A 51,554-nucleotide genomic window follows, 5' to 3' on the forward strand; every position below is an offset into this window, starting at 1 on the left:
CCACCGAGGCGGACCACGCCTCCGCGCCGGGGTTGCCGGCCCAGACGTCGGCGGCGACCGCACGACCGTTGTCACAGCCGCACGAGGGCGCGCTCCAGATGATCTGGCCGGTGCGGGCGTCACCCATCCAGTGCGTGAGCTCGTTCGTCCACTCCGACGGTTTGAAGACCTCCAGGCCCTGCCTGGACGGGATGAAGTCGCCGACGTGCAGGGCGTCGCCGTGGTGGGTGTTGTTCTGCCACAGGCCACGGCCGTTGTCGTCGATCGCCATCGAGCCGTAGATGATCTCGTCGCGGCCGTCGCCGTCCACGTCGGCGATCGACAGCTGGTGGTTGCCCTTGCCCTCCCAGGCAGACCGGTTCGACTGGGACGCCGAGTCGAACGTCCACCGCTGGGTGAGCTGCCCGTTGCGGAAGTCCCACGCCGAGATCACGCTGCGGGTGTAGTAGCCGCGCGCCATGACGATGCTCGGCCGCGAGCCGTCCAGGTACGCCGTGCCGGCCAGGAAACGGTCGACCCGGTTGCCGTAGTTGTCGCCCCACGACGACACGTTTCCGCGCGGTGGCACGTAGTTCTCGGTGTCGAGCACCGCGCCGTCCGTGCCGCGGAACACCGACAGGAACTCCGGCCCGGTCAGGATGTAGCCGTCACTGTTGCGGTGGTCGGCGTTCGCGTTGCCGATCACCTGCCCGGTGCCCGACCGCGTGCCGTCCGCGGTCTTGACGGCGATCTCGGCCTTGCCGTCACCGTCGTAGTCGAAGACCTGGAACTGCGTGTAGTGCGCACCCGCGCGAATGTTGCGGCCGAGGTCGATGCGCCACAACCGGGTGCCGTTGAGCTTGTACGCGTCGAGGTACACATTGCCCGTGCGACCGGCATGCGCGTTGTCCTTGGCATCAGCAGGATCCCACTTGAGGACGATCTCCCACTCGCCGTCACCGTCCAGATCGCCGACCGACGCGTCGTTCGCAACGTAGCCGGATCCCGGGACCTGCAGGGGAACGTCCCGGCTCGTCGCCAGTGTCCCGACGGAACGCGTGGCCGCCGCCGATTCCACGCCTCCGATCACCTGCCGCACCGAGTAGGACGCGTTCGCGGGCGCACCCGCGTCGAGATAGCTCGTCGCCGTCGTCACCGGCGCGCGGTTGACCTTCACGCCGTCGCGATAGACGTTGAACGCCACGTTCGCGGCGTCCGAACCGAGCAGCCGCCACGAAACGAAGTTCCCGTCGCCGTGCACCGATCGGATGCTGACCAGGCCGCGGTTCGAGGAAACAGCCGGTTCGTCGGCGAGCGCGGGCACTCCGGACGCGCTGAGCGCCACCGCCAGCAGAATCGAAATCGTCGAACGCCTCATGTCATCAACCGCCCGAAACCGAGTAGCTGTTCGTCGTGAAGTTCTTGCCACCGCTCGACGACGTGATCTCGTAGCCGAACTGGACCTCGCCGACGGTGACGTCACCCCACCAGCCGCGGGCGCGGATCCAGTTCATGATCGCTTTCAGATCCACCGAGCCGGACGACGTGTTGGACGTGCGCAGGAACGAGAACACCGCGTTCGCACCGTTGGAGCCGCGGTAGACGTCCCAGGTGTGACCGCCGACGGAGAACGTGCCCTGGCGCGACCCGATGGCGCCGACCGGGCCGGTCCTGTTCATCCACACCATGACCTCGTAGGCGTTGTTGTTGGCCCAGATGTCATAAGTGGTCGCGTAGGCGCCCGAGCCGGGCACGCTGACGTTGAAGCGGCTGGTGAGCGAACCGATCGAGCTGAGCCGCTTGTTCAGCGCCTTTCCCGCGTGCGGATACGACTTCACCCCGCCGGTGTTGGGGTGGTTCGCCCACACACCCCAGTTGCTGTAGGAGTTCGCCCAGATCGACTGCGGACCGGCACCGCTGCCCCAGATGTTGTTGCGGACGATGTAGCCGCCGTTGTTCCAGGTGCCCCACTTGTCCGAGGACGACCAAGCCGCGGCGGACGCGGTCGGGGCGCCCAGCGAGAACGCCAGTGTCGCGGCCAATGCCGCCACCAGCGCACGCATGATCTTTTTCATGGATCTCGTCCTTCCGTGCACCACTGAACGGAAAAGGTGATCCGCCAAATCGAAACGTTTCACCAGAAGGAACATTAGCGTCGAATAAATCGAATACAATGCGGACGATTTTTCGACCTTTGTTCGACGCCGCAGGACGGACAACGCCTCGTCAGGCGCTAAAGTTGCGTTCACAACGACGCGCACGCGGAGGCCGGTTGATCACCATCAAGGACGTCGCCAGGCACGCCGGCGTGTCCGTCAGCACGGTGTCCTACGTGCTCAGCGGCAAGCGGCCGATCTCAACGGCGACCTCGCAGCGCGTGCGCCGCAGCATCCACGAGCTGGATTTCCACCCCAACGCCGGAGCCAGGGCACTGGCGAGCAGCCGCACGAACGTTCTCGCGCTGGTCGTTCCACTTCGGACGGACCTCAACCTCCCGGTGATCATGCAGTTCGTGTCGTCGATCGTCACCGCGGCGCGCGAGCACGACCACGACGTCCTGTTGCTCACCAAGGAGTCCGGCGCCGACGAGGTGCACAGGGTGGTCGCGTCCGCGCGGGCGGACGCGGTGATCGTGATGGACGTCGAGGCCCGCGACCCGCGCCTGCCCGCCCTGCGCGAGCTGGACGTGCCGGTGGTGCTGGTCGGCGTGCCGGCCGACCCCGCAGGGCTCAACTCCGTCGACCTCGACTTCACCACGAGCGGTGCGCGGGCGGTGGGGCACCTGGTCGACCTCGGCCACCGCTCCGTCGGACTCATCGGCTCCCCGCCGACCGTCTACGAGCGCAAGACCGGTTATGCGACGCGGTTCCTGTCCGGGTTCACCGAATGCGCCCGCCAGCGCGGCGTGACGGTCCACGTGCACCCGTGCGCGCCGTCCTACACCGCTCTCAGCGCGTGCCTGGACGACCTGCTGCGGCAGGAGCTCGCCGTCACCGGGCTGGTGGTGCACAACGAGGCCGTGCTCCCGGACGTCGTTCTGGAGCTGCGGCGGCGGGACCGGCGGGTGCCGGAGGACGTCTCGGTGATCGCGCTGTGCCCGGACGCCATCGCCGCCACCCGGCCGGTGCCGGTCACGTCGATCACGATCCCCGCCGAGGAGGTCGGCACGATCGCGGTGGAGATGCTGATGCAGGGGCTCAGAGGCAAGCAGCCGTCCGAAGTCCGGCTGCTCGCCCCTCACCTGACCGATCGGGGCAGCACGGTCACGGCACCGCGCACGGCCGATCGTTGAGCGTGAACGACACCGGTTTCGCGTTGGTGCCCGTCCAGCTCGCGCCGAATCCGAAACTGACGGTGCCGTTCGGCTTGATCTCCTTGTTGTAGCCCTCGTTCGCCACCGACACGGCGGCGCCGGTCTGGGTGAGCTTGCCGTTCCACAGCTGGCTGATCACCTGGCCGTTGGCGAACGACCACTTCAGCGTCCACCCGTTGACGGCCGCCGATCCGGTGTTGGTGATGTCGACGGCACCGTTGAAGCCGCCCTGCCACTGGCTCGACACGGTGTACTTCACCGAACACCCGGTTCCCGGACCCGTGGTCGTCGTGGTCGTGGTCGTTGTTGTCGTCGTAGTCGTAGTCGTTGTGGTGGGCGGAGTTCCGGTCATCTCGCCGAGCACGACGCCGCGGCCGTTGGTGCCGAGGTAGACGCGGCCGTAGACCCGCGGGTCGCCGGTGATCGCGTCCTCGATGTTGCCGTACTGGTGCCGGTCGTCGTTGATCCGCACCCAGCCCGCGCCCGTGTCGTCGGAACGGAAGACGCCTTTGACACCACCGACTTCACCGATCAGGTACAACGCAGGGTAGGCACGTCCCTGAGCGGCCTTGCCGAAGCCGATGTTGAGCGAGCTTGCCACACCGGAGATCTTCGCGAAGCTCGCACCGGAGTCCGTGGATCGCCACAGCCCGCCCTGGCCCGTGAGCCAGACGTCGCCTTCCTTGCCTGCCACGGCCTTGAAGCGTGCCGATGACGGCAGCCCTGTGGCTGCAGTCGCGGTGAACGTCGCGCCTCCGTTGGTGCTCACGTAGAACTTCCCTGCGGAGAAGCCGTAGAACTTCATCGGGTTCACACGGTCCGACTCCACGACCGCGCCCGCCGGGATGCCGGTCGACGCCGTCCACGAGTTGCCGAAGCCGGTCGCGTGGTGCACGCCGGTTCCCGCCGGGCTCCAGACGAACCTGCTGCCGTCGGCGGCCGCCGCGACGGTGCCGCCACCGGTGACACCGCCCGGTTCCTGGCCCTGGAACCAGTTCGCGCCACCGTCGGTGGAGAACGCGACCCGGTTGTCGTTGGGCCTGCTGGTCTTGTCGAACTCGCCGACGCGCACCACCGTCGCCGGGTTCAGCTCGGCGAAGTCCAGGCTGCGCGTGGTGGTGAAGTACGGCTGGGTGAACGCCCTGGCCGGCACCGCGTCCAGCCGGTCGTGCCGGAAACCGCCGATGTCACCGAGCGCGCTGATCAACGGCGGCCCGGACGGCGGACTGATCAGGTCCGTCACCGCGGTCTCCTCGAGCCCGGCTGCCACCGGCCTGATCGTGAACTGGGTGCCGCGGTCCCACGCGGTGAGGTCCGTGGTGCCGTAGATCGTGGCACCGGTGCCGTACATCATCCGGTCGGAGTTGAACGGGTCGATCTCCATCGACTCGGTCATCCAGCCGAGCTTCGGTGACGTCTCCGGCGGCGCCGGGTTCGCCCCGAGGTCGAGCCACGGCGACGCGCTGATGTCCATCTTGTAGCGGAAGCTGCGGTTGGGGTAGCTCGTCCAGTCCCAGACGCGCGTCCAGGTGGCACCGAAGTCGGTGCTGCGGAAGAACACCACGTCCGGCCACCACGCGATCTGCGTGGCGACCATGAGCGTGCCCGGCTTCTTGCGGTCGACCGTCAGGCCGCTGTAGCCGAACGTGTTGTCGGCACTGGTCGACGGCACCGGGCTGATCCGCGTCCACGCGCCGGTCGCTGTGTTCAGCTTCCACACGTCGCCCTTGGCACCGTCGTAAGGACCACCGGTGTCGCTCGTGGCGAGGTAGAGCGTGTCGCCCTCGAGCACTCCCTTGTGCGGCAGGAAACCTGTCGGTTGTCCCGCCACGCGTTCCCACGTCGTGCCGCCGTTCGTGCTGCGGTAGACGTTGTTCTCCTTGTCCGCGACGCCGACGTAGATGGTCTGCGTCGCCGTCGCGCTCGACCCGGTGCGCGGGTCGAACGCCACCCACAGCACGCCCTGGTTGTCGCTGAGATAACCGTTGGGGTCGCTGGGATCCTGGGCGTAGTTGCCGGGGTTCGGAAACGCTGTGACCTTGCCCCAGGTCGCGCCGAAGTCCGTGCTGCGCCACAGGCCGTTGCCGCTCGGCGCGCCGAAGTACAGGACGCTGTTGCGGTTCGGGTCGATCGCGAGCCGCTCCCCCATGCCGCGGCCGGGCATGTTGCCGCCGACCTTGAACGGCAGCGGCGTGGTCTGCCAGGTGGTCCCGCGGTCGGAGGAGCGCAGGATCGCGCCGTTGTTGGGGTCCCAGCTGTTGGTGTACATGCCCGCCGCGACGTACACGCGGTTCGGGTCGACGGCGTCGGTCGCAAGGCTCGCGACGCCGTTCAGTCCCCAGTTGTCGAGGCCGACGTGGTCGAGCAGCGGGATCCATCTGTTCGTTTGCGGGTTCAACCGGTACGCGCCGCCGATGTCGGTGCGCGCGTAGACCAGGTTCGGCTCGCGCTGGTTGAACACGATGCCGGGAACGAACCCGCCGCCCGCTATTTCGACGTTGCCCCACGAGTACGTCTCGGCCGCGGCGGCGGAGTGGTCCGTGCCCGCCGTGTGTGCCACCACGACGAGCGCGGCCGTAGTCACCGCCGCCACTGCGCCTGCGAGAGCTCTCCGCATTGAGAATTCCCTTCTCGGCTATTTTCGCGAAGTGTCCAGCCGCAGGCCCGGCAATTCAAACAAAACTCATGCTTCGAATCGAATCGACCGCACTTCCCGGTCGACACTCAGTGAATTCACGGCGCCGGCGCCTTGGCGAGGACCTCGACCTCGCCGAGGGTGAGGTAGCCGGACGGTCGTGCGGTGAGGACGACGCGCACGGCGGTCGCCGGAGGTGACGGGTCCAGTGCGACCTCTGTTCGCAGTGCGGTGACTTCGACGTCGCCGCTCGCGTCGACCCACGTGCCGTCGACCGTGCGCACCTGCACCTTGAGGCTCTTGGCGATACCGCCGTCACCGTCGCGGTACGAATGCACGACAACTCGTGTGAGATCACGTGCTTTCGGGAGCGTGAACGTGATCGTGTCGTCCGGGTTCTTGGTGCCTGACTTCCAGTTCGACCACGCTTTCTCCTCCGTGACGCCGTTGCGCAGCCGTTCCGCGGAATAGCCGGACTCCGTGTACGTCGCCGCCACCGCCGCGTCCGGCGCCGCGTTCACCTCGACGGGTTCGGTGACCTGCACGACCGCCGTCGCCGCCACCGTGCTGCCGTCGACGACCTGGGCCCGCCCGGTCACCGTCACCGTCCCGACGCGGTCGAACACCGCGGCGTCCCACGTGACGGGGAGCTCGGCCCTGCCGCCGCGCTTGCCGATGCCCGTGACGGTGGCGGGCAGATCCGGTTGCCCGCCGACGTAGGTCTTCGCGCGAGCGGGCAGTGTCGAGGCGATCGTGTCGACGGTGATCACAGCGAGCGCGGGCAACTTCCGCCCGACCACGTCCGTCGCCGTGCCGTGAACGCGCACGGTGCCGGGCTGCTGCCACCGCCAGTCCGGCGGAAGGTTCCACACCACGGGCAGAGCGCCCCGCGCGCCGTCCGGATACACAGGCGTCACGGTCTGCGGCAGCACAGGTCGCAGCTTGGGAACCGTGAACACGGCGGCGTCCTGAACTCGCTGCACGGTCTCATCAATCGGCGTCCAGCGCTGGCTCGCGCCCGAGGTCGGGGTCTTGGCCGACACGGTCTCGCCGGCGGCCTCGATCAGCGTGCCGGTGGCGGCGTTGACGAACGTCCAGCTGCCGTCACCGGTCGTGGACATGATCCACTGTGCGGCGGTGTCCCTGGCCGACTGCAGCACCACGGCGTCGCCAGAAGCGGCCAGCCTGGTACCGGTCACCGCGTTGACGATCTCGTAGCGCTCGCGGTTCCCGTTGCCGAAGCCCAGTTTCCGCACCGACCACAGCTGCCGGGCGCTCGCGGCGTCCGTGGTCCGGACGACCGCGCGAGACCAGTCGTCAGAGGGCTGCAACGACTTGCCGCTCGTGGTGATCCGGTACACGTGATCGGGCTGAACGAGCGCGGCATCACCGGACACGCCGGCCACGCCGTCGACGAGGAACGTGGTGACCGACTTCGCCGGGACTGCGAGCGTCGCCGACTTTCCGGTCACGCGAACCGGCTTGCCGCGCACGAGTGCGCCGGCCGCGTTCGTGACCACCGGGGTCACCTTGGCCAGCGGCGAGACGAGCCCGAACCGGGAGAGGTCCAGGGTCACCGTGCGGTCGGTGTTGCCGTTGTTGATGTGCACGGCCGTTGCGTCCACACCGAACCGCTTCACCGCGGCCACGGTGGACGGGTCGTCGGTCTTGACGAACCGGTCGCCCGGCCGCACGAAATGGGTGAAGTTCCGGATGGTGTTGAACTTGGAGTTGGTCTTGATCGGGCAGGACTCCAGCGTGTCCTTCGCCGTGCAGGTGAACAGGATGTGGATGCTGCCCCAGTTCTTGCCTGCGGCCGCCTGCGGGATGGTGTCCTCGATCGGCTGCCAGAACACCCAGGCCGACGGTTCGAGCTCGCGGATGTCCTCGAGCATCCTGGTCGCCATGCCCAGACCGGGTTCCATGCTCGTGTAGTCGGTGGTGCCGTTGCCCCAGGTGCCCTCGACCTCGCTCATCCAGAGCTTCTCGTCAGCGCCCTTGGCGACGTCACGCACGCTGGTGCGCTGACCCGTGCCGTAGGTGTGCACGTTGAGCTGGTCGATCACGTCACGCGCCGGGCCGTAGCCGTTCCAGTTGCGCACGAACGTGCCCGGGTTCGTTTCGTCCATTGCGGACACTTTCACCCGTGACCGAAGCGCGTCGAGCGCACGCCGTGACGCGAGCAGAACCTCCTGCTGCAGTTCAGGTCCGGCGTGCGCGCCTTCCTGGCGTCCGCCGGTCGGCTGGCCGTCAGAGCCGATCTGGGTGCCCCAGTAGTTCGTGTTGGGTTCGTTCAACGGTGCGAGGGTGTCGAACTTGATGCCGTGCGAGCGTTCGATGTGCTGCGTCACCCGCGCCAGGTACGTGGCGAAGTCGTCGACGCGGTCGCGGCGGATCTGGTCGGTGTTCGCGTCGAAGCCGCCGGAGACGTAACCGCTGACGGTCTGGAACCACGGCGGCGAGTTGCTGAACGCCTCCCACTTCGTGACCTTGCGCTTGACCTGGTCGATCCACCAGCGCTGGTTGGCGTCGGCGTCGAGGTTCCAGTGGTCGGGGTTGTCCGCGCGCCACCAGTCCACGTCCGTGCGCGTCGTGCCGGGAGGGGCTTTCCAGAAGCCCTCCATCGTCGCGCCCCTCTTCATGTAGTCCTGGCGGACGTCGGGCGCGTTGCCACCGCCGATGTTGTAGCGCGCGATGTTCAGGCGCAGCCCGTCGTCGCCGAAGAGCAGGTCGACGAGCTTGCGGCGGATCGGCTCGGGATAACCACCGGTCACGTTGGCGAACCACACCAGGCTCGTCCCCCAGCCCTCGAACTCCGGCTGCTGGTACGACGGGTCGATGCGGACCATGACCCCGTTCCCCGGCAACGGTTCCGCCGCCGCAGCCGGCGTGGCGAGGCCGGCGGCGACGAGCGCAAGCGCCAGTAGCAGGCGTGTCACGTCAGGCCCCCAGCCGGAAGTCGGCGACGCGGATCGGCGACGGCGTGCTGCCGATGGAGGCCTGCTGGTACTGCACCGACAGGATCCCCTGGGACGCGACGCGGGACGCGTCCACGTTGACCTCGCCGAACGCCTGCAGCGACGGCCGGTCGAACACGGTCGTCCAGTCCGTCCAGCCGCTGGCCTTGCTGGCCGCCACGATCTTGCCGCGCGGCATCACCAGGTAGGCGTTGTCGTTCCGGTCGAGCACGATCTTCGTGCGCTGGGTGTGGTTCGGAGGGATCGGCACCTCCATCTTGGTCCACTTGCCGTCCGCGCCGCGGAACACGTGGAACGTGCGGCCGTACTGCGTGCGCTGCTGGGCGTAGTTCGAGACGCACTGGGTGAAGCGGCCGGGCACGTAGCTGATCACCACGTGCGGCCGGCCGCTCGTGTCCACCGCCTGACTCTCCTGGTTCATCAGGCCGTGGTTCGGGTCGAGCGGGTCGGCCACCAGTCCCGGCGACGTGACGCTGACCGGCGTGCCACCGGTCGTGCCGACGACGGTTCCCGCGCCGTTGCGCCAGGTGCGGCCGCGGTCGTCGCTGTAGACGTAGCCGGTGTCGTGGTTGGTCAGCCCGCCCGGGTTGCACAGCACGCCGGTGTTGCCTTCACGCCAGGTGAAAGCGGCGTGCAACCGTCCACTTCGGTCGTAGTTCAGGCCGTGCAGGTACATGTTCCGCGTGGTCGAGACGACCCCGTTCGGACCGGTGTACGAGCCTGTGGCGGATGACCAGCCGCCGAGCTTGCGCCACGAGCCGCTGGAGTACTCCGCCAGTTCGTTGACACCGTTGCCGGAACCGCCGGTGCGGTAGCTGAACTGCAGCCTGCCCTCCGGTGTCACCAGGAACTGCGGGTAGGTCATCGAGCCGAGCTCGACACCCCCGAGCGTCCGCTGCACCTCGCCGAGCGCGGCGGCGTTCCACTGTTGCGCACCGATCGCGAGGCCTGGCTTCGAGCGGAAGTAGAACAAGCGCGTGTTGTGCGTGTCCATCGCGACGTGAATCGTGTTGTCCTGCGGGGAAATTCCCAGCGAGATCACGTTGTGTGAGTCGTTGACGCTGAGCCGATGCGGCAGGACCACGGTCTCCCACCGGGTGCTGCCCACGCTCCTGCGCGCGATCACGGCGTTGCGGCTCGCGGTGTACCAGGTGGCGTACTGACGTCCCTGGTAGGTCAGGATCGCGTCCTGCTGGAACGAGTTGTTGTTCACCACCCCGTCGTACGAAACGAAGTACAGCGCCGAGGCGTCGAGCAGCGTGTCGCTCACGAGGCTCACGGCCGGTGCCGCAACGGGTGCCGCGGTTCCTGGCACGGACAGCGACGCCAGTAGCACCGCGGCCGCCAGCACGACCGGCGCCGTTCTGCGTTTCATCTCCACGTCCTCTTCATCGAGGGATCAGCGAACTTCCAGGCGGCCGTTGAAGGCGACACCCGATCCGGGCACGTAACCGTTGCAGGGAACCGATGATGTGGTGCTGGTGTCGCCACCGGCCCACTTCCACGGCCCGTAGTTGACTCCGATGAAGTGCAGCCCCGACGGGTAGGCGTCGTAGCAGTCGATCACCACCCGGAACCAGAAGTCCCCCGCATTCGCCGGACACGTCGCCGTGCCCGCGTTGGAGGCCGAGCCCGGCCCTGGCGTCACCGTGCAGCTGCTCGGGTCCGCGAACCCGGTCGCGGGCGCGGCGAGCGCGGCCGACGCGGCGAGTGCGGTGGCGGTCAACAAACGAAGAACGGTCCTCATCAGGGTCCCCCAAGTGGTCACGGCAGGCCTTGCTGATCGGCAGCGTGATGTCGAACAAAATCGAACGCAAGGGACTCCTCATTCGATAACAGCACTCGATGCTGTGAACGGCTCCGACCTCGCGGCCCCTTGTAGCGTTCGACATCCAACTGTTCACTTGTGTTCATTTCTGTCTGAACATGGAGGTTCAGCGTGCGGCGCGCGATCGTTCTTGCGACAGTCATGTTGGTTGCGGCGGGTTCGATGACGCCGATCGCCTCCGCCGTCGATCCCCCTCCTGACGTGCACACCTACCTCGAAGATCCGCGCAAGATCGCAGAAGGCCAGGAGCCGCACCACGCGCTCCTGCTCCCGCAGGCGGACATCGCCTCCGCCGTACGCCGTGACGAACGGACGCCGTTCACGCAGTCACTCGACGGCAAGTGGCGGATCGCCATGGCGGACAAGCCCGCCGACGTTCCTGCGCGGTTCTACGCCGACGACCACGACACGTCCGGCTGGCGGACGGTGACCGTGCCGCACACGTGGCAGACCGACGGCCTGGACCATCCGATCTTCCGCAACATCGCCACCGAGGTGCAGCCGGACGACCCGCCCCGCGTCCCCCGCGACGTGAACCCGACCGGTGCGTACGTCCGCGACTTCGACGTGCCGGCCGACTGGGCGAAGCGCGCCACGTTCCTGCGGTTCGAGGGCGTGACGTCCGGTTACTTCGTCTGGGTCAACGGGAAGTACATCGGTTACGACCAGGGTGGCTACACCCCGGCCGAGTTCGACATCTCCTCCGCGCTGCGACCGGGCCGCAACAAGGTCGCCGTGCAGGTGCACCGCTGGAGCGCCGGTTCCTACCTCGAGGACTACGACCAGTGGCGGTACTCGGGCATCTTCCGCTCGGTGTCGCTGTACTCGACGCCCGCCACGTTCATCCAGGACGTCACGCTCAAGACCGACCTCGACGCCACCTACACCGACGCGACCCTCACCGCGGACGTCGAGCTCGGCCAGAAGCCCGGCGGCACCACCGGCACACACCGCGTCACCGCCAGCCTGCGTGACTCCAAAGGCGCGGAAGTCGGTTCAGCGAGCCAGGAAACCGACGGCGGCACGGCACGTCTCACGCTGCCGGTGCGCAACCCGGCCAAGTGGACCGACGAGACTCCGAACCTCTACACCGTCGTGCTGACGCTCACCGCTCCCGACGGCAAGATCACGCACATCACCAGTGACACCACCGGTTTCCGCGAGATCGAGATCCGGAACAAGACGCTGCTGGTCAACGGCAAGCGCGTGCTGTTCAAGGGCGTCAACCGCGCGGAGACCGACCCCGACCACGGCCGGCACGTGCCGCGGGCGGCGCAGGAACGCGACGTGGCGCTGATGGAGCAGCTCAACGTCAACGCCGTCCGCACCTCGCACTACCCGAGCGACCCGTACTTCTACGACCTCGCCGACAAGCACGGCATCTGGATCGACGACGAGGTCGACATCGAGACCCACAACCACGAGAACTGCTCCCGGTGGTGCCAGGCCAACCAGCCGGAGTGGCGCGACACGTTCATGGACCGGCTCATCGGCATGGTCGAGCGGGACAAGAACCACCCGAGCGTCTTCATGTGGGACACCGGCAACGAGGCAGGGCTCGGCGCGCACCACTACGAGATGGCCAAGTGGCTCAAGGCCAACGACCCGTCGCGGCCGATCTACCACCAGTCGAACAACCCCGATGGTGACGCGCCGTTCGCCGACGTGTGGGGCCCGCGCTACCCGTCGCCGGAGCGGTTCGCGGAGCAGGCGAAGAACACGACCAAGCCGTTGATCTTCGGCGAGTACGCCCACGCGATGGGCAACAGCCTCGGCAACTTCCGTGAGTTCTGGGACATCATCCGCGCCAACCCGCAGACCCAGGGCGGGTTCATCTGGGACTGGGCCGAGCAGAACATCAAGCAGAAGACCCGCATCGCGCCTGACACGTCCGGCAACAACATCACCGCGCTGCTCTCGGGTGCTCCGAAGCTCGTCGACGGCCATCGCGGCAAGGCGTTGTCGTTGTCAGGGCTCGACGACTTCGTCGAGGTGTATCGCGACCGCAAGCTCGACATCACCGGCACCGCGCTGACGCTGGACGCGTGGGTCAAGCCCGGCAAGTGGACCGGCGAGTTCCCGATCATCGCCAAGGGCGACCACCAGTGGACGCTCAAGATGAAGAACGAGACCACGCTCGAGTTCTTCGTCCACAGCGGCACGTGGCGTGCGGTGCAGGCCAAGGTGCCCGCCGACTTCTACGGCAAGTGGCACCGGGTCAGCGGCACCTACGACGGCACCGCGCTGCGGCTGTACATCGACGGCGCCGAGGTCGGCACGCTGCCGTTCACCGGGGCGATCGACTACTCGGCGGCGGACGTGAACATCGGCCGCGACTTCGAGATGTCGTGGAACGACCCGTCGACCGTCGGCTGGATGGCCCGCGGCGAGCTCGACGACGTGCGCATCTACAACCGGGCGCTGCCGGCGGCCGAACTCGGCGCGTCCACTGCTCCGGTCGGCGGAGCCGTTCTGGCGCTGGACTTCGACAGCGTGCAGGAACGCGGCACGCACTTCGCGTACGGGTCGACGCTGTCCGGTGTGGACGGTCTGATCGGCACGGACCGCACTCCCCAGCCCGAGACTCTGCAGATGGCGTGGGCACACCAGCCGATCCGGTTCGCCTACTCCGGCGGCGTGCTGTCGGTGACCAACGAACGCCAGTTCACCGGCACCGACGACCTCACGCTGCGCTGGCGGGTCACCGAAGGCTCGCGGACGGTCAAGAAGGGTGAACAGCCGTTGCGAGTCGCGGCCGCCTCGAACTCTCCGATCTCGCTGCCGGTGCCGGTCAACGACGCCGACCGCGAACGGTTCCTGACCGTCGAAACGGTCACCTCCACCGGCCATGTGCTCGCGCACGACCAGTTCTCGCTGGGCGGCAGCCGGGTGCCGGGTCTGGACAAGGCGCCGCTCGACTGGGCTGTCGTGTTCACCCACGAGGACGCTCAGAAGATCACGGCGACCGCGGCCGGCGCCGCCTACACGGTGGACAAGAAGTCCGGTGTGCTGACGTCGATCAAGTCGTGGGGCCGGGAGCTGCTCGCGAGCGGCCCGAAGCTCGACGCGTGGCGAACGCCGATCAGCAACGAGACCTTCACGTGGGGCCGCGCCGAGGGCGAGGACTGGCGCAAGGCGGGCCTCGACCGCCTCGAAACCACCGTGTCCGGTGTGCGGGTGGAGAAGGACGGCCACAAGACCACGCGGATCATCGTGGACAGCAAGGTCGCCGCGCCAGGAGTGAGCGGGGCGTGGTTCGACCAGACGATGGTCTACTCGGTGGATTCGGCCGGTGTGCTGCGGCTCGGCCATCGGGTGACGCCGCAGGGATCCATGCGGACGCTGCCTTATCTGCCGCGCATCGGTGTTCAGCTGTCCGTGCCCGACCGCTACTCCGAGTTCTCGTGGTACGGCCGGAAGGCGGAGAGCTACGTCGACCGGAAGGACGGCACGCCGATCGGGGTGCACTCCACCTCGGTGGCCGACCAGTACGTCGAGTACCACCGCCCGCAGGATCACGGCAACCACACCGACACCCGGTGGGCGCTGCTCACCGACGGCCGCACGTCCGGCCTGCTGGTGTCGGGCGCTCGCGATGTCAGCGTCACGCAGTACGACGACCTGGAGCGGGCCGCTTACCCGTTCATGTTGCAGCGCAACAAGGGTCACTTCACGCTGCACGCCGATCATGCGGTGACCGGTGTCGGTGACACGCCGAACCCGGTGCGGCAGCGCAGCCAGGTCCGTCCTGACGCCACCTACGAGTACACGCTCACGATGCGGCCGCTGACGTCGCAGGAGGCCTGGTCGGGCCGACCGGCGGGCGCCTGATCGGAGGAGGTGGCTCCGGCGTTCGCCGGGGCCACCTTCCTTCACGCCCGCGTCCGTCCGATGTAGACGTTGCGGGCGCGGTAGACGGTGTCCGCGGTCGGGCCGGGGCTGCCGGACGAGCCCTCCATCTGCAGGTTGATGATCACCCACAGCGGCTTGCCGACGAAGTTCTTCCCGGTGTGCTTGGCGATCCATTTGCCGTCGAGGTAATAGTGGATGTCGACGTCGGTGTTGTTCACCTTGGTGATCCACGCCCGATAGGTGTGCCACGAACCAGGCGAGGACACACCGACGATCGAGCTGGACACGTCGCTGGACGTGCGGAAGGTGTTGAACCAGTTCCGGTTGTCCCCCTTGAACTCCAGGATGTCGCTTTCGGGCGGCCAGCTGTTGACCCCGGTCAGCCAGAACGCCGGCCACGTGCCGCGGGCTGATGGTGCCTGGAAGTCGCCTTTCACCTCCCAGTTGGGGAACTGGCTGTTGACCACGACGTGTTCCTTGGCATGGATCGCGCCGGAGTGGTAACGGATGGGCAGGTGCGGGGCGGCACCGCTGTTGCCCTCGTCCCACGAGATCCGCGTCGCCTTCAGCGTCAGCACGCCGCCGGACAACGACACGTGGTTGTGGTCGCTGGAGCTCGCGTACATCCTGGCCGTGCCGTTGTGGTCGGAGCCCCACGGGTAGCGGTAGTTCCACTCCGACTCCAGCGCGCCGTAGCTGCCGAAGGAGCCCGTTCCGATCACGTCTTCCCACGCCGCGTTCGCAGTGCCCGGGAGGCCGGTCGTGAGGACGAGGACGAGTGCACCTGCTGCTGCGATTCTCATCGTTGCACTGTGAACGCAGAGTTACGGTGGCACAACGGCTTCGTCGATTCGACAGTCGGTTCGATTCGACGTGAACAAAGTGAGGGGTTGTCTCGTTCTGAACGGGTGACCGCGCTTCGCTTCCCGGAAGGGCACCCTGCAGTGACAGCCGTGTTCCACGATTCCGCCCTGCGCGATCTGCCCCAGGTGGACCGCGCGTTGTTCCAGTCGTTCGGCGCCGGGCCTGTCCGGATCCCGCCGTTCCACCACATCCACCACGCCGTCGAGAAACAGGCGGCATGGCACCCCGACCTGACCGCCGTGGAACACCTCGGCGAGTCGATCACCTACGCGGAGCTGAACCGCAGAGCCGAGCTGCTCGCCGAGTTCCTCGTCCGCGCGGGTGTACGACCAGGTGATCGCGTCGGCCTGTTCCTGACCAGGTCGATCTCGATGGTCGTCGGCATTCTGGGCGCGCTCAAAGCGGGTGCGGCCTACGTGCCGCAGGACGTGCGCATCGCTCCGGAAGTCCACTTGCGACACATCGTCCGCACCGCGCGTATAGACTTCGTGCTCACCACGAGCGAGCACCGGTCCGCGCTGCCGGACAACCTCGGCACGATCATCGCCATCGACCGCGTGCCCGACGCCGCCGAGTTCTGCCGCACCATCATCGAGGACTCGGACATCGCCGCCGTCATCTTCACCTCCGGCACCACCGGGCGTCCCAACGGCGTACAGGTCTCGCACACCAACCTGTGCAACGTCCTGCTGACCGCACCCGGATGCCTCGGCGTCGGGCCGGGAACCAGGGTGTCGCAGCTGCTGAACATCGCCTTCGACATGGCGATGTGGGAGATCCTCGGCACGCTGGCACACGGCGGCACGCTCGTCATCCGCGGCAGCGACATCGAGCGGACCGCGCGCACCGTGGACGTCGTCATCGCCACGCCCAGCGTGCTGGCATCGCTGGATCCCAGCGTGTGCCGTGGAGTTCGCACGGTCGCAGTGGCCGGCGAGAGGTGCCCGCAGTCGCTGGCCGACACGTGGGCCCGCCAGGCCGTCTTCCACAACGCGTGCGGTCCCACCGAGGTCACCATCGTCAACACCGTTCAGCGCTACGAGCCGGGCGGCCCGCTGACCATCGGCAAGCCCGTGCCGAACACGACCGTGTACGTGCTCGACGAGAACCTGCGGCCGTGCAGGATCGGCGAGATCGGCGAGATGTGGGCGGGCGGCGAGTGCGTGACCGCAGGCTATCTGGGCGACCCCGAGCTGACCGCGGAACGCTACCGCCCCGACCCGTTCCTGGGCGGCGAGCACCTGATGTTCCGCACCCGCGACCTCGGCCGGTGGACGCGCGACGGCCATCTGGAGCATCACGGCCGCACCGACGACCAGGTCAAGGTGCGCGGGTTCCGGGTGGAGCTGGACGCCGTGACGTCGGCGCTCGAACGCGCGGTGGACTGCAGCAGAGCGACGACGTTGCTGCACGACGGCAAGCTCGTCGGGTTCATCAGCCCTGCCAACGCGGTCCCGGAGCAGGCCAGGAGGGCCGTGGCGGAACGGTTGCCGTACTACTGCGTGCCCACGCTGATCGTGCCGGTCGACACGCTGCCGACCACCGACCGCGGCAAGGTCGACCGCCGGGCACTGCTGTCGCGTTTGGACGGACAGAAGGAAACGGTGGCATGACCTCAGTCCAGACCGTCCAGCTGCCACCTGCCGACCGCTCCTGGCGCACGATCCTGCGCCGCCGGCCGTTCACCCACCACAACCGGCTCGTCGCCCTCGTCGTGCTGGTCAACCTGGGATTCGCCGGCTGGTCGAGTGACACCGACCGGCTGACCGCGCTGGTGGTCGCCAACCTCACCCTGGCGGCCCTCATCCGCCAGCAGCTCGTGATCAACCTGCTGTTCTGGCTGGCCACCAGCGCACCGAAGCACTGGCCGTTGCGGATCCGCTGGACGCTCGGCAAGGTCTACCACTTCGGTGGTCTGCACGTCGGTGCCGCGATCTGCGCCACGTCCTGGTTCCTGGTGCTGGCGGCCACGACGACGGGACCACCGTTGGTGCTGGGGCTGACCTGGACGATCATGGCCGTCCTCGTGCTGCTCGTCGTGCTCGCGCTGCCCCGGCTGCGGGCCAAGCACCACGACCTGTTCGAGCGGTCGCACCGCTTCGGCGGATGGGCCGTGCTCGTCCTGTTCGGCGTGCTGTCTGCGGTGTCGAACCCCGTCTTCCTCTGGCCGCTCGCCCTCGTGGTGGCCAGCGTGGCGTTGCCGTGGCTGAGGCTGCGGCGGGTTCCGGTGCACATCGCCAGCCCGTCACCGCACGTCGCGCTCGTGTCGTTCGACCACGGCGTCACGCCGTTCGCAGGGTCCTCGACGGCGGTGAGCCGCAACCCGTTGCTGGAGTGGCATTCCTTCGCCAACGTCCCGGCGCCGGGACGCAGCGGCTTCCGGCTCACGATCTCCCGCGCCGGCGACTGGACGGCGAAGTTCATCGCCGACCAGCCGAGTCGCGTGTGGGTCAAGGGCATCCCGACCGCCGGTGTCGGCAACATCGACAAGCTGTTCACCAGGGTGGTGTGGGTCGCCACCGGCAGCGGCATCGGTCCCTGCCTGCCCCACCTGCTGGCCGGTGACACGCCGTCGGTGCTGGTGTGGTCGACCCGCAACCCGCGCCGCACCTACGGGGACGCGCTGGTCGACGAGATCCTCGGCGTGCAGCCCGACGCCGTCGTCTGGGACACCGAAAGCCGGGGCAAGCCGGACCTGGTCGCGCTCGCGTACGACGCGTGCAAGCGCTTCGACGCGGAGGCGGTCATCTGCATCTCCAACAAACCGACCACATGGCAGGTCGTCGAGGAGCTGGAGTCCAGGGGGATTCCCTCCTACGGCGCGATCTGGGACTCGTGAGGAGACCACTGTGGACTATCAGACGCTCGTACTCGACGAACACGACGGCATCCTGACAGTGACAGTGCACCGACCGCCCGCGCGCAACGCGTTGTCCCAGCAGACTCTCACCGAGCTGCGCCACCTCCTCACCCACTTCGCCGGCCCGCGCGCGGTCCTGCTCACGGGTTCGGAAGGGCCCGCGTTCATCGCCGGGGCGGACATCCGCGAGATGGCCGCGATGACTCCGGAGGAGGGCGAGACGTTCGGCGCGCTGGGCCAGGAGGTGACTCGGCTGCTCGAACAGCTTCCCGTCCCCGTCATCGCCTGCGTCGACGGCTACGCGCTCGGCGGCGGCTGCGAGATGGCCATGGCGTGCGACTTCGTCTACGCCACCCGCAAGGCCGTGTTCGGCCAGCCGGAGGTGCTGCTGGGCCTCATCCCCGGCTTCGGCGGCTGCGTCAGGCTGTTCCGGCGGGTCGGTGTCGCCAAGGCACGCGAGCTGATCTACTCCGGGCGCCGCGTCGACGCCGTGGAAGCGCACCGGCTCGGGCTGGTGAACGACGTCTTCGACAGCCGCGAGGAGATGTTCACCGCCGCCCGGCTCGTGCTCGCCGACCATCGCGGCCAACTCGCCCGCCGCCGTCTCGGCCTGCAAGTCGGTGATCAACGCCGTGGACGGCCTGGGCGTCGAGGAGGGACTGGAGGTCGAGCTCGACGCGTTCCGCCAGGCCTTCACCACCGACGACATGCGCGAGGGCACAGCGGCTTTCCTGGCCAAGCGCACGCCTGAGTTCCGGACCTAGGGGTGCCCATCGACGACCACACCACGCTGTTGCGCGCGCTGCACGACGGTCACGCCGAGGCGCTCTGGCGCTACGCCCTCCGGCTCACCCGAGACGAACAGCTCGCGGAAGACGTTGTGCAGGAGGCGCTGCTGCGGGCGTGGCGACATCCGGACATCCTGGAGCAGGGCTCCGCGGCGTCGAAGGCGTGGCTCTACACCGTGGCACGCAACTACGCCATCGACGAATGCCGCAGCGCTCGTGCCCGCTGGGAGGTCGGGCTGGCCCGTGTGCCCGACCGCTCACGAGCCGACCACACCGACCGAACGCTGGACGCCTGGCTAATCGCCGACGCCTTGTCCCAGCTCAAACCCGAGCACCGGGTGGTGATCGTGCGGGCCTACTACCGGGGCGAGTCCATCGCCGAGCTCTCCGAGGCGCTGGACCTGCCGCCGGGAACGGTGAAGTCGAGGCTGCACTACGGTCTGCGCGCGCTGCGGCTCGCACTGGAGGAGAACGGGGTGACGGGGCGGTGACGTGCCCGTTCCGCGACTGGGACGTGGCCTACGTGCTGGGGTCGCTGTCCCCCGCTGATCGGTATGCCTACGAACGCCATCTCGCCGTGTGTCGACCGTGCGAACACGAGGTGGGCGGGCTCGCGGGCACGGCGGGTCTCCTGTCCCGCGTGCCCGCGGAGTGGGCGGTCGATTCGCTCGAACCCGGCGTCGCCGTGCCGGCCACCGTGTTGCCCCGGCTGGCTCGGGCAGCCCGGCGGCAACGCCTGCTCGTCACGGTGGCCACGGTTCTGGTCGCCGCCGCGATCAGCGCAGCGCTCATGTTCTTCCTGTGTCCGTGAGGACGTCAGTCGTGCGGTGAGCGGCCCTCGGCGGGGTCGTGCACGTCGAGCCGTCCGCACATGCCGAACCGTTGCGGGCCTTCCGAACGCATCACGTGGATGTCGGCCTCGGCCAGGTGGCCGATGTCGCCGTCCCGCAACCGGTCCAGCTGCACACCGGTGCGTTCGGCCGACGCGAGCGCACCGGCCCGCCACCGCTTCTCCCATGCGTCCAGAACGTCCTGCTTCAGCCGCACGGCGGAGCGGTAGAACTCGTCCAGCGCGTCCTCCCCCGCCTCGACGCGCCGCCGCAGCTCCAGGAAGCCTTCGAGGGCGAGGTCCCTGCGCCGCCGGGCGGACTCCTCGTCACCGGCCTGCGCCTGCGCGGAGTAGTTCGGTGCATCAGCGAGCACCGCGGGCGGAAACGTGAACACCGCGTCACCTGCCTCTGGCAGGCCGCTGTTCTGCATCAGCACGATGATCCGCAGGCCGTCGTCGTTCACGAGACGGTGGATCGTGCCCGGCGTGAACCACGCGACGGTGCCTTCGCGCAGCGGTGTCTCGGCGAAGCCGCGGTGGGTCAGGGTCTGGACCCGCCCCTCTCCCCCGACGACGAAGTAGCACTCCGCGCAGGTGAGGTGCACGTGCGGCGAGCCGCCGCACAGCCCGTCCACCGTCGGCCAGTCGTACACCCGCAGGCCGGAGATCCCGATCCCGCCGGGGAAGGGCGTCACCACGGATGAGCCTCCACATAGGACTCAAGATGGTCGCGGTCCCACTCCCCGTTCGCGACGACGAGCCGGTAACGCAGGCTCAGCGCCTCGCCGGGCGCCAGTTCCACGGTGTCGAAGAAGGCGAACGAGGGGTTGACCGCCGCGAACGGCGTGCTGCGCACGAACCAGGTGGTGTTCTTGTTGTCCGGGTGGTCGATGAACAGCAACGTCGACGAGCGGTCCACCTCGTCGTGGTGGCCGGCGAACGCGAGCCACCGCGCGGTCTTGCCCATCATCTCCTGCCCGGATCCGCCGTCGGCCGCGATGACCGTGCCATCGGTGAACGAGCGCGGGCCGCGCCAGAAGAACCCGGTGTAGCCGGCGAGCTCGCGGCCGTTGGTGGTCGGGCTGCCGAAGACCAACGGCTCCGAGCGCAGGTTCGTCAGCGTCGTGGCGAACTCCAGCGTCCACGAGTCGTCCTCGACGTCGCGCACGGTGAACTGGCGCATCTCGTGCACCCAGTGCTGCCCGGTCTCGGTGAACCACGACAGCAGTTCGTCGATCCGCACCTCCCCGTCCGGCGAGGCGACGGTGAACTCCTCGTGCCGCATGGTGCCGACGTTCGGCAGCGCCACGTATCCCTCGTCGCGCACGTAGGTGACGCCACCCCAGAAGTTCTCGCCCGACACGTCGGTCGCGGTCATCTGCACGCCCTTGTGCCAGCGGTGATCGTGCGGCCGGAACGCCGTCACCACGTCACCGTCGAGCGTGCGCACCGGGTGCAGGTAGGGCTTCGGTCCCTCGAACGCGAGTGTCGACGGCCGGTGCACGTACTCGAAGAGCTCCACGTCGCCCACCGACACGACGAGCACCTCGTCGTCCTGCCGGGTGATCACCGGGCGTTGGCCCATGGGGCACCGATTCCTTCCATCGTCGCGTAGAACGGGCTGTCCGGGCCGATCTGACCTGCCTTCACCACGGTGCCGGTGAACGCCGACGCGTACAGCGCCGCGATGAACTCCATGGTGTTCCTCGTGTCCGCCAGCGTCACCGGCGGTGTCTCACCACTGTCCAACGCATCGAGGAACGCCGCCATCTGACACCCGTGACCGCTCACCACCCCGGACTGCTCCGCACGCCAACGACCCACAACATCGTCGTTGCCAGGCGCGGGAGTCACGGTCCAGTGCGCGTCGGTGTAGCCGTAGAGGTGCTCGACCTCGACCGTCGCGCGCTCGAAGTCGAACCTCATCTCCGAGGTCTCCCTGGGCGACAGGACGGAGTTGATCACCGAGGCGACCGTGCCGTCGCCGAAGGTCACCAACGCCATCGACACGTCCTCGGTCTGCACATCGCGCGCCTGCCGGACGGCGAGAGCCCGGATCTCCTGCCACGGCCCCAGCACGGACAGCATCAGGTCGAACTGGTGGATGCCGTGTCCCATCGTCGGGCCGCCGCCCTCGCTGTCCCACGAACCACGCCACGGCACGTCGAAGTAGGCATCTCCGCGGTACCAGAGGGTGTCGCACTTCGCCACCAGCGACCGGCCGAGCACACCCTCGGAGATCATCCGGCGCAGGCGGATCGCGGCGGGGCCGAAGCGGTGCTGGAACACGGTCGCGACGCGCCCGGACGAACCCCGTTCGGCCGCGATCAGCGTGTCGATCTCGCTCAGCGACAACGCCGGCGGCTTCTCCACGAGCACGTTCACGTTCGCAGCCAGGCATTCGAGCGCGAGCGGCACGTGATGGCGAGGCGGGGTGCACACGTGCACCACGTCCAGCTTCTCCACGTCGAGCAACGTGGCCAGCCGGGGATGCACCCGCGGCACACCCCACTCCTTCGCGAACGCCGCCGCGCGGCCGGCGTCGACGTCGACGACCGCGACCAGCTCGATGCGATCTCCCGCCGCGCGCAGCGCCTCGGCGTGGGCGGCGGCGATCGCACCTGTGCCGACGATGGCCGCGCGCCTCACTTCGCCGCGTCCACTTCGGACTGGAGTTCCTTGATGAACGACGTGGCCGCCTGTTCAGGTGAGGTCCGGCCGAACAGCACGTCCTCGGTGTGCCGCTTGAGGATCGCGTCGACGGTGCTGGCGCCGTTCGGCGTGATCCTGGGCGGGTCGCTGACCGGGACCGTGTCGAGGTACTCCTTGGCTGCCTTGTCGGTCTCCTTGAGCTGGCTCGCGATCGCGTCGCGGATCTTCTGGTTCGCGGGCACGCCGCGTTCGGTCAGCAGGACCTTCGCCGCTTCCTCGTCGTTGGCGAGGAAGCTCACGAACGCCGCCGCCTCCGCGGGGTGCTTGGACCGTGACGACACGGACCAGAACATCGACGGCTTGTAGTACGCGCCGGGGGCCTTGCCCTGCGTCTCGCCGGGCAGCCGCAGCAGCTTCAGCTTGGCACCGCTGGCGGCGGTCAGCGCCGTCAGCTGCGTGTTCCACCACAGGCCGAACACCGCGGTGTTGGTCGCCGTCGCGGACTGGTTCAGCCCGGCGGACGCCTTCTCGACGGTCACCGACGGCGGTGCCGCGATCCCGGACTTGGCGAGGTCCTGGATGTAGGTCCAGTACTGCGTCGCGATCTCGGGCGGCAGGACGACCTTGCCCCCGGCGTCGAACATGGCCTTGCCCTGCTGCCGCGCCCGGATGCTCAGCCCGGCAGTGTCGTTGATCCCCGGCGACTGCACGCCGAACACCTGACCGCCGCCCGCCTTCGACGCCTGCTCGCCGATCTTCTTCAGGTCGTCCCACGACCACTTCGTGTCGTCGGGCAGCGGAATGCCGTACTTCGCGAGGAGGTCGGTGTTGACCATGATCGAGTACATGCCCAGGCCCACCGGCAGCCCGTACTGCTTGCCGTCGATCGCGCCGGTGGCGAGCGCCTTCTGGTCGAAGTTCGAGGTGTCGAGATGCTTCTTGGACTCGTTCAGGTCCAGCAGCGCGCCACGTTCGGCGTAAGAGGCGATGTAGAGCTCGTCCATCTGCATGATGTCCGGCGCATCGTTGGCCGCCATGGTGGTGGCGAGGCTGTCCCAGTAGCCGTTCCACTCCTTGAACTCACCCTTGATGGTGATGTTCGGGTGCTTCTTCTGGAACATCTCGATGACCTGCTGGGTCCGCTTGTGCCGGTCGTCGGCGCCCCACCAGGTGAAGCGCAACGTCACCGGCTCCGCGGTCAGGTCTCCGCCGGCGTCGGAGCCGGACCCGCAGGCCGCGAGCAGCGACGCGGTCAGCGACAGCAGGACCGCCCACGCGGCACCGCGGCGACGAACTCCTCTGGGCATGTCCGTTCCTTTCGGCTACTTGCCACCGGTCGTGGCGATCCCCTTGACGAGGTACCGCTGGCCGATGAGGAAGGCGAGGAAGATCGGGATGATCGACACGACGCTCATCGCGAACTGGGAGCCCCAGGACGTGGCGACCGTCGAGTCGACGAACGAGCGCAGGGCGACGGGAACCGTGTACATGTCCGGGTCCGTCAGGTAGATCAGCTGGGTGAAGAAGTCGTTCCACGTCCAGATGAACGTGAAGATCGTCGTGGTGGCGAGCGCCGGCTTCATCAGCGGCAGGATGATCTGCGCGAAGATCCGCGGGTGGCCGCAGCCGTCGATGCGCGCCGCCTCGTCCAGCTCCCGCGGCAGACCCCGGATGAACTGGACCATCAGGAACACGAAGAACGCGTCCGTGGCGAGGATCTTCGGCACGATCAGCGGCAGGAACGTGTTCACCCAGCCGATCTGGGAGAACAGCACGTACTGCGGCACGATGATCACGTGGACCGGCAGCATGATCGTGCCGAGCATGATGCCGAACCACCAGCGCTTGCCGCTGAAGTGCAGGCGCGCGAAGGCGTAGGCCGCCATCGAGCACGACACCAGGTTGCCGACGATGCAGCCCAGCACCAGGACGGCCGAGTTGAGCAGGTACGTCCCGAACGACGGGCTGAGCGCGTACCAGCCCTCGGTGTAGTTCTCGGCGTGCAGGCTCTCGAGGATCAGACCAGGGCTGCGGAAGATCTCGTCACCCGGACGCAGCGAGCTCACGACCATCCACAGCACCGGGTACAGCATCACGAACCCGATCAGGACCAGGCCGATGTGCTTGGCGGGCACCGACAAACGCCGGCCCACGGTTCGGCTCAGCTCAGTCGTCATAGAACACCCAGTACTTCGCCGCCCAGAAGTTGATCGCGGTGAACGCCGCGATGATCAGCAGCAGGAACCAGGCCAGCGCCGACGCGTACCCCATGTCGAACCGGCTGAAACCCTGCTGGTAGAGGTAAAGCGTGTAGAACATGGTCGAGTCGGACGGACCACCGGTGCCGCCGGAGACGACGAACGCCTGCGTGAACGACTGGAACGCGTGGATGATCTGCAGCACCAGGTTGAAGAACACGATCGGGGACAGCAGCGGCAGGGTGATCCGCCAGAACTGCGACCACCTGCTCGCCCCGTCGATCGCGGCGGCCTCGTAGTACACCGCGGGGATCTGCCGCAACCCGGCCAGGAAGATGACCATCGGTGAGCCGAACGTCCACACGTTCAGCACGATGAGCGTCGAGAGCGCGGTGTCCGGGTCGGAGATCCAGCCCTTGCCCTCGATGCCGAAGGCGCCCAGCACGCGGTTCACCAGGCCGTCGGTGCCGAAGACCTGCGTCCACAGCACCGCGATCGCCACGCTCGAGCCCAGCAGCGACGGCAGGTAGAACGCCGAGCGGTAGAACGCGAGCCCGCGCATGCCACGATCGAGCAGCAGCGCCACGACCAGCGCGCAGGCGAGCTGCAACGGCACGGACACGAACACGTACGTGAACGTGACCCCCAGGGCGTTGTGCAGCCGCTCGTCGCTGAAGATGCGCGCGAAGTTGTCGAATCCGATGAACTTCGGCGGCTGGATCAGGTTGTACTTGGTGAAGCCGAGCCCGAAGGACGCGAGCACCGGGCCGATCGTGATGAAGACCAGCCCGGCGAACCAGGGCGCAAGGAACCAGAACGCGGCTTTGTTGTCGCGCTTGCGCACCTGGCCGCCGCCGTGGCGCAGCTGGCGCAGTTCGTCTAACGCGCTCATGAACTCCTGACCCCGTCGGCTGGAAAACGCTTTCCGGAGTCTGCATCGGTGCCTCACGAGCGTCAAGCAAGGGTGTCGAACGGCGTCGAACGGCGTTGTCGAACAGAGACTCACCGGTTCGACGGGAGTCCTTTGTGGACTATTCCAGGACGCGTACCGATAGCCCGTTGGGGCTGTAGCGGGCCTGCACCCGGTGTTCGCCCCCTGCCACCGTGATGCGGGAGAACCTGCCGAGCAGCACGGGTGCCGACAGCACCGGCACGAGAGCGCCGGCAGGCACGTTCACCAGCGAGATTTCGAGCGTGCTGCCACTCGCCAGCGAGATCGGCCGCCCGGCGGTCAGCGCGGCGCAGTCGCCCGGCCTCACGGTGACCGCCAGGGTCGTCCCGGAAGCCTGCCGGTATCCCCGCACGCGGACCTCGTCCGCCAGCCGCAGCGTTCCCGCACGAAGGTCGACGTCGCCCTTGCCGAGCGCGGACGGCGACGCGGCCACGAGCGTGCCACCTTCGACTCGGGTGCCACCGGTGTAGCTGTTGGCACCGGCCAGGGTCAGGGTTCCGCTGCCCCTCTTGACCAGCCCGCCACCGCCACCGATCGCGTTGTACCAGGTGTCGGCCGCGTGGAAGCCACCGCGGTTCGCGTCCATCTCGACGCGTACGTCCGAGTCGAACGCGCCGAAGCCGTCGGCCGCGGCGAAGAGGTTCAGCCTGCCCCACTGCTCAGGGCCGTCGAGCAGCGCGTGCCCGGACGGCAACCCCGTCGTGCGCAGGACCTCTCGGCGCTGGCAGGCGCTGAGGTACGGCAGCCGGGTCTCCAGCAGCACCTCCGCGCCCTTGGGCACGGTCATCGGCACGCGGCGCCCGGTCGTGGGCAGCCCGTAGGTCAGGCGCGGCGCCACGAGTGCGGCGTTCTCCTCGCGGTCGGCGTACGGGTCGGCAGACAGGCCCGGCCGAGTGCGCGTACGCCGAACACGTCGGCGCCGGTGCGCTGCCGGAAGTACTCGCTCGCCTGCGCCCTGGCCGCGGCCTTGAGCGTGGCGTTCTGCGGATCGGCCAGGGCGGCGGCGGCGAGCGCGGTCGCCAGGATCCTGCCGCCGATCACGTCCAGCGGGGAGTGCATGCCCGCCACGATCCTGGCGTCGGCCAGGTCGAACGCCCTGGTCACCAGTTCCTGGAAGCGTTCGGGGATGGCATAGGCCAAGGCCAGGCAGGCGAGGTGCAGCGCGTTCGTGTGCCCGCTCGGGTAGCCACCGTCGTCGGCGGGCTTGAGGTTGCGCTGGCGCAGCAGCTGCGGGGCGACCTCGACGTCGGTGCGGTACACGGGGTAGCCGAACTCGTCCGTCTCACCGGTCGGCTCGACCGTGCTGTCCGGGGTCATCCGCCACGGCCTGGGGTACTGGTAGGCGTACTTCGACGGGTTGCCGGAGGCGAACGGCCCGCGCAGCGTGTTGACAAGGAGCACCACCTGGCCCAGCGCGGAGTCCGGTGACCCGGCGCCGAGCGCCGATCCCGGTGGGGCGTCCGGCGGCAGCTTGTCGTCCACAGTGGACGGTGGTGTGCCGTCGGGTGCGGAGGTGATGCCGGTGACGGCCTTGGCTCCCGCCTTGTACAGCTCGGCCAGCGGGCCGAGCCCTCCGATGGCGCTGTAGCTCTGGTGCTGACGGTCCACGATGAACGCTCGCTTGGCCTGGTCGGCGGTCCGTGCCGCGGTGATCCGCGCGACGTGGCGGACGTTGGCTCTGAGCACGTTCCGGTTGAGCACGACTCCGGTGTTCCAGCTGTCGCCGGTGCGCCAGAGGTCCTGCATTCCTGACAGGGCGCGAACCGCGGCGTTGGTCTCCGGTGTCAGGTTGGCCTGCACGTTCGTGCGGTAGGAGTCGACGAAGGGCGCCGCGCCGGTGGGCAACTCGGCGGCGCTCGCTTCGAGGGCCCGATCCAGCGCTGTCGGTCCGATCAGCATCGCGGCGGACAGCAGCGCCGAACGACGCAACAGGGCTCTGCGGTCGAGCCCGTCGGCGGTGGTCATGTTAACGCTCCCAACGTCCTTCCAGGACGCGTGTGGCGGCACAGGGATTGTGGTGCACAATACGCAACGGAACGTGACCGTACTCGAAGTCGAGGGGGTGTGAGCGTTAACAGTTCACGGTGCGGCGATGCGCAGAACCGGCTCGCCGCCCACGTCGCCTGCCGGATGACCGACCAGTGCTGCGAAGAACGGTGTGCGCACCCGCACGCCGTCCTGGACCTCGTCGGCCGACACCTCGAACGCCACGGGCTCTGGTCCGTAGCAGAGGGCGAAGACCGCCCGTCCGCGCGGCGCGTCGGCGATCGGATCGGCCAGCACGTGGTTGGTCGCGACCACGCGGTGCCAGCCCGCATCCGGGTTGCCGTAGCCCCTCGGGTCGTCGCCGAGCCAGAACGCCAGCTGCTCCTGGGTCATGTCCGCGGTTCGCGTGCTGTTGAAGTATGCGGGACCGTCCGGCGGGTTCTCCACCCGCAGGCCGCCGGCCGCGCTCAGCGCGAGCCCGCCGGCGACCAGCGTGCCCCGGTGGTGAGCGCCCGCCAGGACTCACCGAGGTCGAACGGGTCACCGCCGGGCTCACCGACCGTCCTGATGCGACGTTGCCGCGACCCTTCCGCGGTCGCATAGGGAAGCCCGGCGAGGAAACTCAGCTCCGCGCCGACCGGCAGCGCGGCGCGGTCGAGCACCGCGATCAGGCACAGGCGTTCGCCGTCGGTGACGTACAGCTGCTGCACCGCGAGCATGACCTGGTCCCAGGTCACGACCGCCTTGGTCACCAGCTTGGCACCGAGCCCGCCTTCGGTCGCGTCACGCACGCGGGCAGGGCCGAGCGGGCGGGTGAGCAGCATCCTTCTGCCGTCGCTGTGGTGCAGCACCGGCCCGATGCCGTGCTGGTGGTCCATCACCGACTCGATCACCGTGGTCGCGCCTGCATCGATCAGGTACGGGGTCAGCTGCCCGGTGAGCGACACGGAGACGTTCCCGTGCCGCAGCGAGTAGCGAGTGTGCACAGGAGTCTCGGCCGGTTCGCGGTACCACTGGCGGTCGTCGAGGAAGAACCACACGGTGGCGAACGCGAAGTGCCCGCTCGGCAGGCCGGGAGTCGTGGCGCAGTAGTAGGCCACCCGCCGGTCGCCGAGGTAGCGGCCGAGCTCGGCCCGGATGCGCTCGCCGAAGAACCGCAGGCCGAGCATGCCCTCACAGCCGCAGTGCTGCTCGCTGTAGCGGGGTCCGCCGTAGTCGAAGCCGCGAGCCGACAGCCTGGCCTCCAGGTGCCTGGCGATCTCGTCGCCGTCGTCGAGGAAGCACTGCTCTCCGCTCACCTCGTAGGCCCTGGCCAGGAACGTGAGCGAGATCGGGAGGTAGTTCTGGTCGTGCCCCGCGCCGTGCTCCACCGGCAGCCGGAACCCGCGGTCGACGACGCGCCTCGCCCTGACCTCGCTGTGGTACAGGAACATCGCATCGTCCACGATGGACGTTTCGGACAACAGCCGCCCCAGTGTCAAACCGGCCACCACGGCACCGATCGCCTGGTTCGCGGTCTGCTGCGGGTTGAACATGCTGGCTTCGGTCAGCCATCGCCAGAAGCCGGTCGCCACGTCCGCGAGCGCCGTCCACTGAGCCTCGGTGATCACCTCGCGGCCCAGCTCGAGCACGTTGACCGCGTGCAGCAGCGCCCACACGGTGCTCGGCCAGTCGCCGAAGGGATGGTCGCCCGCCTCGAGCACGTAGCGGGCGTACGGCAGGCCGCTGTCACGCAGCTGCAAGAACAGCTCGCCCGGATTGTCGGTGCGGAAGACCCGTTCGGCCAGCACGAAGTCCAGGCCGCGCCGGGCAGCGTCCACCAGCTTGGCGTCACGCCGATCACCGCGGTGCCAGGCCAGGCACAGCAACGACACCACGCCCAGTGCCATGTCACCGATGTCATCGACAGCGGCGAGATCTTCGAGGTTGCCGTCCGGACGTTGACGTGTGATCGCCGCGTCGACCGCTCTCGCGAGCACCATCCGCAGCTGTCCGTCGTCGTCAGGCAGGTCGTGCACGCTCGCGTGCTGGCTCGGCAAATACACCGCGGCGGCGGTCATCGGTACTCCTCGCGGGGCGCTCGCCCAAGATCGTCAGTGCAGATGGGCGTGCGTGGCCGGAGTTCGTTCCCTCCCCTTCGTTCTCGTGTGCGACGCGGCTGGGACCCGCCTAGTTGGTTTAAACGTAAACTTGTTTACCTGGTCGGAGTCAAGACACAAATCAAGCCGATCTCTTGGGTAACAAGGTTTCCAGAAGTTGTTCTTGACAGGCGGACAACGGGTTCCTACAGTCCCGGAAAGCGCTTTCCAGCTCCCTGGGACGGACCACTGGAACTGCGCCGTGCGTGGCATCGGCAACTCGGCCGCATGGTCCAGCGATGACGTCCCAGGAGTGGCACACATGTCGGAGAACAGCGGCGTTGCCGTGCTCGATCCTCCGGTCCAGGAGGAGGCAGCGGCACCGGTACGACGCAAACGGAAGCGACACAAGCACAATCTCGCGGGCTACGGTTTCCTGGCGCCGTGGCTGATCGGCCTGTTCGCCTTCACGCTCATCCCGATGGTGTACTCGCTGTACCTGTCGCTCACGAAGTTCAACCTGCTCACCGCTCCACAGTGGACCGGTTTGGACAACTACGTCCGGTTGTTCTCCGACGAGCGGTACCTGCAGTCCATCAAGGTGACGCTGCTCTACGTCGTGACCTCGGTACCGCTGAAGCTCGCCGCGGCGTTGCTCGTCGCCGTAGCGCTCAACCGCGGGCTGAAGGCGCTCGGCTTCTACCGGGCGACGTTCTACCTGCCGTCACTGCTGGGCGCGAGCGTCGCGGTCTCGGTGATGTGGCGGCAGATCTTCTCCCGTGACGGCCTGGTCAACCAGTTCCTCGGGCTGTTCGGTGTCCAGGGCGCGGACTGGATCGGCGACCCGCGTTACGCGATGTGGACGCTCGTGGTGCTGTCCGCGTGGCAGTTCGGCACGCCGATGCTGATCTTCCTGGCCGGGCTCAAGCAGCTGCCGCAGGACCTCTACGAGGCCGCCGCCATCGACGGCGCCGGACGGTTCACGGTGTTCTTCAAGATCACGCTGCCGCTGCTGTCCCCCATGGTGTTCTTCAACCTCGTGCTGGAGACGATCAACGCGTTCCAGACGTTCACGCCGGCCTACGTGATCTCCAACGGCCTCGGCGGACCGATCGACTCGACCCTGCTCTACACGCTTTACCTGTACCTCAAGGGATTCGGCAGCATGCAGATGGGCTACGCCTCCGCGATGGCGTGGGTGTTGTTCGCCGTGATCGGGCTCTTCACGGCCGTCTACTTCTGGTCGGCACGCCGGTGGGTGAACTATGCAGACTAAGAAGAAGAACAGCCACTGGCGCGCGCACGCCGTGCTGCTGGTCGTACTGGTGGCGATGATCTATCCGATGGTGTGGCTGGTCGGCGCGTCGTTCAAGCCGGAGAACCAGATCTTCAGCACGATGAACCCGCTGCCGCTCGCCTTCACCATCGGCAACTACGTGAACGGCTGGACGGCCACGGGCACCTCGTTCACCGTCTACCTGAGCAACTCGCTGACGGTCTCGCTCGTCACGGTGGTCGCGAACGTGGCGTCCTGCTCAGTGGCGGCGTATGCCTTCGCGCGCCTGGACTTCGCGTTCCGGAAGTTCTGGTTCGGGGTGATGCTCGGCACGATGATGCTGCCGTTCCAGGCGACCCTGATCCCCCAGTACGCGATCTTCTACCAGCTGAACTGGATCAACACGTTCCTGCCGCTGGTGGTGCCGTACCTGCTCGCCTACGACGCCTTCTTCATCTTCCTGATGGTGCAGTTCATCCGCGGCATCCCGCGCGAGCTGGACGAGGCGGCGGAACTGGACGGCGCGGGACACGTGCGGGTGTTCTTCAGCGTCATCCTGCCGCTGCTGAAGCCGGCGTTGCTCACCACCACGATCCTGACGTTCATCTGGACGTTCAACGACTTCCTGCGTCAGCTGGTCTACCTGTCCGACCACTCTCGCTACACCGCGCCGCTGGGCCTGAACGCGTTCGTCGACAGGGCGAGCGGGTCCAGCTACGGCGGAATGCTGGCGATGTCCGTGGTCACGCTCGTGCCCACCGTCGCCGTCTTCCTGATCTCGCAACGCCGCCTCGTCGAAGGCGTCGCGACCACCGGCATCAAGTAGGGCCTTTCACCGCCAAGAAAGGGAAACACATGTCCATTTCCAGGAGGGGCCTCTTCGGCCTGGCCGGTGGTATCGCCGCGGCCTCGCTCGCCGGCTGCGGTTTCGCGCCGACCAGCAGCGGTGGCGCGTCGAACAACTCGCTGACGTTCCGCTGGTGGGGCGGCGAAGCGCGCAACAAGGCGTACCAGAGTGCGCTCAAGATCTTCACCGACAAGACCGGCGTCAAGGTGGACGCCCAGTACTCCGGCTACGACGGGTACTTCAACAAGCTCAACACGGAGTTCGCCGGCGGCAACCCGCCTGACCTCTTCCAGATGGACACGGCGCTGGTGAGCACCTACGCGGCCAAGGGCGTGCTGACCGACCTGTCGTCGTTCATCCCCAGCACGATCCACCTGGACACGCTCTACCCGGCGGTGCGGTCGGCGGGCGCGGTGAACGGCAAGACCTACGGCGTGCCATCCGGCTCCGGTTTCGCACCGATGCTCTACGACAAGACCATCTTCGAGCAGGCGAAGATCCCCGTCCCGGCCGACACCTGGACGTGGGACGACTTCGGCCGCATCGCCGGTGAGCTGTCGAAGGCCATGGGGCAGGGCAAGTACGGCGCCCTGGACGCGTCCAAGGACGACTCCGGCGCGCTGCAGCCGTGGCTGCGGCAGCGGGGCAAGGACCTCTACAACACCGAGGGCAAGCTGGCGTTCACCAAGGACGACCTGGCCGAGTGGTTCGCCCTGTGGGACAAGCTGCGCAAGGCCGGCGCGATCTGCCCGCCCGAGATGCTGTCCGGTACCGACTCCGCGACGGGCAACCACCCGTTGATCTCGGGCCAGATCGCGATGACCACCGGGTGGGGACTCGCGCAGATGGCGCCGCTGACCCAGCACACGCTCGACATCGTGGTGATGCCGCGCGGCAGCAACGGCAAGACCGGACAGGCGCTCAGCGGTGGAGTGCTGCTCTGCGTCCCGGTCAAGAGCAAGAACCCCGAGGCCGCGGCCAAGCTGATCGACCTGTTCGTCAGCGACGTCGACGCGATCAAGGCAATGGCCATGACGCGCGGAATCCCGCCGTCGGGCAAGGCTTTGGACGCCCTGACGCCAACGCTCACCGCGTCGGACAAGCGGGACGTGACCTACGCGCAGTACGTCGCCGACGAGGTGGCGAAGGACGGCCTGCCGAGCGCGCCGACCGCACCGCCCGGTTACAACGACGCGAAAACGGCGTTGGACGCGGCCGCCAAGCAGGTCGCGTTCGGCAAGATGTCCATTCCCGACGCGGTCGCGCAGTACTTCCGCGACGCCGAGGCAGCGCTGAACGGGGCCAAGTAACACCGTGCCAAGTAACACCCAGGTCGTCGTCGAGAGCACGGATTTGTTCGTCGGGACGGTTTCCGCCCCGCGCCAGCTGGTTCGGGTCACCCTCACGGGATCCCGCCCAGAGCCGGTGTGGGTGCGGATCTCCGGCCCGCTCGTCCGCACACCACAGCCGGTGCGGGTGGCGGCGGGTGAGGGTGAGGTCGTGGCCGAGGTCGGCGTGGTGTTCTCCGCGCCCACCACCGAGGGCACGACCTACCCGGCGACCGTGCTCGTCGCGCCGGTCAGCGGATCGGCACCACACGCCCAGGACGTCACGGTCACCGTCGGGGAGACCGGGTGGACGATGTGGATGGTCTCGCACTTCCACTACGACCCGGTGTGGTGGAACACCCAGGCCGGCTTCACCGAGACGTGGCTCGACCTGCCTGGGGCGCAGGCGAAGCGGATGCCGTTCCAGCTGTCCGCGTTCGACCTGGTGCGTGCCCACCTCGACGCCGCACGGCAGGACGACGACTACCGGTTCGTGCTCGCCGAGGTCGACTACCTCAAGCCGCACTGGGACGTGTTCCCCGGCGACCGGCACGACCTGCGCCGGTTCCTGCGCGAGGGCCGCATCGAGATCGTCGGCGGCAACTACAACGAGGCCAACACGAACCTGACCCACCCCGAGTCCACCGTCCGCAACGCGGTCTACGGCGTCGGTTTCCAGCGCGACGTTCTGGGGGCCGACCCGCGCACGGCGTGGATGCTCGACGTGTTCGGGCACGACCCGTCCTATCCAGGGCTGATGGCCGACGCGGGGCTGGACTCCAGCGTGTGGGCGCGCGGGCCGTGGCACCACGTCGGGGCCAAGCGGCACACCGGCGACATCACCAGGATGCAGTTCCCGTCCGAGTTCGAGTGGATCTCGCCGGGCGGCCGCGGTGTGCTCACCGCCTACCTGGCCGACCACTACGTCGCCGGGTGGGACATCGAGCGGAAGTCCACTTTGGACGAAGCGATGGCGGAGGCCTACCGGCAGTTCAGCACGTTGCGCAAGGTCGCGGCCACCCGCAACGTCATGCTGCCGGTGGGACACGACCACAACGTGCCGTCGCGCTTCTGCACCGAGATCCACCGCGAGTGGAACGCCCGGTACGTCTGGCCGCGTTTCGTCGTGGGCCTTCCCCGCGACTTCTTCGCCGCGGTGCGCGCGGACGCGTCAGCGCGCTCGATCACGTTCAGCCCGCAGACCAGGGACATGAACCCCGTCTACACCGGCAAGGACGTCTCCTACATCGACACCAAGCAGGCCCAGCGGGCCGCCGAGGTGGCGGTGCTCGACGGCGAGCGGATGGCAGCGCTCACGACGTTGCTGGGAGCGACCTATCCGGCCGAAGCGCTGGACAAGGCGTGGCGCCAGCTGGTCTACGGCGCGCACCACGACGCCATCACCGGTACCGAGTCCGACCAGGTGTACCTGGACCTGCTCACCGGGTGGCGTGAGGCCGACGAGCTCGGCCGCTCGGTGCTGACAGGGGCGATCGACCACCTGGCTGCCCGCGCCGACACGACCGGTGCCGGTGAGGCGGTGATCGTCGTCAACGCGCTGGCGTTCGCCCGTGACGCGATCACCACCGTGACGGTTCGCCTGCCCGGTTTCCGGGGAGCCAGGATCTCCGATCCCGACGGCCGCGCGGTCGCGTCGGTGACCGAGGCCGCCGTCTGGCATCCGGGCGGTGTCCTCGAACTGACGCTGACGTTCCTGGCACAGCAGGTTCCTGCGACGGGCTACCGGGTGTACCGGGTGGTCGAGGCCGAGACGATCCCACCGCGGTGGACGACCCGGCGCGGCGTCGCGATCGCCTCCGACTCGTTCATCGTCAAGGCCGATCCCGCAGGTGGTGGCGCGTTGTCGAGCGTGTACGACCGCAGGGCCTCACGTGAACTGGTGCGCCCAGGCCGTCTCGCGGCGGAGTTCGTGGTGCAGGAGGAACATCCCGGCCACCCGCTGTGGGGTGAGGGGCCGTGGCACCTGCTGCCCAAGGGTCCCGGCACGACGGCGGGCGCGGCCGACGTGCACATCGAGACGAGCCCGGTCGGCGAACGCCTCGTCAGCCGCACGACCCTCGGGGATCTGCACATCAAGCAGCAGGTGACGCTGTGGCACGGGCTGCCTCGCGTCGACATCCAGTCCTTCGTGGACGGTTCCATCGGCCAGGACCGGTTGCTGCGCAGCAGGTTCGCCTTCGACCTGCCCGGTGCATTGCCCGTCGCGGAGGTCGGCTTCGCGGCGGTGGGGCGGTCGTTCGGCTTCCCCGACGTCGACGCCGCCGAACACTTGTGGACGCTGGACAGCCCCGCGCACACCTGGGCCGGTCTCTCCGCCACCGTCCGGCTGCGGCTGCCCGGCGGTGTTCTGCACGCCATCGGCGTCGCCGAGGTGACCACCGAGTCGGACGGGCGTGCGGTGCTGGCCGCACTGGCCGCCCAGGGCGTCACCGCGACCTGCACCCGTCCGCAGGGGCCGCGCTACGGTTCCCTCGACGTGGACTCCAACCTTCCCGACGTGCGGATCGTGCTGGGGCACAACGAGTTCGCGGCTGAGGTGCTGGACCTCGCGCCGGACGAACACCGCGAGACACTGGCCGCCACGGGCCGGGTGTTCGTGCCATCCGAACACGCCCGCGCACAGCGGTGGGTACCGGACGCCGATCTGCGCGGGCCGCGTGACCTGCCGGTGCTGATCGTCACCGACATCGACGCGTTCATCGACGACCTCGCCGACGCGTGCGTCGAGGTGGCCGGGCCGGACGGCACGACGGACCCCGTGGCCGACTACTCCGTGGCGGTCGTCAACCGCGGAACGCCGGGATTCGTGGTGGCACCGGACGGCACGCTGCACGTATCGCTGATGCGGTCGTGCAGCGGATGGCCGGCGGGGGTGTGGATCGACGGCGACCGCCGCACGGTGCCCGACGGGTCCAGCTTCGCCTGGCAGCACTGGTCCCACACGTTCGAGCTGAGTCTCGTGGCCGGCAACGGCGACTGGCGCCAGGCGGGATTCGCCCGCATCGGCCAGGACGTCAACCACCCGCTCCACGCCCGCCAGGCCCCCGCCACCGAGGGACACCTGCCGCGCGAGCTGAGCCTGCTCGCCGTGTCACCGCCCAACGTTCTGCTGACAGCGGCCAAGGTTCGCGGCAACCCGCTCGCGTCCTGCACCGACGAACACGGCTCGGACATCGCGGTGCGGCTGTACGAGTCGGAGGGAAGGCCGGTGACCGCCTCGCTGTCCTTGTACGGAGGGATCACCGCGGCCCATCGCACCGACTTGCTGGAAGAGCGCGATCTCACCGCGCTCACCATCGGCTCCGGCGACGCGACGGTCGACCTGACGGCCGGCGACGTCGCAACGTTGCGCCTCGAACCAGCCGCGGCATCGCCTCCCAACGCCGCCCCCGCCACCCACACCGAGCCGGTCCAGCCGATCTACACGCGCTATTGGCGGCACAACACCGGTCCCGCCCCCGTCGGCAACCTGCCGGTGACCGTGCACGTCGATCCTTCGTTCGTCCGGCTTGCCCCCGGCGCCACCAGGCCGGTGCGGATCACCGTCAGCTGCAGCGGTACCCCGGCCAAGGGACGCGTCGAGTTCACCGACGGCCAGTCGTGGGACTACGACCTGGCCGCCGGTGACTTCACCGAGTTCACCGCGACCGTGCGAGCCCTGCCCGGCCGCCACCTCCACGCCGCACGTCTGCGCGATCACCTCGGCCAGGTGCTGGAGGACACGGTCGACGTGGTGTCCAGTTCCACCACCGACCGCGAGCTGGTGGAGGTGTGGCTCAGAGCGGGCGCGCTGAACCTCGCCCCCGGTCAGAGCGCGCTGCTGCCCGTGACCCTGACGAATCTGGCGCAGAGCGAGGTTCGCGGCGAGGTCACGGTGATCAGCCCGTTCGGCACCTGGTGCGGCGACGTGCGGATCGGCCCGAGAACCCAGCCGTTCGTGATCCCGCCGGAAGGAAGGATCACGGTGCCCGTCACGGCGACGGCGGAGGCCACCGCTCGTCGCGGCGCGCACTGGTGGGCGCTGGTCAGGGTGGCCGCCCACGGCAGGCTGCACTACTCGCCCGCCATTCCGGTCAGCGTGCGGTGATCGCTACGGAGGTGTCTCCCGGTAGGTGAAGCTGTCGAAGTCGGCCCACGACTCGCTCGGGACGCCGTCGCTGGTCGCGTAGAGTCCGATGTGGACGCCGGTGAACCCGCCCGCGACCGGGGTGCTGAGCGCCCGGCCGTCGAACGGTTCGCCCAGCGGCTTCCACTCCTCGGAGCCCACCGCGACCAGCGCCTGGTGGTCCTGTCCTGCCGCCTCTATCCCCAGCCGCACCGGACCGTCCGCGACCTGGGTCTTCGCGAGCAGCTCGTCACGTCCGCCGACCCTCCGCACCAGGGTAATCTCACGCCCGGCGCCGAGCAGCAACCGGACGTGGTGGTCGTTGTTCTGCAGCAGCACCAAGCCGGCGGTCTCACTCGGCTCGACGGTGTGAACTCCAGCACGCACGACGCGTGGAAGTTCTGGTGTTGCTGCCGCCGCACCACGAGGCTCGGCGTGACCGGATCGGTGATCGACTCCGGGCGGACGCGCAGCCGCAGGTGACCGGGCCGCTCGGTCAGGGACCAGAACGGCTCCTCCGGTGTGCGCAGGGACAGCCACGCGGGATCGAGTTTCGCCGAGTCGAAGCCGTCGGTCTGCGCGGGCACTGGCCACGGATGCTCCGGCAGGTCGGGAGCGGGATACGAAGTCTCGACGCGTCCGGTGCCGGGACTGAACACGGGCCCGCCGTTCTCCCACGACACCGGCACGATGAACGTCTCCCGGCCGAGGTTGTAGTAGTAGCCGCCGTACGGCCTGGTCGCAAGCAGCGCGGCGTACCACTGGCCGTTCTGCGTGCACACCAGGTCCGCGTGCCCGGTCGCCGCGATCGGGTGGTCGCGGCCGAGGTGGCGGTGGGTCAGCACGGGGTTGAGCGGCGAGCCGCGGTACGGACCGGTGACCTCGTCGGAGAACGCCACAACCACGGAGTGCTCGAAGTCCGTGCCGCCCTCTGCGCACAGGAGGACGTAGCGACCGTCCACTTTGTACAGATGCGGAGCTTCGAGCCAGACCGCGTTGTGCATCGCGCCGCGGCGCCACAGCACGTGCTCCTCACCGACCAGTTTGAGCCGCACGGGATCGAACTCGCGCAGCCACACTTCGGTCTGGCCGGGGGACCGCACCTCGCGGGTGGCGGTCCACCACGCGCGGCCGTCGTCGTCGAAGAACAGCGACGGGTCGAACCCGTCCGCCTCGGGCAGCCACCGCGGCTCCGACCACTCGCCGGCCGGATCGGTGGCGGTGACCACGAAGTTGCCGCTCTCCCGCTGCCCTCCGACCAGCGTGCAGACCACGTAGAAAACACCGTCGTGGTGACGGATTGTCGGCGCGTACAGGCCGCCGGAGGCCCGCACGCCCTGCAACGGCAACTGGGACGGCCGGTCCAGCACGTGGCCGAGGAGCCGCCAGTGCACGAGGTCCCTGCTGTGGAAGATCGGCAGGCCGGGGAAGTACTCGAAGGTGGACGTGACGAGGTAGTGGTCCGGTCCCACCCGGCACACCGAGGGATCGGGGTGTGAGCCGGGCAGGACCGGGTTCATCAACTGTGCCAAGTGGACACTTCCGTTAGGGGTTGATCCTGTTGTAGGCCGGTTTCGGCCTCAGGTTGGAGTCGAAGAGACAGGCAGCGCCCTCACCGGGGAACGTGCCGGGCACCCACGAGTGGCGGTCGGTGAAACCCCACACGGTGAACTCGACGCACCGGGCAACGGCGTGGCAGTCGTCCCAGATCTGCTTGTACATGGTCGCCTGCTGGTTCAGCTTGTTCTGGTCGACGGGCAGCTGGATGCGCACGTCGGCCTCGGTGATCGCGACGTCGAGGCCGAGTGCGGCCAGTCGCTCGATGTTCTGCCGGAAGCCGGACGGGTAGCCGTACCGGGTCGCCAGGTGGGTCTGGATGCCCACGCCGTCGATCGGCACGCCCTGTTGCTTGAGCGAACGCACGAGGTTGTACATGGCGTTGCTCTTGGCGTTCATGCCTTCTGTGTTGTAGTCGTTGATGTAGAGCTTCGCCGACGGGTCGGCGGCGCGGGCCGCGCGGAAGGCGTCGGCGACGAAGTTGTCGCCGAGCCTCTGCTGGAAGATCGACTGCCGGCGTGAGCCGTTCTCTTCGAAGATCTCGTTGACGACGTCCCACGCGCGGATCTTGCCGCGGTAGCGGCCCATCTCGGTGTTGATGTGCTGCTGGACCACGCTGCGCAGCTCGTTGCCACCGAGGTTGTTCAGCCAGCCGGGGTACTGGCTGTGCCACACCAGCGTGTGCCCGCGCACGGTCTTGCCGTTCTGCTGGGCGTAGTTGACGATCGCGTCCGCACCGGACCAGTTGAACTGGTTGCGGTTGGGTTCGACGACAGCCCACTTCATCTCGTTCTCGGGGGTGACGTTGTCGAACTCGCGCGTCAGCACCGACCGGAAGTCGGCCTGGTTGAGGTTCTGGGCAGCCACCGCGCTGCCCACGACCCTGTTCGTCTTGTCCTTCAACGGTCCCGCTGCCGACGCGGGAACCGCCTGGCCCGCCGCGATTGCGGCCGCCGCCGCCGCAATCGCGAGGAGCCGGGTGGATAAGCGCAACATCATTGTCGCTCCTTGAGAGGTTGTCAGAACCGCTTGCTCTCCGGCGGTCCGAGGTAGCTCGGTCGCAGACCGCCGGTGTCCACGACCAGCTTCTGCAGCACGACGGTCGGATCGACCATCCAGAACCTGAGCACGTGCGGGCCGGGTGCCGCGATCACGTGCCGGGTGGCGGTGAGGTTGACGTTGTCGGAGGTGATGCGTTCCCACTGCCGGTTCATGCCCGTGTGGTCGGCACCCGTCGCTTTGATGACGTCGACGACCTGAGGTGCCGAGTCGTCGAACGAGATGGCGTAGCGCAGTCCCGGCGTGGGAAGCACGCCGGCCCGAGGCGAGAGGTGTGCCCACACCGTCACTTCCCCAGGGGTGAGCAGCGTCATCCGGTACTCCAGCCGCGGACCGCGACCGGGTTCCTGGCTCGCGGCCGTGACGGGGAACGGTTTCATGCCCGCCCCGGTGCGGCCGATGCCGTCGATGCGCCGCCACTTGACGCCGCCCACCTCGACGTTCGCGCTGTGGTGCTCGGCCTCCATCGACACGTAACCGTTGGCCTCCATGAACCCCTGACGCCACCCACGCGGCACATCGGGATTGCGCACGACGGCTTCCACGGTCACCGTGCGGCCCGCGCCGGACACCACGATCGGCACGCGCGTAGTGCCCTTCGGCGCACGCGACCAGTCGACCTCGATCTCCGCCCGAAGCTGCTTCTCGACCCGGCCGGAGCCCGGCCGCAGGCGCAGCCAGGGCACATCTGCGCGAATCGTGCAGTCGAACGGCGCGCGGCCGCGGTTGAAGACGTCGACGAACTGCGCGGGCTGGCTCTGGAACGGGCTGAACTCCGGCAGCACCGGTGTGTCCGAGGAGGACGGCCACCACAGCTCGGAACCGTCGATCGCCACACCCATCTCGGCGACGTCGGCCACGGTGATCCGCCGAACCGGCGGGAAGATCTCGTCCGGCAGCGCGACGTGGTCCTTCTCCGGCTGCTGCCAGGGCGCGTTCGGGCCGTAGCGCTCGACATCGCCGTAGCCGATGTGCGGCTGGGTCTGAAAGCCACGCCATTTGCCGCCCGCGACGACGGTGTTGAACCGCTCGGCCAGCGCCAGGTCGTCGGCGAACCGCGCCTCTGTCGTCGCGGCGAGATCGTTGGCCAGGGCGCGACCCTGCCCCGCGTAGAAGATGTTCGTGAACTCCGCGTGCCGCAGCTCGTACAGGTTCGCGGTCGCCTTCACCTGGTACAGCACCAGCTCGAAGAACGCGTCCCGGTACGCCGCCGGAAGCCGCGCCGCGATCTGCTCCGCGCGTTCGCCCAGCTTCCGCCACTCCTGCGTCACGCGGTCGAGCTCGCGGTAGTGCACGAGGCTGAACGGGGTGGCCTTGTCGTCGTAGACGATCGAGGTGCCCTCACCGGTGATCTTGCGGTTGAGCAGCTCCGGCTTGCGTCGCGACTGGAGCCTGCCGTAGGTGTTCAGCACCCCGGCGATGGCCGAGGCGTTGCGCCTGCCGAAGTTCTGCTCGGCGTGCTCGCGCTCCCAAGTGGACAGATGCTCCAGCGGGAACGGCTTCCAGGCGTAGTCGAGGAAGAACTGCGCCGGCAGCTCGTTGCCCTTGAAGTCGCCGACGTTGGCCACCCACAGCCGGGAGACGCCGTACTCGGCGGCCTGGTGCAGCTGTTCCCACACGTTGGCGATCGGGCACGTGTCGACCCACTTGTAGTTGCGGCCCGCGCCGACGTAGTCGAAGTGGTAGTAGAGACCGTATCCGCCCGCATGAGGGGGCAATGACCGGTCCGGCAGCTTGCACAGGTTGCCCCAGTTGTCGTCGGGGAACACGACGGTGACGTGGTCCGGCGGGCGCAGGCCCTTCTCCCAGTACCGCATCACCTCCTTGTAGAGCGTCCACACCTGCGGAACGGAGGCCGGGTCGCGACCGGTGACGCGGGCCAGCACGTCCTGCTCGGCGGCCAGGATCGACCGCATCAGCTCGATGCTGTCGCCGTCGGGCAGGCGGGTGTCGCCGTTGCCGCGCATGCCGACGGTCACGACGCCCTCGAAGTCCTCGTCGACCATGCGCTTGATGCCGTCGGTCCAGTAGGCCGTGATCGCCTCGGCGTTGCGGCGGAAGCTCCACTCCCCCGTCCCGCCGTACGGGTCGTGGCCGGGTTTGACGATGTTGCCTGCGGCATCACGCTCCGCGGGCACGGCGTGGCGGTTCCACTCCTCGATGCCGCGCATCATCGGTGCCTCGTGCGAGGTGCCCATGACGATGCCGTAGCGCTTGGCGGTGGCGTGGTTGAGCGGGTCGTCCTCGGCGAACGCGCGGCCCCACACGGCGGGCCAGACGTAGTTTCCCTTCAGCCGCAGGACGGTCTCGAAGATCTTCTCCCAGAACCGGTGGTTGAAGCCGTTGGGGAAGCCGGGTGCGTGACCGGAACCGAAGTACCAGGGCGCCCACGTGCCCAGCGCCGGGTTCTCGTCGTTGATGAAGATCCCGCGATACTTGACGAACGGCGTGCCGAGGCTGTGCCGATCGGCCTCCACGTGCAGCTCGTCGCGATGCTCTGGCGGCACGTCGTCCCACCAGTACCACGGTGAGACGCCGATGGACCGCGAGATGTCGTAGGCGCCGAAGATCGTGCCGCGCGGGTCGCTGCCGGTGATCACCAGAACCCGCGCCTTCTGAGTCCGCACGACCTGTGTCAGCGAGGTCTCCCACTTCCCCGCGATGCCGGTGACGTCGAGCTTTCCCGACGCCACCAGGTCGTCCACCAGCGGGCTGCGGCCGAGTGAGCCGATCAGCACCACCTCGCCCTGAGCCGGGACGGTGTCGAGAACCAGGGCGGGCTTGATCCCGGTGACCCGCTCGATGTCGGCCTGCAGGTCACCTGCCACCCGGACCACTCCGGGATGATCGGAGGCGCTGACCACGATCGTGGTCGCCTTTCCCTTGGACACCAGGGGAAATCGGCCGGAACCGCCCTGGCTCGACACGCGCTCGGCCGCTGTGGCTGTCGTCCCTGTCGCGCCCACGGCCGTCAGCGCGGCCAGCAACTGCAGGAAGTTTCGTCTGGCGAGGGGTGAGATCATCGTCGAACTACTCCTCGGGGAGCGGGTTCAGCCCTTGACCGAACCGGTGAGACCACCGACCATGCGGCGTTCGGCGAGCACGAAGAACGTGAGCGCGGGAATCATGGACAACGCGGTGAAGGCGAGCACCTTCGCGGTGTCCTCCGAATGCTCCGACTGGAACATCGCGACGCCGAGCGGCAGCGTGAAGTTGGTGGAGTCGTTGAACACGAGCAACGGCAACAGGAAGAAGTTCCAGCTGCTGACGAACGCCAGCACCGACACGGTCATCAGCGCCGGTCGTGAGAGCGGCAACAGGATGCGCCAGAAGAAGCCGAGCTTGGCCGCGCCGTCGAGCAGAGCGGCGTCCTCCAGCTCGCCGGGAATCGCGTGCATGAACGGGCGCAGGATCACGATCGTGATCGGCAGCGAGAACGCCGCCTCGGGAATCGCGACGCCGAGCGGGTTCTCCAGCATTCCGAGCTGGCGCAGCCACAGGTACAGCGGCAGCGCCGCCACGCCCAGCGGGAACAGCAGGCCGAGCGTGAACAGCGTGTAGAACGCCTCCCTGCCCCGGAAGGCGTAGCGGGACAACGCGAACGCCGCCATCGAGCCGAGCGCCACCGCGAGCGTCGTCGCGATCACCGCGATCAGGGCGCTGTTGCCGAGCAGCCGCCAGAACACCGGCGACGTGAGCACCTCGCGATAGTTGTCCCACACCCACGGGCTGGGCAGCCCCGCGGGTGAGGAGTTGATCTGGGCCGTCGTGCGGAACCCGCCCAGCAGCACGAACAGCAGCGGCACGACCGTGACGCCCACGACGGCGAACGCGGCGAGGTAGCCGACGGTGTTACGACGTGACATCTCAGTTCACCGCCCTGGTCAGCGCGCCGTCGGTGTCGCGGCGCAACGCGAATCGCTGGTACAGCAACGCGAACGTGAAGCAGATGATGAAGAGGATCACCGCGACCGCGCTGCCGAACCCGAACTCGTAGCGCTTGAAGCCGTGGTCGGTCAGGTAGGTCACCATGGTCGTGGACGCGTTGGCAGGTCCGCCGAGCGTCATGATCCAGACGAGGTCGAACAGCTGCAGCGACCCGATCACCGCCAGGAAGATCCACACCCGGATCGTCGGTCCCAGCAACGGAAGGACGACGTGCCGGGTCGCCTGCCACGGGCCGGCGCCGTCGAGTGCGGCGGCCTCCCGCAGCTCGGCCGGGACACCCTGGAGCCCCGCGAGCAGCAGGATCACGCCGAACCCGATGTACTTCCAGGTGATCACGACGAACAGCGTGTAGAGCACGATCTTCGGATCTGCCAGCCACTGCCGCACGAACCAGCCCAGGCCCACGCCGCGCAGCACCTCGTCGACGAAGCCGCCCGGCTGCAGGATCAGCAGCCAGATCACCGCGGTGACGGCCTCGGACAGCACGTACGGCGCGAAGACCACCATCCGCAGGAACGTCCGGCCGCGCAGTTTCCTGTTGAGCAACAGCGCGAGGCCGATGCTCAGCGGAAGCTGCACGATGATCGTGAGCGCCACGATGATCAGGTTGTGCCCGATGGCGCTCTGGAACACGTCTCCGGAGAGGGCGTCGACGTAGTTGTCCAGGCCGACGAAGTCCGTCAGCGGGCCGAAGCCGTTCCACGAGTACAGGCTGTAGTACGCCGCCACGGCGATCGGGACCAGCACGAACCCCACGAACAGCACCAGGGCCGGTGCCAGCAGGAACGTGAGCTCGAGACGGGTTCGGGTGCGGGACCGCCGCCGGGCGCCCCCAGCCGCTGGCGCGTGCGGACTGGGGGCGGTCAACGGCCGCGACCTGGTCGCGGTGCTCATCATTTGTTCCCGGCGGCTGCCTTGGTCACCGACTGCACGATGGTGTCCGGACCGCCCTGTCCTGCGAAGAAGTTCGCGATCGCGTCGTTGAGCGCCTGACCGACGTTGGTCGGCATGGCGATGTCGAGATAGAACTGCAGGTGCGGTGTCTTCGCCGTGTATTCCGCGATCTGCTTGTGCGTCTCGGTCTTCAGCGACGCCACCGCGGCCGGGTGCACGGGCAGACCGGATCCGGTGGCGGCGAGCTTCTTCTGGACTTCCTCGCCGACGAGATAGCCGAGGAAGTCCGCGCACGCCTTGGCGGCACGCGAGGTGCAGGAGAAGCCGTCACCGCCGCCGAGAACCGCCTTCGGGTCGCCCTGTCCGCCCGGCACCGAGGGGAACGGGAACCAGCCGATCTTCGAGTCCAGTTGCTTGTCCTCGGAGAGCGACTGCATCACGTCCGGGTTCCAGTCGCCCTGCAGCTCCATGGCGGCCTTGCCGGTCGCGAGCATGCCGGCCGAGCTGCCGGCGCCCTGCTGGGCAGGAGTGCCGACGAACCCCTCCTGGAACGGCTTGGTGTCCAGGAACGCCTTGAGGTTCTCCCCCGCCTTGGTGAAGCACGGGTCCGTGAGCTCGGTCTTCTCGACGGCCTTCTTCAGCGCGTCGACCGAACATTGGCGGATCGCGAAGTAGTTGAAGTAGAACGCGTCCGGCCAGCGGTCCTTGCCGCCGACCGCGATGGGCACCAGGTTCGCGGCCTTCAGCTTGGCCACCGCCGCGTTCAGCTCGTCCAATGTGGACGGAGGGCTGGTGACGCCTGCCTGGGAGAACAGGTCCTTGCGGTACCAGAACCCGACGGCGTGCATCTGGTACGGCACGCCGTACTGCTTGCCCTTGACCTGCCAGCCCTGCGCGGACTGGCCGAGCGGGCCGATCCAGCTCGACGACGCCTGCGTGATGTCGGCGAGCTTGCCGGAGCTGAGCTGCGAGTTGAGCGAGCCACCGCCCCACTGCTGGAAGATGTCCGGCGGCGTGTTGCCCTGCAACGCGAGCGGCACCTTGGTCTGGAACTGCTCGTTCTGGATCGGCTCGATCGTGAACGAGACGTCCGGGTGACTCTTGTGGAAGTCGTCGGCGATTCCCTGCCAGATCGACTTCATCGGTTCAGTGGTCCGGTTGTGCCACCAGGTGAGCGTGACCGGACCGTTGGCTGAGGCGTCGCCCCCCGAGCCGCTGCACGCGGCGAGCAGGAGCGTCGCTGTGGCTGCGAGGGCGACGGACAACTTTTGCACAGAACGCATTTGGTCCACTCCTGACGACGTCGGCCGAGTTGGACGGGGCGTGACGATGCGCGACGGCTAGTGAGAATTCCGCGTCTGTCTCGTCGTGTCAATCGTTGTCGATAACGTTTTACACGGCTAGCCTGAGCCCGTGCCTCCTCGCTCTCGCGTCACCATCCGTGACGTCGCCGCTCAGGCCGGCGTCTCGGTCGCCACCGTCTCCAAGGTCCTCAACCAGCGCTACGGCGTCTCCGCCGACACGTTCGCGCGGGTGCAGGCCGTGATCAAGGAGCTGGGGTACGAGGCGAGCCTCGTCGCGCAGAGCCTGCGCAACCACCGCACGAACGTCATCGGGATCCTGGTCGCCGACATCGAGCCGTTCAGCACCGAACTGCTCAAGGGCGCGGCGGACGCTCTTCGCGGCACCGGTTTCGAGCTCGTCGTGTACTCGGCCGGTGGGCGCACCGGTGATCCACAAGGCTGGGAGCAGCGCTACCTGACTCGCCTGAGCGGCACCCTGGTCGACGGCGCCGTGCTGGTCACGCCCGCGGTCGACCTCGAAGGCCTCCCCGGCACCCCCGTCGTCGCGGTCGACCCGCACACCGGGCGCGCGGCGCTGCCCACCGTCGACTCCGACAACCTGCACGGCGGACGGCTCGCGACCGAGCACCTGCTCGCGCTCGGCCATCGCCGGATCGCTCTGCTCACCGGACGCGAGGACCTGAAGTCGGCCCAGCAACGAGAAACCGGCTACCGTCGCGCGCTGGTCGCAGCGGGCGTGCCGGTGGACGAGAACCTGATCCGCCGCGCGACTACGACCACGACGTGGCCGCCGGATCGGCGCGGGAACTGCTGAGCGGACCTGACCGGCCGACGGCCGTGTTCGCCGCCAACGACATCACCGCCATCGCGACGATCGAGACCGCTGTCGGCCTCGGTCTGCAAGTGCCGGACGACCTGTCGGTGGTGGGCTTCGACAACATCCCCGAGTCCGCGCTCTGCGCACCACCACTGACCACGGTCGAGCAGCCGATCCGCGAGATGGGCCACCGCGCGATCACGTTGCTGGTACGGCTCATCAACGGCGAGACCCCGGATGAAACGCACGTCACGCTCGGCACCGAGCTGATCGTCCGGCGTTCGACCCGCGCAGTGCAATCCTGACCCCACCACGAGACGGGCGGTTCCCGTGACGACCGAAGCCACCACCTCGGGCGAGCTCTGGCGCGACCCGCGCGTCGCCCACGCCGACCGCGTGCGCGACCTCATGGCGCGGATGACCCTGCACGAGAAGATCGCGCAGCTGCAGGGTGTCTGGGTCGGCATCGACTCCGGCGGCGAGGTGGCGCCGCATCAGCACGACCTCATCGTCGAGCCACCGGACTTCGACGAGCTGACCCGGCACGGCATCGGTCAGCTCACCCGTGTCTTCGGCACCCGCCCGATCGCGCCGGAGGTGGGCGCGCACAGCCTCGCCCGCACCCAGCGGCAGATCATCTCGCGCAGCCGGTTCGGCATTCCCGCGATGGTGCACGAGGAGTGCCTCACCGGGCTGGCCGCGTGGCAGGCGACGGTGTACCCGTCCCCGCTGTGCTGGGGCGCGAGCTTCGAGCCGGATCTGGTGCGGCGCATGACCGAACGCATGGGCCGCTCGATGCGCGGGCTCGGCGTGCACCAGGGTCTCGCTCCCGTCCTCGACGTGGCGCGGGACTTGCGATGGGGCCGGGTCGAGGAGACCATCGGAGAGGATCCCCATCTCGTCGGAACGATCGGCGCCGCGTACATCGAGGGCCTCGAGTCAGCGGGCGTGGTGTCGACGCTGAAGCACTTCGCGGGCTACTCGGCCTCACGGGCGGGGCGCAACATGGCACCGGTGTCCATCGGTCCGCGCGAGATGGCCGACGTGATGCTGCCTCCGTTCGAGATGGCGCTGCGCGCGGGCGCGCGGTCGGTGATGAACTCCTACACCGGCAACGACGGCGTGCCCGTCGCAGCCGATCCCACGATGCTGACCGACCTGCTGCGCGGTGACTACGGCTTCACCGGCACCGTCGTCGCCGACTACTTCGCGGTGGTGTTCCTGCACAGGCTGCACGGGGTCGCCGCCGGCCGCGAGGACGCCGCCGCTCAGGCACTGGCCGCCGGCATCGACGTCGAACTGCCCACTGTGGACTGTTATGGCGACCCGCTGCTGGCAGGACTCGACTCCGGCCAGGTCGACGTGGCCCTGGTCGACCGGGCGCTGGAACGCGTGCTGCGCCAGAAGTGCGAGCTCGGGCTGCTCGACCCCGACTTCTCCGCCGAGCCCGACGGGGACACCGATCTCGACGACCCCGAGTCCCGCGCACTGGCGCGCCGGCTCGCCGAACGGTCGATCGTGTTGCTGCGCAACAACGACGGCGCGCTGCCGTTGACCGGCAGGCGCCGGCTCGCGGTCGTGGGTCCGCGGGCGAACGAACCCGGCGCCATGCTGGGCTGCTACTCGTTCCCGCTGCACGTCGGCGTGCACCACCCGGAGGTGCCGATGGGCATCGAGGTGCCCACGGTGCTGGACGCGTTGCGGGCGGAGCACGACGTCGAGTTCGCGTTGGGCTGCCCCGTTCTCGGCGGCACCGACGCGGAGATCCACGAGGCCGTCGAGACCGCCCGGCGGTCGGAGGTCTGCGTCGCCGTGCTCGGGCGACCAGGCGGGCCTGTTCGGCGGCGGCACGTCCGGCGAGGGCTGCGACTCCGCCGACCTCAGGTTGCCGGGCAGGCAGGAGGAACTGCTGGAGGCGCTGCTTGCGACGGGCACCCCGGTCGTACTTGTGCTGCTGTCCGGCCGGCCGTACGAGCTGTCCAGGCAGATCGACCGGCTCGCCGCCGTGGTGTGCGGTTTCTACCCCGGCGAGGAAGGCGCCGCCGCGCTCGCGGACGTCCTCAGTGGACGGGTCAACCCGTCCGGCAGGCTGCCGGTGAGCTTTCCCGGTGCCGGTTCCAGCCAGCCGTCGACCTACCTCTCTGCCGCGCTCGGCCATCGCAGCGACGTCAGCAGCGTGGACCCGACGCCGCTGTTCCCGTTCGGCCACGGCCTGTCCTACGCACCCGCCACGTGGGTGTCCGTGGACGCGGGCACCGGCGAGTGGCCGACCGACGGAACCTGCCGCGTGGTCACTACTTTGCGCAACGACACGGAGATCACCACGACCGAGGTCGTCCAGATCTACCTGCACGACCCGGTGGCCGAGGTCGCGCGGCCGGTGCAGCAGCTGATCGGCGCGGTGAAGGTCGACCTCGCACCGGGCCAGACCCGCAGCGTCACCGCGGTCCTGCACGCCGACCTCACCTCCTACACCGGCCGGGCCGGCCACCGCCAGGTCGATCCCGGCGTCGTCGAGCTCCGCGTCGGCCGGTCGAGCGAGGACGTCCACGCCACCGCGCCCTTCACGCTCACCGGACCGCGCCGCCGCGTCGGGTTCGACAGGGCCCTCGTCCCAACGTTCGAGATCGGAGGCTGACCACCGTCGGAGTGTTAGCGCTAACATCACTCGTCGTACCCATGAACGACGACGAGAGGTCGCGCCGATGCAGCGTTCCGACACCGCGACGCCCACCGTCAGCCGCGAGCATTTCGGCAAGATCGGCGACACGGACGTCGACCGGTACGTGCTGGCCAACCCCAGCGGGATCACCGTCAGGGTGCTCGACCTCGGCGGCGTGATCCAGTCGCTCGAGGCACCCGGCCGCGACGGCGAGATGAAGAACGTCGTGCTCGGGTTCCCGACGCTGGACGGCTACGTGGCGAACAACCAGCCGGACGCCGGCCGGGTGTTCTTCGGCGCGCTGATCGGCCGCTACGCCAACCGGATCGCCGGCGCGGAGTTCACCCTCGACGGCGAGGTGCACCGCGTTTCCGCCAACGAGAACGGCAACAGCCTGCACGGCGGCGCGGCGGGCTTCGACACGCACGTCTGGCAGGCGATCCCGTTCACCGACGACGACGGCGCCGGCCTGCGGCTGACGCCACGTCAGCCCGGACGGCGACCAGGGCTTTCCCGGCCGGGTCACCGTCGCCGTGACGTTACCGGCTGGACGTGCGGAACCGGCTGAGCATCAGCTACCGCGCGGAGACCGACGCCCCGACGGTGCTGAACCTGACCAACCACACCTACTGGAACCTCGCCGGGGAGGGGTCTGGCGACGTCCTCGACCACCTGCTGACGATCCGCGCCGGATCGTTCCTTCCCGTCGACGACACCCTGATCCCGGCGGGCCCGCCGGCACCGGTCGGCGGCACGCCGTTCGACTTCCGCGAGCCCACCCCGATCGGTGCCCGCATCGACACCCCGGACGCGCAACTGAGCATCGCGCACGGGTACGACCACAACTGGGTGCTCGACGAGGCAGGCTCGCTCACCTTCGCGGCTCGGGCGCACCACCTGGGTTCCGGCCGGATCCTCACGGTGCAGACCACCGAGCCGGGGCTGCAGTTCTACTCCGGCAACTTCCTCTCCGACGCGCTGATCGGCACGAGCGGCCATCCGTACCGCCGCGGTGCGGGCTTCGCGCTGGAGGCACAGGGCTTTCCCGACTCCCCCAACCGCCAGGACTTCCCCAGCACGGTGTTGCGTCCCGGTCAGACCTACCGCCAGGAGACGGTCTACGAACTGACCGTCCTGTGAGCCTTTGACGGCTCGATGACGCCGGATGTCCGCTGCGGTCAAGTCCGGCTCAACGCGGTTCCACAGGACTCCCGCACCGTCAGCGTCGGCCACAGCACCACCCGGTGCACCGGCCGGTCCAGCGGATCCGCCAGCCGGGCGAGCGCGAGTTGCGCGGCAAGCGCTCCCAGCCGGTGTTTCTGCGGTCGCACGGCCGTGAGCGGCGGGTCGGACGCCGCGGCAACCTCGTCGTCGTACGACACCACGGCGAGGTCCTCCGGCACGCGGATTCCCCTGTCGCGCGCGCGTTCGAGCAGTCCGATCGCCTCGCGGTCGGCGTGCACCAGCACGGCATGGACGGAGGCGGCCAGGCACTCGTCGAGCATCTCGTCGACCGCGCGTGTCCACTGTGGAGAGCCGTAGGGCGGCACGTCGAGCACAGGAACGCCGTTGAACGGCAGCTCCAGCGACGACACTGCCGTCGTCCAGCCTGTCCGGATGGCGTCGCTGTGCGGGCTCTGCCTGGAGGTGACCAGTCCTATGCGGCGGTGGCCGAGCGTGGCCAGGTGCCGGACGGCGAGCCCGGCGCCGATCGCGTGGTCGGTCACCGCCGCGTCCAACGCGATCGTGGGCAGCTCTGGCGGAGGAAGCCGTTCGACCAGCACGACCGGCACGGTCTGCGCGCCCAGCCAGCGCAACAGTTCGACGCCCGCGCGGCCGCTCGTGCTCGGCGCGACCAGCAGGGTCTGCACGCCGCGGTCGAGCAGCTCGCACACCCGGCGCGGTCCTCGGCGGCGTCGTAGCTGGACGCGCGCAACACCAGCC

Annotated in this window: 38 protein-coding genes and 2 pseudogenes; 16 read left to right on the forward strand and 24 right to left on the reverse strand. The window is 68.5% G+C overall.

All coding sequences use genetic code 11. The annotated features are described in order from the left end of the window. The coding region (locus FXN61_RS14520; protein ID WP_167974156.1) for a rhamnogalacturonan lyase at positions 1-1,357 on the reverse strand (1,357 nt) is incomplete at its 3' end. A 4-nt stretch (positions 1,358-1,361) separates the two neighbouring features. Next, on the reverse strand, positions 1,362-2,054 hold the full coding sequence (locus tag FXN61_RS14525) for a GH12 family glycosyl hydrolase domain-containing protein (protein ID WP_167974158.1): 693 nt from the start codon (positions 2,052-2,054) through the stop codon (positions 1,362-1,364). A gap of 197 nt (positions 2,055-2,251) precedes the next feature. Here FXN61_RS14525 and FXN61_RS14530 point away from each other — a divergent pair, with 197 nt between their 5' ends. Continuing rightward, positions 2,252-3,271: a LacI family DNA-binding transcriptional regulator gene (locus FXN61_RS14530; protein WP_167974160.1), complete on the forward strand. Its 1,020-nt coding sequence runs from the start codon at positions 2,252-2,254 to the stop codon at positions 3,269-3,271. Here the strand turns inward: FXN61_RS14530 and FXN61_RS14535 are convergent. The 4 genes from FXN61_RS14535 to FXN61_RS14550 all read right to left on the reverse strand — a co-directional run bounded on the left by FXN61_RS14535 (position 3,243) and on the right by FXN61_RS14550 (position 10,652). Further along, a complete protein-coding gene (locus tag FXN61_RS14535) occupies positions 3,243-5,909 on the reverse strand; it encodes a cellulose binding domain-containing protein (RefSeq protein ID WP_167974162.1) in 2,667 nt (888 codons plus the stop codon). The two genes, FXN61_RS14530 and FXN61_RS14535, sit on opposite strands and share 29 nt — an antisense overlap. Before the next feature lie 116 nt (positions 5,910-6,025). Then, the gene (locus tag FXN61_RS14540) at positions 6,026-8,866 is read right to left on the reverse strand and encodes a glycoside hydrolase (RefSeq protein WP_223165429.1); all 2,841 of its coding nucleotides are present in this window, start codon (positions 8,864-8,866) and stop codon (positions 6,026-6,028) included. 1 nt (position 8,867) lies between these two features. After that, the gene (locus FXN61_RS14545) at positions 8,868-10,280 is read right to left on the reverse strand and encodes a BNR repeat-containing protein (RefSeq protein ID WP_167974164.1); all 1,413 of its coding nucleotides are present in this window, start codon (positions 10,278-10,280) and stop codon (positions 8,868-8,870) included. 24 nt (positions 10,281-10,304) lie between these two features. Beyond that, positions 10,305-10,652: a hypothetical protein gene (locus FXN61_RS14550; protein ID WP_167974166.1), complete on the reverse strand. Its 348-nt coding sequence runs from the start codon at positions 10,650-10,652 to the stop codon at positions 10,305-10,307. Positions 10,653-10,895: 243 nt separating this feature from the next. Between FXN61_RS14550 and FXN61_RS14555 the strand changes: the two genes are divergently transcribed. Next, entirely contained in the window at positions 10,896-14,564 is a 3,669-nt protein-coding gene (locus tag FXN61_RS14555; protein ID WP_246291506.1) for a glycoside hydrolase family 2 TIM barrel-domain containing protein, read from the forward strand. A gap of 41 nt (positions 14,565-14,605) precedes the next feature. Here the strand turns inward: FXN61_RS14555 and FXN61_RS14560 are convergent, their stop codons facing one another. Next, positions 14,606-15,388, reverse strand: coding sequence for a glycoside hydrolase family 16 protein (locus tag FXN61_RS14560; protein WP_167974168.1), 783 nt, complete (start codon positions 15,386-15,388; stop codon positions 14,606-14,608). Positions 15,389-15,538: 150 nt separating this feature from the next. Here FXN61_RS14560 and FXN61_RS14565 point away from each other — a divergent pair, with 150 nt between their 5' ends. From FXN61_RS14565 to FXN61_RS14585, 5 genes are read left to right on the forward strand one after another with little or no spacing between them, the layout of a single operon-like run. Further along, positions 15,539-17,062, forward strand: a complete 1,524-nt coding sequence (locus FXN61_RS14565) for an amino acid adenylation domain-containing protein (RefSeq protein WP_312877729.1) — start codon at positions 15,539-15,541, stop codon at positions 17,060-17,062. Next, positions 17,059-18,288 (forward strand): FNR domain-containing protein, encoded by a 1,230-nt coding sequence (locus FXN61_RS14570; RefSeq protein WP_167974173.1) that lies wholly within the window; start codon positions 17,059-17,061, stop codon positions 18,286-18,288. The genes FXN61_RS14565 and FXN61_RS14570 overlap by 4 nt, the downstream gene beginning before the upstream one ends. Positions 18,289-18,298: 10 nt before the next feature. Continuing rightward, positions 18,299-19,060 (forward strand): enoyl-CoA hydratase-related protein, encoded by a 762-nt coding sequence (locus FXN61_RS14575; RefSeq protein ID WP_223165431.1) that lies wholly within the window; start codon positions 18,299-18,301, stop codon positions 19,058-19,060. Positions 19,061-19,075: 15 nt separating this feature from the next. After that, positions 19,076-19,588 carry a sigma-70 family RNA polymerase sigma factor gene (locus FXN61_RS14580; protein ID WP_167974175.1) on the forward strand — a complete coding sequence of 171 codons (513 nt, stop codon included), beginning with the start codon at positions 19,076-19,078 and terminating at the stop codon, positions 19,586-19,588. Then, positions 19,585-19,908, forward strand: a complete 324-nt coding sequence (locus FXN61_RS14585; protein ID WP_167974177.1) for an anti-sigma factor family protein — start codon at positions 19,585-19,587, stop codon at positions 19,906-19,908. The genes FXN61_RS14580 and FXN61_RS14585 overlap by 4 nt, the downstream gene beginning before the upstream one ends. 5 nt (positions 19,909-19,913) lie before the next feature. Here the strand turns inward: FXN61_RS14585 and FXN61_RS14590 are convergent, their stop codons facing one another. The 10 genes from FXN61_RS14590 to FXN61_RS14630 all read right to left on the reverse strand — a co-directional run bounded on the left by FXN61_RS14590 (position 19,914) and on the right by FXN61_RS14630 (position 29,774). Then, the gene (locus tag FXN61_RS14590) at positions 19,914-20,624 is read right to left on the reverse strand and encodes a cupin domain-containing protein (RefSeq protein ID WP_312877730.1); all 711 of its coding nucleotides are present in this window, start codon (positions 20,622-20,624) and stop codon (positions 19,914-19,916) included. Then, positions 20,618-21,511 (reverse strand): DUF6807 domain-containing protein, encoded by an 894-nt coding sequence (locus FXN61_RS14595; protein WP_167974179.1) that lies wholly within the window; start codon positions 21,509-21,511, stop codon positions 20,618-20,620. The genes FXN61_RS14590 and FXN61_RS14595 overlap by 7 nt, the downstream gene beginning before the upstream one ends. Next, the gene (locus FXN61_RS55310; protein WP_167974181.1) at positions 21,493-22,575 is read right to left on the reverse strand and encodes a Gfo/Idh/MocA family protein; all 1,083 of its coding nucleotides are present in this window, start codon (positions 22,573-22,575) and stop codon (positions 21,493-21,495) included. Before FXN61_RS55310 ends, FXN61_RS14595 begins: the two co-directional genes overlap by 19 nt. Further along, positions 22,572-23,885 (reverse strand): ABC transporter substrate-binding protein, encoded by a 1,314-nt coding sequence (locus tag FXN61_RS14605; RefSeq protein WP_167974183.1) that lies wholly within the window; start codon positions 23,883-23,885, stop codon positions 22,572-22,574. Before FXN61_RS14605 ends, FXN61_RS55310 begins: the two co-directional genes overlap by 4 nt. A gap of 15 nt (positions 23,886-23,900) precedes the next feature. Next, the gene (locus FXN61_RS14610; RefSeq protein ID WP_167974185.1) at positions 23,901-24,755 is read right to left on the reverse strand and encodes a carbohydrate ABC transporter permease; all 855 of its coding nucleotides are present in this window, start codon (positions 24,753-24,755) and stop codon (positions 23,901-23,903) included. Beyond that, positions 24,745-25,668, reverse strand: coding sequence for a carbohydrate ABC transporter permease (locus FXN61_RS14615; RefSeq protein WP_167974187.1), 924 nt, complete (start codon positions 25,666-25,668; stop codon positions 24,745-24,747). Before FXN61_RS14615 ends, FXN61_RS14610 begins: the two co-directional genes overlap by 11 nt. 139 nt (positions 25,669-25,807) lie before the next feature. Then, the gene (locus tag FXN61_RS54275; protein ID WP_281360457.1) at positions 25,808-26,566 is read right to left on the reverse strand and encodes an autotransporter-associated beta strand repeat-containing protein; all 759 of its coding nucleotides are present in this window, start codon (positions 26,564-26,566) and stop codon (positions 25,808-25,810) included. After that, positions 26,551-27,693: a phosphatase PAP2 family protein gene (locus tag FXN61_RS14625; RefSeq protein ID WP_167974189.1), complete on the reverse strand. Its 1,143-nt coding sequence runs from the start codon at positions 27,691-27,693 to the stop codon at positions 26,551-26,553. Before FXN61_RS14625 ends, FXN61_RS54275 begins: the two co-directional genes overlap by 16 nt. A gap of 114 nt (positions 27,694-27,807) precedes the next feature. Beyond that, positions 27,808-28,107, reverse strand: coding sequence for a hypothetical protein (locus FXN61_RS50690; RefSeq protein ID WP_223165432.1), 300 nt, complete (start codon positions 28,105-28,107; stop codon positions 27,808-27,810). Between the two features lie 74 nt (positions 28,108-28,181). Then, the gene (locus tag FXN61_RS14630) at positions 28,182-29,774 is read right to left on the reverse strand and encodes a hypothetical protein (RefSeq protein ID WP_223165433.1); all 1,593 of its coding nucleotides are present in this window, start codon (positions 29,772-29,774) and stop codon (positions 28,182-28,184) included. 340 nt (positions 29,775-30,114) lie between these two features. Here FXN61_RS14630 and FXN61_RS14635 point away from each other — a divergent pair, with 340 nt between their 5' ends. Genes FXN61_RS14635 through FXN61_RS14650 form a run of 4 tightly spaced genes read left to right on the forward strand, consistent with a single transcriptional unit; the run spans position 30,115 to position 37,351 of the window. Then, a complete protein-coding gene (locus FXN61_RS14635; protein ID WP_167974191.1) occupies positions 30,115-31,068 on the forward strand; it encodes a carbohydrate ABC transporter permease in 954 nt (317 codons plus the stop codon). After that, positions 31,058-31,894 (forward strand): carbohydrate ABC transporter permease, encoded by an 837-nt coding sequence (locus FXN61_RS14640; protein ID WP_167974193.1) that lies wholly within the window; start codon positions 31,058-31,060, stop codon positions 31,892-31,894. The genes FXN61_RS14635 and FXN61_RS14640 overlap by 11 nt, the downstream gene beginning before the upstream one ends. Before the next feature lie 29 nt (positions 31,895-31,923). Next, positions 31,924-33,225: an ABC transporter substrate-binding protein gene (locus FXN61_RS14645; protein ID WP_167974195.1), complete on the forward strand. Its 1,302-nt coding sequence runs from the start codon at positions 31,924-31,926 to the stop codon at positions 33,223-33,225. Positions 33,226-33,229: 4 nt separating this feature from the next. Beyond that, positions 33,230-37,351 carry a glycoside hydrolase family 38 N-terminal domain-containing protein gene (locus FXN61_RS14650; RefSeq protein ID WP_167974197.1) on the forward strand — a complete coding sequence of 1,374 codons (4,122 nt, stop codon included), beginning with the start codon at positions 33,230-33,232 and terminating at the stop codon, positions 37,349-37,351. Between the two features lie 3 nt (positions 37,352-37,354). Here the strand turns inward: FXN61_RS14650 and FXN61_RS14655 are convergent. From FXN61_RS14655 to FXN61_RS14680, 6 genes and pseudogenes are all read right to left on the reverse strand, one after another. After that, positions 37,355-38,889: pseudogene (locus tag FXN61_RS14655) on the reverse strand (glycoside hydrolase family 43 protein). Between the two features lie 25 nt (positions 38,890-38,914). Beyond that, the gene (locus tag FXN61_RS14660; protein ID WP_246291509.1) at positions 38,915-39,925 is read right to left on the reverse strand and encodes a glycoside hydrolase family 10 protein; all 1,011 of its coding nucleotides are present in this window, start codon (positions 39,923-39,925) and stop codon (positions 38,915-38,917) included. A 20-nt stretch (positions 39,926-39,945) separates the two neighbouring features. Beyond that, the gene (locus FXN61_RS14665; RefSeq protein WP_167974199.1) at positions 39,946-43,008 is read right to left on the reverse strand and encodes a glycosyl hydrolase 115 family protein; all 3,063 of its coding nucleotides are present in this window, start codon (positions 43,006-43,008) and stop codon (positions 39,946-39,948) included. Between the two features lie 27 nt (positions 43,009-43,035). Further along, positions 43,036-43,851 carry a carbohydrate ABC transporter permease gene (locus FXN61_RS14670; RefSeq protein ID WP_167974201.1) on the reverse strand — a complete coding sequence of 272 codons (816 nt, stop codon included), beginning with the start codon at positions 43,849-43,851 and terminating at the stop codon, positions 43,036-43,038. Between the two features lies 1 nt (position 43,852). Beyond that, on the reverse strand, positions 43,853-44,800 hold the full coding sequence (locus FXN61_RS14675) for a carbohydrate ABC transporter permease (protein ID WP_246291510.1): 948 nt from the start codon (positions 44,798-44,800) through the stop codon (positions 43,853-43,855). 26 nt (positions 44,801-44,826) lie between these two features. Continuing rightward, positions 44,827-46,110, reverse strand: a complete 1,284-nt coding sequence (locus FXN61_RS14680) for an extracellular solute-binding protein (protein ID WP_167974203.1) — start codon at positions 46,108-46,110, stop codon at positions 44,827-44,829. Positions 46,111-46,240: 130 nt separating this feature from the next. On the opposite strand from FXN61_RS14680, the gene FXN61_RS54280 reads away from it, so the two are divergent. The 5 genes and pseudogenes from FXN61_RS54280 to FXN61_RS54295 all read left to right on the forward strand — a co-directional run bounded on the left by FXN61_RS54280 (position 46,241) and on the right by FXN61_RS54295 (position 50,750). Then, on the forward strand, positions 46,241-46,945 hold the full coding sequence (locus FXN61_RS54280; protein ID WP_312877731.1) for a LacI family DNA-binding transcriptional regulator: 705 nt from the start codon (positions 46,241-46,243) through the stop codon (positions 46,943-46,945). After that, complete coding sequence (locus FXN61_RS54285; protein ID WP_312877732.1) at positions 46,915-47,253, forward strand: substrate-binding domain-containing protein; 339 nt, start codon at positions 46,915-46,917, stop codon at positions 47,251-47,253. Before FXN61_RS54280 ends, FXN61_RS54285 begins: the two co-directional genes overlap by 31 nt. 25 nt (positions 47,254-47,278) lie before the next feature. Further along, positions 47,279-49,586: pseudogene (locus FXN61_RS14690) on the forward strand (beta-xylosidase/alpha-l-arabinosidase). Between the two features lie 67 nt (positions 49,587-49,653). After that, entirely contained in the window at positions 49,654-50,178 is a 525-nt protein-coding gene (locus FXN61_RS54290; protein ID WP_281360458.1) for an aldose epimerase family protein, read from the forward strand. Further along, positions 50,163-50,750 (forward strand): aldose epimerase family protein, encoded by a 588-nt coding sequence (locus FXN61_RS54295; RefSeq protein WP_312877733.1) that lies wholly within the window; start codon positions 50,163-50,165, stop codon positions 50,748-50,750. The genes FXN61_RS54290 and FXN61_RS54295 overlap by 16 nt, the downstream gene beginning before the upstream one ends. A 38-nt stretch (positions 50,751-50,788) precedes the next feature. Here the strand turns inward: FXN61_RS54295 and FXN61_RS14700 are convergent. Continuing rightward, on the reverse strand, positions 50,789-51,554 hold a 766-nt coding region (locus FXN61_RS14700), incomplete at its 5' end, for a substrate-binding domain-containing protein (RefSeq protein WP_246291512.1).

Source organism: Lentzea indica (genome assembly GCF_012184385.1).
GTDB classification, from domain to species: domain Bacteria; phylum Actinomycetota; class Actinomycetes; order Mycobacteriales; family Pseudonocardiaceae; genus Lentzea; species Lentzea indica.

What these genes read in the sequence shown, in the direction of transcription:
- FXN61_RS14525 (WP_167974158.1), bottom strand. Translation starts at nt 2,054, where the DNA reads ATGAAAAAGATCATGCGTGCGCTGGTGGCGGCATTGGCCGCGACACTG.
- FXN61_RS14535 (WP_167974162.1), bottom strand. Translation starts at nt 5,909, where the DNA reads ATGCGGAGAGCTCTCGCAGGCGCAGTGGCGGCGGTGACTACGGCCGCG.
- FXN61_RS14545 (WP_167974164.1), bottom strand. Translation starts at nt 10,280, where the DNA reads ATGAAACGCAGAACGGCGCCGGTCGTGCTGGCGGCCGCGGTGCTACTG.
- FXN61_RS14550 (WP_167974166.1), bottom strand. Translation starts at nt 10,652, where the DNA reads ATGAGGACCGTTCTTCGTTTGTTGACCGCCACCGCACTCGCCGCGTCG.
- FXN61_RS14555 (WP_246291506.1), top strand. Translation starts at nt 10,896, where the DNA reads ATGACGCCGATCGCCTCCGCCGTCGATCCCCCTCCTGACGTGCACACC.
- FXN61_RS14560 (WP_167974168.1), bottom strand. Translation starts at nt 15,388, where the DNA reads ATGAGAATCGCAGCAGCAGGTGCACTCGTCCTCGTCCTCACGACCGGC.
- FXN61_RS14570 (WP_167974173.1), top strand. Translation starts at nt 17,059, where the DNA reads ATGACCTCAGTCCAGACCGTCCAGCTGCCACCTGCCGACCGCTCCTGG.
- FXN61_RS14595 (WP_167974179.1), bottom strand. Translation starts at nt 21,511, where the DNA reads ATGGGCCAACGCCCGGTGATCACCCGGCAGGACGACGAGGTGCTCGTC.
- FXN61_RS14605 (WP_167974183.1), bottom strand. Translation starts at nt 23,885, where the DNA reads ATGCCCAGAGGAGTTCGTCGCCGCGGTGCCGCGTGGGCGGTCCTGCTG.
- FXN61_RS14610 (WP_167974185.1), bottom strand. Translation starts at nt 24,755, where the DNA reads ATGACGACTGAGCTGAGCCGAACCGTGGGCCGGCGTTTGTCGGTGCCC.
- FXN61_RS14615 (WP_167974187.1), bottom strand. Translation starts at nt 25,668, where the DNA reads ATGAGCGCGTTAGACGAACTGCGCCAGCTGCGCCACGGCGGCGGCCAG.
- FXN61_RS14625 (WP_167974189.1), bottom strand. Translation starts at nt 27,693, where the DNA reads ATGACCACCGCCGACGGGCTCGACCGCAGAGCCCTGTTGCGTCGTTCG.
- FXN61_RS50690 (WP_223165432.1), bottom strand. Translation starts at nt 28,107, where the DNA reads ATGACCCAGGAGCAGCTGGCGTTCTGGCTCGGCGACGACCCGAGGGGC.
- FXN61_RS14630 (WP_223165433.1), bottom strand. Translation starts at nt 29,774, where the DNA reads ATGACCGCCGCCGCGGTGTATTTGCCGAGCCAGCACGCGAGCGTGCAC.
- FXN61_RS14635 (WP_167974191.1), top strand. Translation starts at nt 30,115, where the DNA reads ATGTCGGAGAACAGCGGCGTTGCCGTGCTCGATCCTCCGGTCCAGGAG.
- FXN61_RS14640 (WP_167974193.1), top strand. Translation starts at nt 31,058, where the DNA reads ATGCAGACTAAGAAGAAGAACAGCCACTGGCGCGCGCACGCCGTGCTG.
- FXN61_RS14645 (WP_167974195.1), top strand. Translation starts at nt 31,924, where the DNA reads ATGTCCATTTCCAGGAGGGGCCTCTTCGGCCTGGCCGGTGGTATCGCC.
- FXN61_RS14660 (WP_246291509.1), bottom strand. Translation starts at nt 39,925, where the DNA reads ATGATGTTGCGCTTATCCACCCGGCTCCTCGCGATTGCGGCGGCGGCG.
- FXN61_RS14665 (WP_167974199.1), bottom strand. Translation starts at nt 43,008, where the DNA reads ATGATCTCACCCCTCGCCAGACGAAACTTCCTGCAGTTGCTGGCCGCG.
- FXN61_RS14670 (WP_167974201.1), bottom strand. Translation starts at nt 43,851, where the DNA reads ATGTCACGTCGTAACACCGTCGGCTACCTCGCCGCGTTCGCCGTCGTG.
- FXN61_RS14680 (WP_167974203.1), bottom strand. Translation starts at nt 46,110, where the DNA reads ATGCGTTCTGTGCAAAAGTTGTCCGTCGCCCTCGCAGCCACAGCGACG.
- FXN61_RS54290 (WP_281360458.1), top strand. Translation starts at nt 49,654, where the DNA reads ATGCAGCGTTCCGACACCGCGACGCCCACCGTCAGCCGCGAGCATTTC.